Origin of the sequence: Mesorhizobium sp. L-2-11 (genome assembly GCF_016756595.1) — a bacterium.
GTDB lineage: Bacteria > Pseudomonadota > Alphaproteobacteria > Rhizobiales > Rhizobiaceae > Mesorhizobium.
In genome coordinates this window covers 5,552,879-5,610,549 of record NZ_AP023257.1, presented here as the reverse complement: position 1 = coordinate 5,610,549, position 57,671 = coordinate 5,552,879, and the positions used below count along the sequence as shown (strand labels likewise).

Here is a 57,671-nt window from a genome sequence, read left to right as displayed (position 1 = left end):
AAGAAGCGCCCGAACCGCCTGCAGACGCAGCCCGCGACGGCTCTTCGGCCGTGGCTTCGCAACGCACCAGTGTCGAGAACGGCCAGGCCGAGGCGCAGCCGGGCGTGCGCAGTTCCCACACACCTCGGCAACCTGCTGTGGAGCAACAGCAAGCTCTGCAAGGGGCATTGCTGAATGAGCTGTCCGCCGCTCGCATGGAAATTGCTTCAGCGCGCGCGGAAGCACGTGCGGCTCGCCAGACTGCTCGCAACGATGCCGCCCGACACAATCAGAACCTTGCGACGGCGCGCAAACGGGCTGACGCCTTGGTGCGGGAACTCGATGCGGTGCGGACTGATCGCGGCACGCTGGAACAAAAGCTCTTTGCGGCGTTGAGGGAAGTCGACGCGCTCAAAAAGAGCGTGCAGTCGGCTCGCGGTGACCCGGCTCGCGCTGACCATGACGGCCGCGATTTGGCGGCAGCGCGAGCCGAACTGACCGTGATGCAGCGCGGCGCCCGCGACGCCAGCGCGCAGGCGCGAGCGGTAGCCGACACGATGGCCGAACAAGGACAGGCGCTAAAACAGCAGAGGCGAAGAGCCGAAGAGCTCGCGCTCGATCTGGAAGTGGCGCGACGCGAAGTCGAGGATTTAAAGGCCAAAGCCGTTTTCGCCGATCGCGAGAGGGCCGCCATGCTTGCAGCGCGTCGCTCTATGGAGGCCTCCGTGGCTGAGGCGCAGCGAACGCTTGATGAGGAGCGGCACAAGGCTGAGCGCTTCGAACGCGAACTCGCCGCGGCGCGCCAAACCATCGACGCGCTTAAGACAAGCGCGGATCTGGCTGCGGTCGCGCGCACCAACGCCATCAGGGACCGACAGGCGGCCGAGGCGGCTTTGAAGCGAGCTGGCGACGCACTCGAACTGGAGCGCGAACGGGCCGGTACAGCCGCAAACGATCGCGAGAAGGCCGCCATGCTTGCAGCGCGTCGCTCTATCGAGGCCTCCGTGGCAGAGGCGCAGCGAGCGCTTGATGAGCAGCGGCACAAGGCTGAGCGCTTCGAACGCGAACTCGCCGCCGCGCGCCAAACCATCGACGCGCTTAAGGCGAGCGCGGATCTGGCTGCGGCCGCGCGCACCAGCGCCATCAGGGACCGACAGACGGCCGAGGCGGCTTTGAAGCGAGCTGGCGATGCACTCGAACTGGAGCGCGAACGGGCCGATTCAGCCGCAAATGATCGCGACAGGGCTCGCCGGGAACGCGACGCGGCAAAGCAGGAGGCGAGCCGCGTCTCGATGGAGCTGAGCGCGGCGTTGGAGCAAGAGCGCAACGAGGCCATCGGCCTGGCCCGCGACCTCAGCGCCGCTCGAAAGGCGATTGACGTTGAAAAGGCCCGGGATGAACGTCGCAGCGAGCGCGTTCCGAAAGCGCGTGCCGTCGCAACTTCGCGTGCAGATGTGTCGGCGCGCTCGCGACCAGCCCGTCAATCGGGGTTGCGGGAAAACCACAAAGTAAAGGCCAAAAGACCGTCGCGAGCTGTTGTGGTGGCGACCATCACGCTTCCCGACGCGTTGCTCCCGACGCGACCGTCGAAGCTCGGCGCTCACTAGTGAGGGCTGATCGTGAAGGGCATATCCGTGGGCCGAATACATGCCGCAGGAGGAATATGGTGATGAACAAATACGTCGCAGCCGCATTCACAGTCGCGATCGCGATTGGCCCGGCCTCGGCTCTGGAAGCGGGGCTTGGCGGTAAACTTGGCGGTGTCGGGGTCGGTGCCGGCCTTGGCGCCGGCCCGAAAGGCGCCTCTGTGTCGGGCGGCGCGAGCGCCGACGGAGTAGGGGGAGCAAGCCTTGGCGGATCGCTCGGCGCGGACAAGGGATCGCTCGGCGCCGGGCTTGGCGTCAGCGGCAACCTCGGCGGTGCAAGCGGCGGCCTGTCGACAGGTGTCGGGGTGGGCGACCCTACGTCCGCATCGGGCACAGCTCCAGGAGCTAAGCCAGGCAACCCGGCACTGGGCGCCGGGCAAGCCGCGACCGCCGACGTCACGCCAGCCACCACCAAGGCCATGGCGGCGCGACAATTCGCCGTCCTGCCGCGCAGGCTCAGGCCTTCCGGAGGGGGTCGCGACGCGTTGGCGCCGAACACCTATGGCTATCCGTTTATCGCGCCGCTGAGAGCCAAACCCGGTATCCCACCAGCTGTGGTGCGCGCCTGCCGCACGGCGATCGCGTCGGCCGCGGCGCCGCTTGGCGCCGTGCGTGTTCAAGCGGTAAGCGCAGGTCCGTTGCAGCAATTTCGGGGCGCGCTCACGGCGCGGCTCGAGGTGCGCATACACTATGCAAGACAAGGCGGCGTCGAGGTTCGGCAGGCGCAAGTCGGCTGTCGCCTCGATGCGGCGGGCAGGGTCGCCGCGGTGACATAAAGCGCGCCTCATCCTTCTCCCGCAGCGGGAGAAGGAAAAGGGTCGCCTCAGGTGATGCGCTGAATGCTCGCCGCAATCTCTTCCGGCTCGAAGACCCGCTTCCAGTCGTCGCGCATCAGCACCGGCTTGCCGAACTCGATGGCCTTGTTGCAGGCGTCGGAGAACACGCCCTTGGTCTCGCCGAATATGACGGCGCCGAGTACATTCATGTGGCCAAGCAGGAAGTCGAGCGCAGCCTGCTGGTCGACCCCGCGCGCGACGACCTCGTCGACGGCTTCCTTCATCACGACCAGCAACGAAGCGCAGACGGTCTCCGAAAGGCCTGGCTCGAGCAGCGCCATCTGGTCGACGGTGACGCGATGCGACCGCATCACCGGGGCCCAGATGATTTTGGCGATCGCTTCGCCCTTGGCGAAATCCTCCTCCGGTCCCTGCATCAGCGCGCTGACCATATGCTGCTTGGCCTTGACGCCGCCGAAATAGTCCTTCTTGGCCGCCATGTCGGTCTCGTCGTTGAAGATCGGCGGATGGCAGGGATGGGTGACGAAATAGGTCAGGTCCGGCCGCTTCGGCAGATGGCCGGCGAAAGGCGCTGCGGCGTCGAGCACGACCACCATGGTGCCGGACGCAAGCTTGCCCTCGATGCTGGCCGCAACCTTGCCGATATGAGTGTCGGGAACCGCCAGGATCACCACTTCGGCGCCGTTCAGGGCTTCATCGGCGCTGACCGCGTCGATGCCCAGCCCGGTCTTCAGTCGCTCGCGGCCGGCGTCGCTGACCTCGACATGGCGTATGATGTGGGAAGAGCCGCGAAAATTGGTCGACAGCCGGTAACCCATTTTGCCGCCGGCGCCAAACAGCGCAATCGTTGTCATCCAGCCGTCCTCCTGATCTCATCGATGGGCCCGATCATCACCTCAGTAACTGGTATAATCACACTACCATAATTTGGCAATCCGGTTTTGGATGAAGGCGTTCATGACGGCAAGTTCCGCAGTCACGCGCCGTTGACTGCGCCAGCTGATGGCGGCCTTTTCGGATCATTCGGTGGATCGACATCGCATTTTGCATTCCCGGCGAGGCGGGGTCTTGTCAGGAGTCCGGCGAGCCGTCAGTCTTGATGTCTTGGGGTCCGCCGCCAACCGTTTCAGCAGTAACCGTGGGAGCAGGATCATCCCCGTCCGGGAAACATCGCCTTCAAGCCGTCGCGCGACGCACTGGCGACGCCGCGCTCGGTGATCAATCCGGTGACCAGCCGCGCCGGCGTCACGTCGAAGGCCGGATTTGCGGCGGGCGTCGTCTCCGGCGAGATGCGGACCTGCGCAATCTCGCCATTCGCGCTCTTGCCCCAGACCAGCGAGACCTCGTCGCCGGAGCGCTGTTCGATCGGGATTTCGGCCAGCCCGTCACCCACCGTCCAGTCGATGGTCGGCGACGGCAGCGCGACATAGAACGGCACGTCGTTGTCGGCCGCGGCCAGCGCCTTCAGATAGGTGCCGATCTTGTTGCAGACATCGCCGTCGGCGGTGGTGCGGTCGGTGCCGACGATGACCATGTCGATCTGGCCGCGCTGCATCAGATGGCCGCCGGCATTGTCGACGATCAACGTATGCGGCACCCCGTGGCCGGCCATCTCCCACGCGGTCAGCTGGGCGCCCTGGTTGCGCGGGCGGGTCTCGTCGACATAGACATGAACGGGAATGCCGGCTTCCGTTGCCAGATAGATCGGCGCCGTGGCGGTGCCGTAGTCGACGGTGGCCAGCCAGCCGGCGTTGCAGTGGGTCAGGATATTGACCGACTCGCCCGACTGCTTGCGTGCTGCGATTTCCCTGATGATCTCAAGCCCGTTGACGCCGATGGCGCGGTTGAGGCCGACATCCTCGTCGGCGATTTCGCCGGCGCGCCGGTAAGCCGCCTCGGCGCGCTGTCCAGATGGAAGCGGCCGCAGCAAATTGCGCATCTCATCGAGCGCCCAGCGCAGATTGATCGCCGTCGGTCGGGTTTCGTGCAAGACCTCCCAGACGCCGTCGAGTGCCGCATCGGAAGGGTCGTCGGCCATCTGCATGGCGACGCCATACGCCGCGGTGACGCCGATCAGCGGCGCGCCGCGCACCCACATGTCGCGGATCGCCGTGGCGATGCCGGCAACGGTGCCGACTTTTTCGACGCGGAAATCATGCGGCAGCCAGCGCTGGTCGATGATCTCCACCGAACGCCGGTCGTCGCTCAGCCAGATGGTGCGGTAGTGGCGGTCGCCGACGTTCAAATCCTGTTCTCCTGTTCGATCAGCGCGGCCAGCGTGTTGACCTCGTCGATGCTGTGGATCTGGCGCCGGTTGACGGCGATGTGACGGCCGAATTTCAGCGCCTTCGCCTCACATGTGGCGCGCAGATCGGCGTCGGCAATGGTCTCGAAATCGGCATTGTGCGCGAGGCCAAGAATGCGCCGGTGCACCTCGACGCCGGCAAAGCCCAGCATGTCGGTCCAGACCTGGTGCAGCGTGTGGTCGAGCGCCTGCTCGGCGCCGAGCCTGTCGCCCTGATCCTCGAACAGGCTTTTCTGGTAGAGCATGCCGGTGCGCTCGGTTCGCCACAGATGCGAGAACTCGCTGCGGAACACCGACCATGTCTCGACCGTGACCTCGAGCAGATAGGCGCGCATCGCGTGGCGCTTTCCGTTCTGCTCGTGGCCGCGCTGCGAGAAGAACGCCATCCAGAAATTGGCGAGCAGCATGCCGACGTCGAAGGCGATCGGGCCGTAGAAGGCGAATTCGGGATCGATCATCCGCGTTTCTGTCTCGGTGACCATGATAGAGCCGGAATGCAGGTCGCCGTGCAGCAGCGTCTCCGCATTGGCGGCAAAAATGTGCTTCAGCCGCTGCGCCTCGACCTTGAGGTCGCGGTCGGCGCGCAACTCTGCGGCGATGCTGTCGAGTTGCGGGCTTGTATGCCGGTTCATCCTGGCGTCGAAATACGGGTCCGAGAAAACCAGGTTCTCGGTAATGTCGCAGAGCTCGACATTGTCGGCGAACAGCGCCAGGTCGGCCTTGCGATCTTTGGTCGCCATATGCAGGTCGGAGCCGCGAAACAGGGTGCGGGCCATGAACAGGCCGATGTCTCTGGCGATGTTGGGCAGTTGCCGGCCCTCGATCAGCGCCCGCCGCAGGATGATGTGCGGCGACAGATACTCCATGATGATCAGCGCCTGGCCTTCCTCGAAGTGATGGATCGCCGGCACCGAGCCGGGCGCTCTCGCCTGCTGCCGGGTCAGCGCGTGATATTCGAAGAAGGAGCGTTTTAGCGGCAGCGGCCAGCTGTCGCCGACCAGGCGGACATAGGGCAAGGCCTGCTTGACGACGGCCGCACCCTGGGCACCCTCGACGATGAACACCAGGTTCAGATTGCCGTCGCCGACCTCGCGAACCTTCCAGCGGGCCGTGTCCTTGCCGATATGCGAGCACAGCGCCGCGTTGGCGCCGAGCCGTGCCGCCAGGGTTTCGACCGACAGTGCTTCGAACGGCAATTTCCCAGTCATCCTCACCTCCCGTTTACGCGCTCTCATCTTAGTGGAGCCATCACGGTTGGTCCAAGCTAGGAAGCCCTCTGGCAATTGTCAATCGAGTTGACAATTGCCGGAACAGCCCATAGCGTCGTCGCCAGGGAGGAACGAATGGGCAATGATGCCGTGTTCCGCGTCGACGGCCTGAGGAAATCCTTCGGCCCTATCGAGGTGCTTGGCGGCGTCTCGCTCGATTTGCATGCCGGTGAAGTGACCGTGCTGATGGGCGCCAACGGCGCCGGCAAATCCACCCTGGTCAAGATCATCAGCGGCGTTTACGAGCGCGGCGGCGGCACGATGAGCCTCGCAGGCCAAAACTTCGCGCCGAAAACGCCGGCGGAGGCGATCCGCGCCGGCGTCGTCACCGTTCATCAGAACATCAATGACGGTGTCGTCGCCGATCTCGACGTCGCCACCAATTTGACGCTCGGCAGGCTGAGCGGCAGCGGCGCGCCGATCCTGTTCAATCCGGGCCGGGTGCGCCGCGAGGCAAAGGCGGTTGCCGACCGCATGGGGCTGATGATCGACCTGAAAGCCTGGATCAGCGATCTCTCGCTGGCCGACCGCCAGATGGTGGCGATTGCCCGCGCCATGGCGCATCAGCCGAAAGTGCTGATCCTCGACGAGCCGACGTCGTCCTTGTCCAGCGCCGAGGCCGACCGGCTTTTCGCGCTGCTCGACAGGCTGCGCGAGCAGGGCGTCGCCATCCTCTACATCTCGCACCGCATGTCGGACATCAGGCGGCTTGCCGACCGGATCGTCTCGATGCGCGACGGCGTCATCTCAGGTGTCTTCGACAGCAAGCCGCTCGATTATGAAGGCGCGGTCAACGCCATGCTCGGCCGCAAGATCCACCTCGACCAGATCGTCGCCAGGAATTCGGCCAGACCTGTCCTGACGATTGACGGGTTGCGCATCGCCGAAGCTTCCAGGCCGATCTCGCTGACGCTCGGCGACGGCGAGGTCGTCGCCATCACCGGCCTCGTCGGCGTCGGCAAGACCGCGCTCGCCGAGACGCTGTTTGGCGTGCGCAAGCCGCTGTCCGGCACCATGGTGCTGAACGGCAAAGCCTATGCGCCGGGGTCGACAGGCGAAGCGATCGCCGCCGGCGTGTTTCTCGTCGCCAAGGATCGAAGCGAAAACGGGATCGTCGGCGACTTCAACATCCAGGAGAATATCAGCCTGCCATTCCACAAGCGGATGTCGCGTCTGGGCGTTCTCAAGCGCAGCATTGAGCGCGCCACCGCCCGCCGGCAGATCAGCGAATTGGGCATCGTCTGCCGCTCGGAGAAGGACGAAATGTCCGCCCTTTCCGGCGGCAACCAGCAGAAGGTGATGGTCGCCCGCTGGATGTCGCAGGCGGCAAGACTGTTCATCCTGGACGAGCCGTTCCAGGGCGTCGACATCTCAGCCAGGCGCGACATCGCGGCCAAGCTGCGGGCGAGCGCCAACGGCCGTGCGACCCTGCTGTTCGTGACCGAGCTCGATGAGGCGCTGGAGACCGCCGACCGCATCCTGGTGATGTCGGAGCAGACAATCGTCGGCGAGCATCGCAACGCCGACATCGACCTCGAGCGCCTGCTGGCCGAAGTGGCGGGCGGGCCGCTGCACAGCGCGGCGTGAGGCGGGCAGATAATGGGACGTGGAATGGAGAGGGCATGAGTTCGGGTTGGGTTGAGATGGCAGCTGCGCGCGACCATGCCATCCGCTATGGCTTCATCGTTCTGCTGTTCGGGTTGATCGCCTATTTCGCCATCGCCGCCGATGGCTTCGTCTCGCCGCAGAGCGCCGTCTTCATCTTCCAGTCCGTCGCCATCACCGGCGTGCTGGCGCTCGGCGTCACCGCCACCCTGGTCGTCGGCGGCTTCGACCTGTCGATCGGCTCGGTCGCCACAAGCGCCATGATGGCAGCCGCCTATGTCATGGTGGTGCTGGAACAGAACGTCATCGTCGCGGTTGTCGCCTGTCTCCTGATCGGCGTCGTCGTCGGCCTCATCAATGGCTGGCTGATCGTCTATATGCGCGTGCCGGATCTCCTGGCGACGCTCGGCATGATGTTCCTGCTCGTTGGCCTGCAGCGCATCCCGACCGAAGGCCGCTCGATCGCCACCGGCATGACGATGCCCGATGGGTCGGTCGCCAACGGCACGTTTGGCCGCGCCTTCCTGGCGCTCGGCCGCCACCGCTTCGATTTCTTCATCCCCAACCTCATCCCGGTTTCGGTCGTCGTCCTGCTCGTGCTTGCGGTGCTGATCTGGTTCTTTCTCGAATACACCCGTTTCGGCCGCATGATGTATGCGGTCGGCAGCAACCAACGGGCTGCCGAGCTCGCCGGCGCGCCTGGCAAGGCATACAAAGTCTGGGCATACGTTATTTCAGGGGTTTTTGCCTCGATCGGTGGCATTTTGCTCGCTGCCCGGCTTGGACGCGGCGACATCGCCTCGGGTAACAATCTCCTGCTCGACGCTGTCGCTGCGGCGCTCATCGGCTACGCGGTTCTTGGCGCCGCCAAGCCGAACGCCTTCGGCACGGCTGTCGGTGCGGTGTTTGTCGGCGTGCTGCTGCAGGGCCTGACGATGATGAATGCGCCCTATTACACGCAGGATTTCATCAAGGGCGTGGTTCTCGTGGTTGCCCTTGTCTTCACCTTCGCCCTTTCCGGCAGGGGCACCAGGTAGGATTTCGACGGATAGGATTTCGCCCGGCTGAAAATTTGAGTTCAACAAGTGGAGGAGACACCATGAAGATCACAAGGAGAGTTTTGGGGAAGGCAGCACTCGGGTTTGCCGGTGCTGCGCTGCTGATGCAGGTGCCGGCGATGGCGCAGGACAGGCCGGCGCCGTTCGACAAGCCCGGCGCCGTCAAGATCGCGCTGGTCCGCTATCTCTCGACCGGCGACTTCTTCCAGGCCTATCTGTCCGGCGTCGAAGCGCAGGCCAAGGCGCTTGGCGTCGATCTGCGCGTCCTCGACAGCCGCCAGGATGCCGCCCTCCAGGCCGACATGGTCGACCAGGCCATTGCGCTCGGCGTCCAGGGCATCGTCATCCAGCACGGCCTGACGGAATCGATGAAGGAAGCCGCCCAGCGCGCGGTCGACGCCGGCATCAAGGTCGTCGCCTTCGACGTCAACGTCGAAAATCCTAAAATACCGCAGATCGAGCAGTCCGACCGCGACCTTGCACGCCTGGCGCTCGAGCAGGCGATCAAGGACAATGGCGAGAGCTGGAAGGCCGGCTACGTCTATGTCGCCGGCATCGCGCCGCTCGACCGCCGCAACGAGACCTGGGTCGAGTTCAAGAAGAAATATCCGGGCATCAAAGAGGCGGCGATGTTCGGCACGCTCGACAACCCGATCGCCAATTCCGTCGCCAACCAGGCCCGTTCGGTGCTGTCGGCCAACCCTGACATCAAGGTGATGTTCGCGCCCTATGATGAATTCGCCAAGGGCGTGAAGATCGCCGTCGACGAGGCCGGCCTGTCGCAGGACATCAAGATCTACTCGGCCGACATCTCGACCTCCGACATATCAGCGATGCGCGAGCCCGACAGCGCTTGGGCGGCGACGGCTGCCACCAATCCGGCCGTCGTCGGCCAGGTTTCGGTGCGCGCGCTGGCGCAGCTTCTGGCCGGCGAAGACCCTGGCCGCAACGTCATCGTGCCGCCGACGCTGATCACCCAGAAGGATCTGATCGACAAGGACATCAAGAACATGGAAGACCTCTCGGCCAAGCTGCCGCAGTTCGCCCATGCCGATGTCGCGATGCCGCCCTGGATGCCGAACCCGAACGCCAAGTAGGTTTTATCACAGGTAAGTGGAAAGAGCGGCTCGCGAGCGGCTTCGGGCCGCTCTTTACCAGGTCTGAATGCCTGCTCCGTCAGCTTCGTGGTTTACAGCCAGTGCTCCGGATCGCGCATCCCGTGGACGATCGCCACGACCAGGATGCCTTCCATCTGCGGTTCGTAGATGATGATGTAGCGGCCCTCGATGAGCACGCGGGCCGTCACGCTCAACTCTGGCCTCGCTGCGCCCATTTTGGGATGCTCCGCCGCCAACCCCAGTCTGTCAAAAATGCGCATGAGCAGCTTGTCGGCTGCCTTTTCACTCTCGATTGAGATGTTGTGCCAAATATCCCGCAAATCCTGCGAGGCGCGCGGCGTGAGCCGATATCTAGCCACGGGCGCGGCGTTCTGCTTTCAGACCGCGTATGAACTCGGCGGGTTCGACTTCCACCGGATTGCCGCTGGCCATGCCGTCGGCATAGGCCCGTTTCAAGTGTTCCAACTCCAAGGCGCGCAATTCCTCGCGCTGTTCCCACAGGCGCAAGGCGTCGCGGACAATCTCGCTGTTAGAGGCATATCCCCCGCCCTCGACAGCGCTTTGCAGGCGGGCAGCCTGTTGCGGGGTGAGGGATATGGTAAGGGTGCGCATGGCTTGGGTCTTCATGCGTAGCCTTATATCATATCTCACAAGATCTAACAATCTTTGTTAGGATTCTCCGGTGATCTCCCACCACGAGGGATGGCAGAGTTTCAGCTACCTCAACGCTGCCGCGATGTTGCCGCCATCCACCGTCGTCACATTGGCGGTGGTGCGCTCTGCCAGCGCCGAATGCAGGAAGGCCTGGGCGACGTCTTCGGCCGTCACTTCCTGCCCGAGCAGATTGCCCGCCATATATTCCTTTTCCGACACGCCGCGGGCGCTCGAACGGCTGGCGATCATCGCGTTGGTCAACAGCCCCGAACGGATGCGGTCGGCGTTGACGGCGTTTGAGCGGATGCCATGGGCGCCGTAGTCGACGGCGTATTGCCTGGACAGGAAAAGCGTCGCCGCCTTTGGCATACCATAGGCGCCGAACTTCGGACCTGGATTGATCGCCTGCTTGGAAGTGTTGAACAAAAGCACGCCGCCGGTGCCTTGCTCGAGCATGATGCGCACTGCGTTCTGCGCCGCCGACTGGTGGGCGAAGAAATTGAGTTCGAAGCTCTTGCGCAAAGTGGCGTCGTCGAGTTCGCCGATCCTGCCGTCCCAGGCCGCACCGGCATTCGAGACGAGGATGTCGAGGCCGCCGTAGACGGCGACCGCCTTGTCGAAGGCAGCGCGCATCTGTGCCGGGTCGGTGATGTCGGCGCCGACGCCGATTGAGCCGTTGCCGGCCTTTTTTGCCGCCTCCGTCGCCCTTGCCGCGTCGAGATCGACAACGACCGCATGCGCGCCGTTGTCGGCGAACAGTTTTGCCGTCGCGGCACCGATCGCGCCGGCGCCGCCGGTGACCAGCACAACCTGGCCGGTCAGTGGCTTCGGCTTGTTGGAGGCGAGCTTGGCTTGTTCCAGCGACCAGTATTCGAGCGGGAACAGGTCGGCTTTGGACAGTGGATGGAAATCGCCGATTGCTTCAGCGCCGCGCACCGCTTCGATCCACATCTCCCCGACGTCGGAGGCGATCTTCGCATCCTTCAGCGTGCGGCCATGGCCGAACATGCCGAGCCCCGGCACCAGCGTCAGCCGCGGCATCTGGTCGAGCATAGTACGCTTCACATCGTCGAGCGCGTCGTTGGTTTCGAAGTAGGCGCGATAATCCCCGGCGAATTTTTCGACGTGTTGGCGAATGACGGACTTATAGTCGCCGATCTTGTCCGCGTCGGGCGCCGGCAGCGCCATGGGTCCGGTCTTGATGCGGATCGACAGGTCGGGCGTCGACACGCCGCGCCCGGCATAGTCGGCAATTTTTGCCGAATTGATGAAATCGACGATCGCTTCCGAGGTGCGGAAGTCGCTGATCATGCGATCGAAGCGGCCTTCGCCGCGCGATACCGCGACCGCGCCGCGCAGCATCGGCGCAATCTCCGCAGGCTTCGCCAGCCTGGCCGGCAAGGCGGCTTTCTCGCTGCGCGGCTTGCCGTGGCTGGCGATGAAATCCTCGGCGACGTTCACATAATGGATCATCCGGTCGTAAGCCTGCTTGGCATCGTCGCCGAAGGTGAAAATGCCATGCTTGTCGAGGATCAGGCCTTCGACCGTCGGGTCGGCGTCAAAGACATCGGCAGCCGCCTTCGCCAGGTCGAAGCCGGGCATGATGTAGGGCACGAACCCCATCTTGCTGCCGAAGACCTTCTTGCTCAGCGCCTCGCTGTCGTCCTGGTCGACAATGGCGAGAATGGCGGTCGAGTGCGTATGGTCGACGAATTTATGCGGCAGGAAGGCGTGCAGCAGCGTCTCGACCGAAGGGTTGGGCGAAGACGGATCGATCAGGTTCGCCCGCTGCAGCGCCACCATGTCTTCGTCGGAGAGTTTTTTGAGCGACCGCGCCTTAAGCAGCGCGCCGAGCTTGACCGCCGGCAGGCCCTGCGGCTCGATGACGCCCATGTCCCAGCCGCTGCCCTTGACGCAGAGCACCTCCCATTCGTCCCCGACGAGGTCAGTGGCCTTTGTTTTGCACGATGTGTTGCCGCCGCCATGCAGGACAAGCCGCGGTTCGCCGCCCAGTAGCCTGGTCGTGTAGACGCGCAGCGCCAGGTCGCGGGCCACACCCTTTGTTGCATAGTCGGCAACCAGCGTCTCCGCGTCGCCGTCATTCCACAGGTTCTTCATGTTCGCTCGTCCGATTTGCTGTCGTCGTGAAACAGGAATGCCGCGACGCCTTGATGACAATGCGTCAGCGGCGGCTTGTATTCTCTAGGCGACCTTTTCCGCCGCCGGTCTGGCATGGTCGAGCAGCCGTCGCGCCATCCGCGCGCCGACCACCAGATGCGTGCACAGCCCACCCGCGATCGCCGCCACCAGCGGTCCGAACTTGCTGTCCTCCTGCACCACCACGAGACGCTTTTCGATCTTGCGCAGCGATGACAGCTCCGCCGAAATGATCCGCCGGTTATAGCTGCAGTCGAGCGCTTTGCCTTGCGAGTCGATGATCTGCCCGGCGATGACGCCGGCAGCCCCGGCACGGCGCAGCACCTCCATTTCGCTGACAGTCAGCGCGCCGCATTTGACGACATGGCTGTCGGCGTCGACGGTGCCGACCGAGTAAAGCGCCAGATTGCACGCACTGATGCCCGACAACTGCTCGCCGATCACCGGCTCGGCGCGCAGGCCGCGCGCCAATTCCTCTGTCGTCAGCACCAGCGGCGCATAGAAATTGAGTCCCTTGGCATTGAGCCGGCGGGCGATTTCCATGGTGCATTGGTCGGGCCGGTAGGAATAGGGGGCTCCCAGATTGCCGCAGAGTTGCACCACCGTGACATCCTGCAGGTCGGCATAGGACATGATGTCGGCGATCGTATAGATGGTCCTTCCCCAGGCGACGCCAATGCGATCACCCTTCTTGATCAGCTCGAGAAAGACGCTGGCCGCCAGCACCGCGATGTCGGTCGACGGATCGGCGACATGGCCGTTTTCCGGCGCGATCCAGACGGCATCGAGCTTGAATGCGTCTTCGAGCTTGCGCGCCATGACATCGTCCGTGAACAGCTGGGTCGAGGTCGAGATGTTTACGATGCCGGTCTCGCGCGCCTTGCGCAGATACATGGCGACCGAGGCGCGGGAAATCTTGAGCTGGTTGGCCACCTGGTCCTGGCGCAAGCCGTGGGCATAGTAGAGCCAGGCGGCCTTGTGAATAAGCTGTTCTGCCGGTCGGATCGCCATGCCATCTCCTTGCTGACATTATTCACGACTGTCGACAAAAGTCAAATTGTGGTGGTGAACTGCGGGTCTTTCCTCGATGCCAGTTATTGCGCTATTTTTGTTATCGCGTTAACAATAAACTGAACAGGAGGCCTGACAATGAACGTCTCATTGGGTGAGCGCTGGGAAACTTTTGTCTCCAACATAGTCAAGCGGGGCCGCTACGGCTCTGCCAGCGAAGTCGTGCGCGAGGGCTTACGCCTGGTCGAAGAACGCGAGGAAAAGCTGAAGGCGCTACGTGCCATGCTGGACAAGTCGTTTGCTGCTGACGGCGAAGCGACTGAGCAGGATATTGACGCGGCTTTGGAAGCCAAGGCTGAGCAACTCGCAAAGGAAGGCCTCTAGGAGTGCCACGGCTGCGTATGTTGCCGTCGGTACAGACAGATTTGGTCAATATCTTTGAATACGTCGCTCGCGAAAGCGGGAGCTTGGTGCTTGGCCGGCGTTTTGTGAATGCGCTGCGCCAGAAATGCCGCGATCTGGCAAGCTTGCAGGCGACGATCGGTCGTGCTCGTCCCGATCTCCGGCCGGACATCCGGAGTTTCGCTTTCCGGGGGTATGTCATTTTCTTCCGCTATGATGGAGATTGCTTCGAGGTGGCGAACATCATCGAAGGGCATCGCGATATCGGTGCTTTATGGTCAGAAGGTGAAGGCGGACAGGGGCGACAGGAGTAGCCGGGGCGGCCTCGCTCGCCAGTGTCCCGAAGCGTTCGATAAACATGGGGAGGACGGGATGGGCAATCCCTACGAACAGGATCTCGGCAGGAATCCAGCCAACCACCAGCCGCTGACGCCGCTCAGCTATCTGGAGCGGGCGGCAAGGACTTTTCCCGACCATGTCGCGATCATCCATGGTCGCCAGCGCACGACCTATCGCGATTTCTGGCGGCGGTCGCTGAAGCTTGCCTCGGCGCTGCACAGGCACGGCATCGGCAAGGGCGACACCGTCACCGTCATGCTGTCCAACACCCCGCCGATGCTGGAAGCGCATTTCGGCGTGCCGATGACCAGGGCGGTGCTGCATTCGCTCAACACCCGCCTCGATGCCGCGGTCATCGCCTTTCAGCTCGACCATGCCGAAACCAAGGTGATGGTCGTCGATCGCGAATTTGCAAATGTCGTCGGCGAGGCGCTGGCGCTGGCTAAGGTAAAACCGCTGGTCATCGACTATGACGATCCCGAATACCCCACTGACGCGCCCTATCCCAAGGGCGAGCCGATCGGCTCGCTCGATTACGAGACCTTCGTCGCGGGCGGCGACGAGGATTTCGCCTGGTCGATGCCGGACGACGAATGGGACGCGATCTCGCTCAACTACACTTCCGGCACGACAGGCAATCCAAAGGGCGTCGTCTACCATCATCGCGGTGCGGCGCTGATGGCCTATGCCAACACTATCCACGCCGGGATGGGCAAGCATGCCGTCTATCTGTGGACGCTGCCGATGTTCCACTGCAATGGCTGGTGCTTTCCGTGGACGCTGGCCGTGCAGGCCGGCACCCATGTCTGCCTGCGCTGGGTGCGGCCGAAGCCGATCTACGACGCCATCGCCGACCACGGGGTCACCCATCTGTGCGGCGCGCCGGTGGTGATGTCGGTGCTGATCAACGCCAGCGACGAGGACAAGCGGCAATTTCCGCAGACGGTCACCTTCAACACCGCCGCGGCACCTCCGCCGGAAGCGGTGCTGTCGGGCATGGCCGATGCGGGTTTTGCCGTCACCCACCTCTATGGCCTGACCGAGACCTATGGCCCCGCGGTCGTCAACGAATGGCATGGCGAGTGGGATGGGCTCGAAAAAGGCCTCAGGGTGGCGAGGAAGGCCAGGCAAGGCGTGCGCTATGCCGCGCTCGAGGATCTGACGGTGATCGACCCGGAGACGATGGAGGAGACACCGGCCGATGGCGAGACGATCGGCGAGGTCATGTTCCGTGGCAACATCGTCATGAAGGGCTATCTGAAGAACCGCAAGGCGACCGACGAGGCCTTCGCCGGCGGCTGGTTCCATTCGGGCGACCTTGGCGTCATGCATCCCGACGGCTACATCCAGCTCAAGGACCGCTCCAAGGACATCATCATTTCCGGCGGCGAGAACATCTCCTCGGTCGAAGTCGAGGAGGCGCTCTACAAGCACGGCGCCGTCGCCTCCTGCGGCGTCGTCGCCAGGCCCGACGACAAATGGGGCGAGGTCCCGGTCGCCTATGTCGAGCTGAAGCCGGGCAGGACGGCGACCGAGGTCGAGATCATCGACCACTGCCGCGCGCTGCTCGCCCGCTTCAAGGTGCCGAAAGCGGTGATCTTCGCCGAAATCCCAAAGACCTCAACCGGCAAGATCCAGAAGTTCCGGCTGAGGGAGATGGCGAAGGGGTAGGTGGATCAGGACCCATTCCGTGTCAGATCATTGTTGGCCCAGCCCAACTTTTGGCAGCGACCGTCCACAGGGCTCAGAACCAGTCCTCCGTGCAGAGGAACTAGATCGAAAACGCCCCGCTCGCCACCACGATGCCGCGCCCAGAAACGCTCACTGAGCCGACATCTACATCTACTTCAATGATGCTGGTTCGTCCGAGCGCCGTGCCTTGCTCGACCTTGATTGCGCCGGGCTGTGCAAGACCATATGCAACCAGATGTGCGGCGAGCGGACCAGCCGCCGTACCGGTTGCCGGATCCTCGGCAATGCCGACAGTCGGGTTGAAAAACCGTGCGTACGCTGTGGTTCCGGGCTGTAGTGGATCAAGTGAGAAGACGTAGCAGCCTTCCCCGCCGGCCTCGTTGAGCAGGTCGAAAAGCTGTTTGGAGTCAGGCGAAATCCGGTCGACGGCTTGGCGATCGCGGATAGGCACCAGGAGATGGGCAGCACCGGTCGAGACCACCTGGCAAGGCACGACGTCCGTTATTTCTTCAGTGTTTAGGCCAAGTGCCGTGGCAAGAGCGCCAAGATTTGAGATCTGCCGGCCGGCCACCGGGGCTCCTTGCTGCATAACGACCTTTTCGAGTTTCCCCTGGCTTTGCCAGATGGCCAATGGATATACCAAGTCGCCGATCTGTTGGCGAAACCATGTTGGGCCATCGCCCAGCTCGAGCCGCCCCGCGGCAGCGAGCCACCACCAGGCCCCCAGCGTGTTGTGACCGCCTGCACCGAAAACCTCTACGCCTTTCGGCGTGAAAGAGCGCAATTTCCAATCGGCGTCCGCCAGGGTCGCCGGTAGGACAAAAGTGGTCTCAGACTGGTTGAACTCACGTGCAATGTTCTGCATGAGCTCGAGCGCCAATTCGGCACCGCAATCGACCACCGCCAGTGAATTTCCGGTCAGCGGCTCTACCGCGAAGACATCGACGAAATGAAATGGGATTGTTCTGCTCATGGTTTCTTCCGAGAGCCGCAATTGGCCCGTTTCAGTATTGCAGACAATTTCTAGCGGAGATGCGAGAGCACGTTGAGCAGCTTGCCGGTCGGGTCGGCAATGAAGAAACGTCTTACGCCCCACGGTTCGTCGGTCAAATCATAGACCACCCTGCAACCGATCTCGTTCGCGCGAAGGTAAACCGCGTCGACATTGTCGACCTCGATCGACAAGTCTGGCACCGGGGTGCCTGAGCCGCCCTCGCTGGCGATGCTGATCTGGGGGACGGTGGTTTCGCTGGATGCCAGCGTGACGAGCCACCCGTGATCCATGACGGCATCGAGCCCGAACAGGTCGGTATAGAACTTCCGAACATCCGGAATGCTGTCTGTTGCGATGTTCGAGACGATGCGCAGGACGGCCATTCCATATCTCCTCCACGGCTTGGATGGTAACGCATTGCTGCGCGCTGCGGAGCATAAATAGCGCGCCGATCATCTGAGCCCAGCATGCGCAGATGGGTAGAAGGGCCGACGGGGTGCCTGTGCACGGCCCGCAGCAGGCTTCGTTAACGCTGTTCACGTCCAGGTTGTGTCAACAGGTGTCACCGGTCGCCCAGAACGATAACATCACCCTGTTGACAGGCGGTCGATTTCGAATTACGAGTGACGAAATTCAAAATTCGTCACTCGTAATGAGTTAATGATAAATGATGCATGACACCCTCGACACGACGGCTGACCTGGTCCGGCAGGAGAATGTCGCGCGCATCCTGGATTGCGCAGAGCGACTGTTCCGCCACTACGGCTACGGCAAGACCAATGTCGCGGACATAGCCCGTGAACTCGGCATGTCGACGGCCAACATATACCGTTTCGTCGCCTCCAAGGTCGAAATCCACCAGGCCGTTTGCGGCCGCATGATCGCTACCTGCTACCAACTGAGCTACGACGCCTGCCATAGTCCCGGAACGGCCAGCGAAAGGCTTCGCCGCTACGCGCTAACGCACTATCAGTGGACCCGCGACACCATGCTCGACCAGGAGAAGGTGCACGAAATGGTCGTCGTCGCCATCGAGCGCGATTGGCATGTCATCGAGAAGCATATCGACAGGATCCGCGGCTTGGTCGAGGAGGTGATCCGCGAGGGGATCGCGGCCGGCGAGTTTGCCGACCAGGACCCGGAAGTCGCTTCGCGGTGTTTCGGCGCCGCTATCATCACCCTTTGTCACCCGCAGATGGTCGCCCAGTGCCTTGCCAAGAACAACCGGGCGATGCCGGACGAGCTTATCGAGTTTGCCCTCAGGGCTTTGAAGAAATGACCGGCGGCGTCCGCCGGGCGTCGACAATCCATCTCCACTTCGGGAGTACGCAAGTGTCTTTGTCCAAATCCATCATGAACACGGCCATTGGTCCGGCTCTGGTCGTCGTCGCGGCGCTAGGGCTCGCCGGTTGCTCGCAAGAAAAAGTGGAAGTCAAGGACATCGTCCGGCCGGTCAAGGTCGTCGAGATCGCCAAGGCCAACGATACCCGTGAGCTCTCCTACTCCGGATCGGTGCGCGCCCGCACCGAGATGAATCTCGGGTTCCGCATCAACGGCAAGATCACCGAGCGCCTGGTCGACATCGGCCAGCGCGTCAAGCCGGGCGACGTTCTGGCCCGCATCGATCCCGCCGACTACGACCTTTCGGTCAAGAGTGCCGAGGCCAGCCTCGAGGCCGCCGAGCGGCAGGTCGAAACAACGGGCCTTGCCCGCCGTCGTGCCGAACAGCTGTTTGCCAAGAAGTTCGCCTCGAAATCGCAGCTCGAACAGGCGACGCTCAGCCATGATCAGGCGGTCGCCACACGCAATTCCGCCCGCTCAGCGCTTGACCAGGCGAAGAACCAGGTGCGCTACACCGACCTTAAGGCGGACAGGAACGGCATTGTCACGTCAGTTGCCGCCGATGTCGGTCAGGTGGTCGGCTCCGGCACGCCGGTTGTGACCGTTGCCGTCGATGGCGAAAAGGAAGTGCTGATCGCCGTGCCGGAAACGGATATCGCCCAGTTCAAGCCGGGCAAGGACGTCAAGGCAAGCTTCTGGTCCGACGACGCGCTGACGCTCGACGGCAAGGTCCGTGAAGTCGCCGGCAGCGCCGATCAGCAGTCGCGTACCTTTGCCGTTCGCGTCAGCCTGCCCAACGATCCGCGCGTGCTTCTCGGCATGACCGCGAATATCGAGGCTTCGGCCGCCAACAGCAGCCTGCAAAGCGTATCGATCCCGTTGAGCGCGCTGGCGCAAAAGGACGGCCAGCAGATCGTCTGGACCGTGGACCGCAACGGCGAGACCGTCCATGCGCGTCCGATCAAGGTCGCCGAGTTCACCGCCGACGGCGTGCATGTTGCCGAAGGATTGAAACCCGGCGATGTCGTCGTTGCGGCGGGCACGCAATTCATGACCGAAAATCTGCAGGTCAAGCTGGCCGGCGATGCGGTGCAACAGTCCGCATCGGCGGACGATGGAGACGCCGTCAAGCGCGTGCGCTGACGGCCAGGCATAAAACGGCTTTTCCTCGCATCGGCGCAAGCCGCGAGGTCAAGCGATTCACGGTTTCCGGGCGGCAGGTGCCCCATTGTCGAGACGTCAGGTCGATGTACCCCCCGACATCGATCCTGCGCCCCACCGCGATGAGTGTCTCTCCGCTCGGAAGGCCTCGCCGCCCGGAAGCCTGGAGCATGATCCCGAAAAGTGGAAGCCGGTTTTCGGAAAAGATCATGCTCGGACAGGAAAGATGGAGCCCCATCCCGATCCTATCGGGATGGAACAGGCTCCGGCATTAGAAGCTCCGTGGGCATGCCATGTGCGTGCGCTGACGATCGGACAGATGGACTGGCGCTATGACCACCGACACCACCGACACCCATGAAAAACGGCCCTTCAATCTTTCGCGCTGGGCCATCGGGCACCCGAGCATCGCGCGGTTCCTGTTCGGCCTGATTATCGTTGCCGGTGCGCTCGGCCTGATGCGCATGGGCCAGAAGGAAGACCCGGATTTCACCTTCCGCGTCATGGTCGTCCAGGCGGTCTGGCCCGGTGCCTCGATCCAGGAGATGGAGGACCAGGTCGTCAACAAGATCGAGCGCAAGCTGCAGGAAACGCCGCATCTCGATTTCGTCCGTTCCTATACGCGCGCCGGCAGCGCCATCATCACCTTGCAGGTGGAAGGCGACACCAATCCGACTGAGGTCGCGGATGCCTTTTACCAGGTACGCAAGAAGGTCGGCGATATCGCCAATGAGCTGCCTCAGGGGCTGCTTGGGCCTTACTTCAACGACGAATTCGGCGACACTTTCATCACCTTGCATTCGATCAGCGGCGATGGCTACAGCTATCCCGAGCTGAAGAAATTGGCCATCCAGGCGCGTGACATGCTGTTGACCACGCCCGGCGTCGAGAAGGCCGTGATCATCGGTGACCAGCCGGAAAAACTCTATATCGACGTTTCGTCCAAGGTGCTTGCCGAGCGCGGCCTGACGCTCACCGATCTGCAGAACGCGATCAAGGGCCAGAACAATGTCGATCCGGCAGGCTCGGTCGACACCGGTCAGCGCTCTGTGCGCATCTCGGTCGAGGGCAGCGTGACCGAGGCGGCCGACATCCGCGAACTTCGCCTGCGCGCCGGCAACCAGGTGACGCGCCTCGGCGACATCGCAACCGTGACCACAGGTCTCGAAGATCCCTTTCAGCGCAAATACCGCTTCAACGGCCACGATAGCGTCCAGGTCGGCGTCGTGATGGCCAGGGGCTTCAACGTCACCGATGTCGGCAAGGAGGTCGAGGCGACCTATCATCGCTTCGAAGAGGCGTTGCCCTACGGCGTTTCGGTCGACCAGATCGCCGACCAGCCGGAAGTCGTGCGGGACGCGGTGGGCGAGTTCATGACGGCGCTCGGCGAGGCGCTGCTGATCGTGCTTGTCGTTTCGTTCCTGACGATCGGCTGGCGTTCAGGCCTGGTCATCGCGATCACCATTCCGCTCGTTCTGGCCGCCACCTTCGCCATCATGTACGAGCTCGGCATCGATCTGCAGCGCATTTCGCTTGGCGCGCTGATCATCGCGCTCGGCCTGCTGGTCGACGATGCGATGATCGTCGTCGAAATGATGGAGCGCAAGCTCGAGGAAGGAATGGTCAAGATCGAGGCGGCGAGCTTCGCTTACACCTCGACGGCCTTCCCGATGCTGTCCGGCACGCTGATCACCACCGCCGGCTTCATCCCGGTCGGCTTCGCGGCTTCGACAGCCGGTGAATATGTACGCTCGCTGTTCTACGTTGTCGGCATCGCGCTGGTCGTCTCCTGGTTCGTGGCGGTCTATTTCACGCCATGGCTTGGTCACATGCTCCTCAAACAGCGAAAACACGCCGGCAGCCATCACGACGTCTTTGACACGAGCTTTTATCGCCGGCTTCGCGCCACCGTCAGCTGGTCCGTGCGTCACCGCATCATCGTGCTGGTCATGACGCTGGTGACCTTCGTCACCAGCCTGTGGGCGTTCCAGTTCATCCCGCAGAATTTCTTCCCGCAGTCGTCGCGTCCGGAAATCCTTGTCGACCTCTGGCTGCCGGAAGGCACCAGCATCAACGAAGTCGAGACGCAGGCCAAGGCGCTCGAAACCAGGATGATGGACGACAAGGACAAGCGCTTCATCGCCACCTATATCGGCGAAGGCGCGCCGCGCTTCTTCCTGCCGCTCGACCAGCAGCTTCGCAATCCCAACTTCGCCCAGCTTCTGGTGATGGCCAATGACGAACCGGCCCGCGAGCGGCTGATCGCCAAGCTGCGCACCATTCTGGCCGAGGATTTCCCGTCGGTCCGCGCCAAGGTCGACCGCCTGTTCCTTGGGCCGCCCACCGGCTGGCCGGTGCAAATGCGCGTCATGGGCCCGGATCGCCAGGAGGTGCGCCGCATCGCCGACGAGGTGAAGGCGAAGTTCCAGGCAAATCCGCTGCTCGGCGCCGTCCACGACGACTGGCTGGAGCCGGTGCCGGAGATGAAGCTGGTGATCGACCAGGATCGCGCCCGTGCGCTCGGCGTCACCTCGCAGCGCATCCGCCAGATGCTGCAGGCGACCATGTCGGGAGCGCCGCTCGATGATTTCCGCGACGGCGAGGAGACCGTTTCGATCGTCGCTCGCGAGCCGGAGGCAAGCCGCCACCTGCTGTCGGCGGTCGACTCCATCTCTGTCCCGACGGATTTCGGTGGCTTCGTGCCGCTGCCGCAGGTCGCCAAGGTCGTCCCGGTGCTGGAGCAAGGCGTCGAATGGCGGCGCGACCGCCTGCCGACCATCAGCGTGCGCGCCACGCTGCCGGACGGCGTGCAGTCGAACGATGTCGTCATGAAGATGTACAGCGAGATGCAAGGCCTGCGCGACGGTCTGGCGCCCGGCTACGCTATCGAGATCCAGGGCGGCGCCGAGGATTCGGCCGAAAGCCAGGCCTCGATTGCTGCGAAAGCGCCAATCATGCTGGCCGTTATCGTCGTGCTGCTGATGATCCAGCTGCAGCATTTCGGCAAGGCGATGCTGGTGCTGGCGACCGGTCCGCTCGGCATCATCGGTGCTGCGGCGGCACTTTTGATCAGTGGCGCACCGTTCGGCTTCGTCGCCATCCTCGGCGTCATCGCGCTGCTCGGCATCATCATGCGCAACTCGATCATCCTTGTCGACCAGATCGACCAGGATATTGCGGCCGGCATGGAACGCTCGGAGGCCATCATCGGCTCGGCGGTCCGCCGTTTCCGGCCGATCATGCTGACGGCGCTGACGGCGGTCCTGGCGCTGATCCCGATTTCGCGCGGCGTCTTCTGGGGTCCGCTCGCCTATGCCATGATGGGCGGCATCCTCGTCGCCACGGTGCTTACCATCCTCGTCCTTCCGGCAGGCTATGCCTTGTTCTTCGGCAGGGAGCGCAAGAAGGCCGAAGATGCGGAGCAGGCGGCCGAGCCGGCCGCGGAGCCGAAGCTGGCGGAAAACGATGACCAGCCGCAACTGCCCCTGGCGGCGGAATAGAGCTGTTGGCAGATGTGACGTCCAGGGGTTTAATCCGCCCACCGGCAGGAGCGCTGGAGGAGGACGTCATGACCATAGCTCAGACACCGGTGGCGCTGCGCCGGCCGATCGACGGACGCCACCGTCAGATGTTCGTCGATGGCACCTGGGTCGACGCCTGCTCGGGCCGCACCATGGAAAGCCGCAATCCAGCCACCGGCGCGGTCATTGCCACGGTGCCGCGCGGCGACCGCCAGGATGTCGAGCTGGCGGTGGTCGCGGCGCGCAAGGCCTTCGACGGGCCGTGGAGCCGGTTCAAGCCCTATGAGCGGCAGGTGCTACTGCTCAGGATCGCCGATCTCTTCGAAAAGCACTGGGAGGAGATCAGCCGCTCGGACACGACCGACATGGGCATGCCGATCGTGCGCACCCTGGCCAACCGCAACCGCGTCATCGGCATGCTGCGCTATTATGCCGGCATGGCGACGTCCCTGCACGGCGAGACGATCGAGAACTCGCTGCCGGGCGAAATCGTCTCCTTCACCCGCAAGGAGCCGGTCGGCGTCGTCGGCGCCATCATCCCGTGGAACGCACCGACGGCGGCTTCGATCTGGAAGATAGGACCGGCGCTGGCGACCGGCTGCACGGTGGTGCTGAAACCGTCGGAAGAGGCGCCGCTGACGCCGCTTCTGATCGCCGACCTCATGAACGAGGCCGGGGTTCCGCCAGGCGTCGTCAACATCGTGACCGGCACCGGCGCCGAGGCAGGCGCCGCACTTGCCGAGCATATGGGCGTCGACAAGATCGTCTTCACCGGCTCGACGGCAACCGGCCAGTCGATCGTCCGCGCCTCGGCCGGCAACCTCAAGCGCGTCTCGCTGGAGCTTGGCGGCAAGTCGCCGGTCATCGTCTGCGCCGACGCCGATCTCGACAAAGCGGTGCCGGTGGCGGCGATGTCGGTGTTCGCCAATTCCGGCCAGATCTGCATCGCCGGCTCGCGCCTGTTCGTCGAACGCTCCGTCCATGACGAATTCGTCGAGCGGCTGGCGACCTATGCCAAGGGTCTCAGGATCGGCGACGGCATCGATCCGGCGACCGAGATCGGCCCACTCGTCTCCGAAAAGCAGCTGCAACGGGTCGCCTCGTATGTCGAGGCCGGCACGGCGCAGGGCGCGACCCTCGTCACCGGCGGTGAACGCCTGATGGAAGGTGCGCTGGCCGCAGGCAATTTCGTCGCGCCGACCGTCTTTGCCGGCGTTTCGGACGACATGAGGATCGCCCGCGAGGAAATTTTCGGGCCGGTGATTTCGGCGCTGCCGTTCGACACGCTCGATGAGGCGGTCGAGCGCGCCAACATCACGCCCTACGGTCTCGCTGCCGGGGTCTTCACCGGCAATGTCGCCACCGCCCACCAGCTGTCGCGAAAAATCCGTGCCGGCTCAGTCTGGGTGAACACCTATCACGCCATCGATCCGGCCGTGCCTTTCGGCGGCTACAAGATGAGCGGCTATGGCCGCGAGGGCGGTGCCGAGCACCTCGACGAGTATCTCAACACCAAGGGTGTGTTCATCAAGATCGATTGAGCGATCCGCCGAATAATGCATGTCGTGCAAAAGTGTGCAGCGGTTTTGCGATAACGACATGTATGAAAAACAACCTAAAGCGCGTCGCACGAGGCCGGTCAAACGCGACGCGCTTTAAGAAACGAAAAACCCGCCTCGGCGGCGGGTCATCGGTGCCAATCGGAACCATGTCAAGACTTGGGTTCCTCGCCCCGGCGAAGCGGGGGAGAGGAACCCAAGCGGAGTGAATTTATCGCGCGCTCAATCCCTTGAGGCTGGTATCAGATGACGAACAGCCAGTTGGCGAGCAGCAACATCACCACGCCGGCGATCAGCGTCAGGTAGGGCAGGATGCCCGCCTTTCTGACGGCGAGATCGGACGAATTCATGCCGAGATCGGCCAGCATGTGGTCGGGGAATTTCCCCTTGTCCTGGAGGTAATGCCGGAAGCAGAACACCGGGATGATGAGGGCAGCCGTGATCAGCCCTGCCCACAGCGCCATCGGGTTCCAGACCTTGGCGCCGGCGCCCATGAAGATCATGTTGACGTAGGAAAAGATGGCGCCGATGCCGAGCAGCCAACTCGGTGCCTTCCACGGCCGCGAGATGTGGCCGTTGTCAATGCGATGGATCCAGCCGGCATTGAGGTTGAGGAAGTTGAAGATGATGTAGCCGCAATTCGACACGGCGAGGATGAAGAAGAAGCTTGTCGCGTCGGCCGAAGCGATGGCCAGCACGAACAGATTGAAGATCAGGTCGGTCCACATCGCCCGCGTCGGGGCGCCATGCTCGTTGACGTGGCTGAGGTAGCGCGGCAGCCAGCCGTCGACGGATCCTTGGTAAAGCGTGCGCGAGGATCCCGCCATCGCCGTCATGATGCACAGCACCAGGGCCAGGATCATCAGCATCACCAGAAGGCTATGGATGAGCTGGCCGCCGCCGACCATGCCGGCAAGTGCGTCGGCAACACCGGAGCCGTCGACGATCGGGGTCGCCAGCATGCCGTTCAAGCCGAGCACGCCCTGGAAGGTGAACGGCACCAGGATGAACAGCAGCATGCACAGCAGGCCGGAATAGAAGATCGCCTTGAAGGTGTCGGTGCCAGGATTCTTGAATTCGGAGGTGTAACAGACGGCGGTCTCGAAACCGTAGGTCGACCAGGCGGCGATGAACATGCCGCCGAGAACAAGCGTCCAGCCAGCGATGTTCCACGCCCCGGGCTCGGGCGCATAGGCGGCCGCGAGCGGCACCAGCGGCGAGAAATTCGCCCAGTCGATCTGGCCAGTAACGATCGGCACGACGCCAACGATCAGCATCGGAATGATGACGAACAGGCCGATATATTTCTGCACATTGGCGGTGCCAAGGATGCCGCGATGCTGGATGGAGAAGATGATCAGCATCAGCACCGCACCGATGAAGAAGGTGGCGTTGAAGGTGAAGGAGACCGGGCCCAGCGTGTGGCCGTAGAGCGTCCAGTTGCGGATCGCCGGTGTGGCGGCCGCGCTCACCGCCGCGATGGCGTCGGCGGCACTGGTCCCCGTATTAGCCGCGATATAGGCGGCCACTTCCGGCGAGGTGTCGGTAAACAGCGGCACCGGCGCCAGCGCGTTGAGGATGTAGGCGGCGGCGATCGAGCAGCCGAGCGACAGCACCGGCGACCAGGCGAACCAGTTGCACCACACCGAAAGCGGCGCGATGAACTTGGAGTAACGCAGCCAGGCGGTGGCGCCATAGATCGAGGCGCCGCCGGACTTGTTCGGAAACAGGCCGGCGATTTCGGCATAGGTGAAGGATTGCAGGAAGCCCATGATCATCGACACGGTCCAGATCAGGAAGGCCAGCTTGCCGGTCGTGCCGGCAATGCCGCCGATCGAAAACAGGACAAGGGCGGGAACGCCGCTTGCCACCCAGAAGGCACCGCGCCAATCGATGTTGCGATGCAGCTGCCCTTCGGCAGGCGGCACCAGGGCAGAGACTATCGTGCTCATATACGTGAATTCCCCATTTTGATGTTCCCCATCGGCGACAGTCGACACTTCGCGATGCGTCACCGACGCACGCGTTGAACGACCTCAGGCATTTTCCGCTCAGTAGTATTTTTTTCTTGGCAGTGAAGATTGACGCGTCACGCTTTCACGTCAAGCGTTTTGTGAAGCTGTGCACATCGTAGATGTGGGACACGCTCTTACCTTCTCCCGGCGTGCGCGCCGATCCACCTTCTCCCACAGGGGGAGAAGGCAAGGGATGCTGCCGTCAGGAGCGCGGTCTGGTCTTTTGCGGATCGTAGTGGGCGAAGGCGACGACGCGCGCCGGCAGTCGCTTGGCATGGCCGTCGAGCTTGCCGATCTCGACCTCGGTGCCGATGGCGGCATGGGTGACGTCGAGCCTGGCCAGCGCGATGGTCTTGTTCAGCACCGGTGAGCGCATGGCGGAAGTGACCTCGCCGATCTGGGCGCGGCCGACATGGACGCAATCGCCATGGCCGACCGCGACATTGGCATCGATGTCGAGGCCGACCAGTCTCTTGTGCGGGTTTTCCTTGCGCCGGATCAGCGCCTCGCGGCCGATGAAATCGTCGGTCTTGCTCTTCAGCGGCACGGTGAAGCCGATGCCGGCTTCGAACGGATCGGTCTGGTCGGAAAAATCATAGCCGGCAAAGATCAGCCCGGCCTCGATGCGCACCATGTCGAGCGCCTGCAGCCCCATCGGCTTCAAGCCATGCGGCTGGCCGGCCTCCCAGATGGCGTCGAACACCTTTTCGGCGTCGCGCGGATGGCACCAGATCTCATAGCCGAGCTCGCCGGTGTAGCCGGTGCGCGAGACGACGATTGGAATGCCGTCGCTGTCGCCGATGCGGGCGACGGCGAAGCGGAACCATTCGAGTTCCTCGATCGACGGCTGCAACGGCGAGGTCCAGATGATCTCCTTGAGGATGTCGCGGCTCTTCGGTCCCTGCACGGCGACATTGTGCATCTGGTCGGTCGACGAGCGCACCAGCACGTTGAGGCCGAGGCTCATTGCGGTGTCGCGCAGCCATTCGCCGGAAAGATCGTCGCCGCCGACCCAGCGGAAATTGTCCTTGCCGAGCCTGAGCAGCGTGCCGTCGTCGATCATGCCGCCATGCTCGTAGCACATGGCGGAATAGACCACTTGGCCGACCCCGAGTTTTTTCACGTCGCGGGTTAGCGTGTATTGCAGCAACGCTTCGGAATCCGGGCCGGTGACCTCGAACTTGCGCAGCGGCGACAGGTCCATGATCACGGCGGCCTGCCGGCAGGCCCAGTATTCGTCGATCGGGCCCTCTTTGGCGAAGGAATTGGCCAGCCAATATCCCCTGTACTCGACGAAGTTGCGGGTGTGTTTGGCAAAGCTCGAATGAAAAGCGGTCTCGCGGGTCATTTTCGGTTCCGAATCGGGCGTCATGCGTCTGGCGATCGCTCGCGAGAATTCGTGCTTACCGGAATAGGTCCGCACATGGATGTCGGTCAGGTTCCAGCCATTGGCCGGCGTCGTGTCGTCGGGGCAGGCCGACGAAACGCAAACGATGTCGGTCAAGGCGCGCAGCAGCACATAGTCGCCCGGCCGCGACCATGGCTCGTCAGACACCATGACGCCATGCGCGTCGATCGCCGTGTTGAAGAAGAAGTTGATCGCCATCCAGCCCGCGCGCGGAGTGACGCCCTTGTCGGCGAGCGCGCGGTTGAAATTCTCCGAGCAGTTGGGGTGACCGGGATAGCCGATGTCGTCGTAATATTTGGCCGCGCAGGCAAGCGCGAATGCATCGTGCCGGCCGCAAGTGTCCTGCACCACCTCGACCAGCGGCTCCATGTCCTGGTCATAATATTTCGAATGCAGGCCTGGCATCGGATAGTTCGAGCCCATCAGCGTGCGGGTCGTCGTCACATCGAGCGGATGGTCGCGTCCCTTGTCGAGCTTGCGCGCCGAAAAGCACTGGAAGTCGGTGCATTGGCGCCCGTCGACATCGATGATCTGCAGATAGTCACCCGCCTTGACGAAGTAGGCTTCCGCAGTCGCCGAATGGACGCGCAGGTCGAGCACCGGGTCGGCCAGCGGGTCGCCAAGCCTGGATTTCGCCGCCGGACGGATGGTGGCGCGGCGCAGGATGACGCCGAGCGGCGTTGCCGTGTCGTGGCCGTCGACCGGCATCGGCCCGCCCGGGGCGGCGATCAGCATCGAGCCATTGCGGGCGACGGCAAAATTCTGGTCGGTGCCGGCAGGGGTGGCGCCGCCGAAGACGCGAACCGCCTTTGCCTGGTCGAGCTGCACCTGGCGGCGCTCGAGCCCTCGGCGCAAGGAAGCAAGGCTGTCGTCGCCATCGGCCAGCAGCGCCTTGATGCCGGCGGCGTTGCTGTTCGATTTCTCGCCGAAAATACCGGCATCAGTCACGCCGCTATCGTCCCATGCCAAAAGCTCGCAGGCCTGCCCGCCCTCTACGTTGCGTACGCTGATCGTGTCCCCGGCCTCGACATCGATGAGCACCGCACCGTTGCCTCGCACATGGTAGCGCTCCATGCCGGCCGGCAGCGCCATCTGGCCGGGCCGCAAGATGAGGCTCGGCCGCGGCGGTCCGGCGGCGACGGCGGGGTAGGGCGACTGGCTCATCTCGACCCGGGGTCTCAAGAAACAAGTTTGCCTGTGCGTAAAATTATTTTAGCGGGAAGAATAGCAGTGCTTGCAGTTTTGGCAAGGCGAAGGGGGATGGGCTGGGCGCAATCGCTTGGGTTTGAGCTCGCCGATCGAGCTTATCTTCCAAGCGTCGGCGCTGCCCCTCACCTGCCTGCCGGCATCCTCTCCCCGTAAACGGGGCGAGGGGCGCTCTCCTCGACGATTTCGCCAATCACCTGCGTTGCACAAAAAGGCGCCAGCGTTGCGGCCAGCTTCTTTCTCCCCGTTAACGGGGAGAAATGCCCGGCAGGGCAATGAGGGGCAGCGCCGAGATATCAAATTGGCCCTCTTCCGGCAAAAGTCGAGACTACCCCAACTCCTCGGAATACCCGACGTCGACGCCATACTCGGCGGCCGCGTCGAGCATCGTGTACAGTAGGCTTTCGGCGAAACTTGCAAACACCAGAAGACTGAACACCGGCTGCCCATCCGGCCGGTCATTGCCACGCCATAGATTGACCCCGGTATGGTCGATCGATGTGGCGGCAGCGACGCCGACCGGAAACGCCGTCGGGTGCAGGTCGAGCGACGACAATTTCGCCAGCATGGCGCGCGCCTTGGCTCCCGCGACGCTGATCAAGGCGCGCGCATGCGACTGATCGGACAGCGAGGCGGATTGCGAAAACGCCTGGCTCAAAATATCCATCGCGTGCCTGCCGCCCTTGGACAGGACGAGGAACTGATCCGGTCCCGACCAGATGAGTGTCACGTCCGAAGCGCTGACGGCCCTAGGCACCTCCGGAGCCGCCATGCCGAAACGGGCTTTGGCAGCGCTTGCCAGTTCCGCTCCTTTGCCGCGCCGCGCCATCACCTGGATCACGTCGAAATTGCGGATCTCGGTGAGCGAAATGCCCGGCGCGACGTTGCGCGCGCCATAGGCGCCCACGACAAGGACATGCTCCAGCGGGCTGCGGGGAAGCCACGAAAACTCAGCCACGCTGGCGCCCTCCATCCGGATCGTAGAAGACGGGATTGCACAGCTCGACGTCGTAGTCTTCGCCGCGCAGCGGGTCATGCGCATGGACGATCTCGCCGATGCGCTCGCGGCCGCGCTCGACAAGCGCCAGCCCGATCCACTGGTCAAGCGTCGGCGAGAAACAGACCGAGGTGACATAGCCCTGGTCGTTGGCAGCACCCGGTATCTCGCCTTTCGGTATGACATGCGCGCCGGAGCGCAGGCGGCGCGTTCTGTCCGTCGGCTTGATGCCGACCACGACCTGCCGATCCGGAGCGAGCAGCGCCTCGCGTCCGGCCATGACGCGGCCGACAAAATCCTTTTTGGTCGACATCATCTTGTCCAAGCCGAGATCGGCCGCGGTCGTCGTGCCGTTCAGCTCCGGCCCGGCGACATGGCCCTTTTCGATGCGCATGACGCCGAGCGCCTCGGTGCCGTAGGGCGTTACGCCGAATTGTTTGCCGGCTAGCATCAGGTTGCGCACCAGCGCGTCGCCGTAGCGGGCCGGAACCGAGATCTCGAACGCCATCTCCCCGGAGAACGAAATGCGGAACAGCCGCGCCCTGATGCCGCCGCGGAGTGCGACTTGCCGCGCGCCCATGAACGGAAAACCCTCATTCGACAAATCCTCCGCCGGATCGACGATTTCGCGAAGCAGGTCCCGGGTCTTTGGCCCGGCGATCGAGAATTGCGCCCACTGGTCGGAGACGGACGTGAGTTGCACGTCGAATTGAGGAAACAGCACCTGCCGGCAGAATTCGAGATGCTGCATCACCGGCCCGGCCTTGGCGGTCGTGGTGGTCAGGAAATAGTGATCCTCGGCCAGCCGCGACGTGGTGCCGTCGTCATAGACCATGCCGTCCTCGCGCAGCATCAGCCCGTAGCGGGCTTTTCCCACAGCAAGATTGGAGAAGGTGTTGATGTAGACGCGGTCGAGGAAGGCGCCGGCATCAGGTCCGTGCACGTCGATCTTGCCGAGCGTCGAGACGTCGCAAAAACCGACGCCGGAGCGTACCGCCTTGACCTCGCGGGTGACCGTCTCCAGCCAGTCCTTCTCGCCGGCGCGCGGATACCATTGCGCCCGCTTCCACAGGCCGGTGTCAACGAACACCGCGCCCTGTTCGGCTGCCCAGTGATGCGACGGGGTCAGCCTTGTCGCATGGAAGTTTTCGTCGCGATGATGGCCGGCAACCGCGCCGATGGCGACCGGCACATAGGGGGGGCGATAGATCGTCGTGCCGGTGTCGGGAATGGATTTGCCTGATAGCGCCGCCAGGATGGCGAGGCCGGCGACATTTGAGGTCTTGCCCTGGTCGGTCGCCATTCCGAGCGTCGTATAGCGCTTCAGGTGCTCGACCGATTCAAAACCTTCGCGCTGCGCCAGTTCGATGTCGGCAGCGGTGACGTCATGCTGGTAGTCGACAAAGGCCTTTCCTTTGCCGGCGACATGCCAGAGCGGGGTCAGCGAAAAAGCCTCGTCGTCGGCGACTGGCGGCGCGCCGGCATTGCCGCTGTGTCCGGCGCTCTGCGCTGCTGCCGAACCGGCGGCAAACCCCTGGCGCAGGCAGGCGCCGAGCCCAAAAGCGCCGTTGGCGGCACCGGCGGCTACCATCCCAGGAGGCGCGCCGTCCGGCACGAAGGCCGATATATCGTCCTGCCATTTCGGCCGGCCGCGATGGTAGGAAGTCAGCCCGACCGCCGGGTTCCAGCCGCCGGAAACGGCAAGCCCGTCGGCTTCGACCTCGGCGCGTGCGCCGCCTGCCAGCGCCACCGAGATTTTCCGAACGCCGTCCTTGCCGCCTTCGACATCGACGACGGAGCCGTTCAAAACGGCAAAGCCGGCCTTGGCGGCGAGCGCGCGATGCGTGGCGGACACGTCCGGACGCGCATCGACGACCGCGGCGATCTGCAGTCCGGCGCCAAGGGCCGCCTCGACCGTGCGCCAGCCATCCTCATTGTTGGTGAACAGCGCGATCCGCTTCGCCGGGGTCGCCGCATAGCGCGCGATATAGGTCCGCATCGCCGAAGCCATCATCACGCCGGGCGTGTCGTTGCTGGCAAAGACAACAGGCCGTTCAATGGCGCCGGCGGCAACAATCGAGCGCTTTGCCACGATCCGCCACAGCCGCTGGCGCACCTGATGTTCGGGCGGCGAGGGCAGGTGGTCGTTGACCCGTTCGATCGCGCCATAGGTGCCACCATCATAGACGCCGAACAGCGTCGTACGGGGCATGATGCGGACGTCCGGCAGGGAGGCGATCTCGGCCAGCGTGCGCGAAATCCATTCGGCTGCGGGCACCCCGTCGATCGTGCCGCCGTCGGCAAGCAGGCGGCCGCCAAGCGCAAAATCTTCCTCGCACAGGATAACGCGGGCGCCGCTGCGCCCCGAGGCTAGCGCTGCCGCCAGCCCGGCTGGGCCGGAGCCGGCGATCAGCACGTCGCAATGCGCCCAGGCCTTGTCGTAATGGTCGGGATCGGCAAGGCCCGCGGCGCGGCCGAGACCGGCGGCGCGGCGGATCGCCGGCTCGTAAATCGCTTCCCAGAACTTCGCCGGCCACATGAAGGTCTTGTAGTAAAAGCCGGCGACGAAGATCGGCGAAAACAGCTGGTTGACCGCCATCAGATCGTGGCGCAGCGACGGCCAGCGGTTCTGGCTGGCGGCTTCCAGACCGTCATAAAGTTCGGCGGTGGTCGCCTTGGTGTTCGGCTCGCGCCGCGCCCCCGTGCGCAGCTCGACCAGTGCGTTGGGTTCTTCCGAGCCTGCCGTCAGGATGCCGCGCGGCCGGTGGTATTTGAACGAGCGGCCGACCAGCTTGACGCCATTGGCGATCAGCGCCGAGGCAAGCGTGTCGCCCTGGAAGCCGGCAAAGTTTTTGCCGTCGAAGCGAAAGTTCAGCGGTGCCGAGCGGTCGATAAGGCCGCCCGATGCGAGACGATGGGACTGGCTGGTGATCACGATTGCCGGCCTTCGATCGCTTTGACGTCATGCAGGAACGCCGCGCTGCCCCTCATCGCCCTGCCGGGCACTTCTCCCCGTATAGTGACGGGGAGAAGGACGCCTTCACCGAAATTTTCGCCAATCATCGACGTTGCAGGAAGGGCGCCGAGGTGGCGGCAAGCTCCCTTCTCCCCGTCACTATACGGGGAGAAGGTGCCGGCAGGCGGATGAGGGGCGGCGCTGAGTTGGACGGAAAAATTCATCTTGCAGCCGACCTCGCCCCGACGCCCGCCGCCGGCTCGACGGCGGAAATCTCGTGCGTCAGCGTGTTGCGGGTGATCTTCAGCCAGGCCCGGCAGCCGCCGCCATGGTACCAATGTTCGCTCATCGCGCCGGCAATGTTGTCGCGCAGATAGACGTAGTCGAACACCTCGTCATCCGAGGCGCCGGCTGCCGGCCGCAGCGGCTTGGCGTCGCCGAGACAGGTGAACTCGCCGAGTTCGCGTTCGCCGCAGAAGGGACAGACAATGCGCATGATTTTCGGACCGTCCTCAGTGCAGGTTCGGTTGGGCGCCGACGCCCTTTTCATCGATGACAGCACCCCGCCGGAACCGGTCGAGTCGGAATCTTGCCGCCTCCTTGTGCAGTTCGTCGCGGGCCAGAAGATGAGCAAAGACAAGGCCGGAGCCGGGCGTCGCCTTGAAGCCGCCATAGCACCAGCCGGCATTGAGATAGAGCCCGTCCACCGGCGCCTTGTCGATGATCGGCGAGCCGTCCATCGACATGTCCATGATGCCGCCCCATTGGCGCAAGAGGCGCACGCGACCGATCATCGGCATCAGCGCCATGCCGCCCTCGCAGACGTCTTCCATCACCGGCATGTTGCCGCGCTGGGCATAGGAATTGTAGCCGTCTATGTCGCCGCCGAAGACCAGTCCGCCCTTGTCGGACTGGCTGACATAGAAGTGGCCGGCGCCGAAGGTCATGACGTTGGGGATCAGCGGCTTGATCGCCTCGGAAACGAAGGCCTGCAGCACATGGCTTTCGATCGGCAGCCGCAGGCCAGCCATCGCCGCGACCCGCGACGAACTGCCGGCGACGGCCATGCCGACCTTGCCGGCGCCGATTGTGCCGCGCGTCGTCTCGACGCCGGTCACCTTGCCGTTGGCATCGCGCACAAAGCCGGTCACCTCGCAGTTCTGGATGATGTCGACGCCGAGCGCGCTCGCCGCATGAGCATAGCCCCAGACCACCGCGTCGTGGCGCGCCGTGCCGCCGCGCCGCTGCAAGAGGCCGCCTTGCACGGGAAAGCGGGCATTATCGAAGTTCAGGAACGGCATCATCTTCTTGACCGCCGCCAGGTCGAGCAATTCGGCATCGATGCCGTTGATGCGCATGGTGTTGCCGCGCCGCGCATAGGCGTCGCGCTGCGCGTCGGAATGATAGAGATTGATGACGCCGCGCTGGCTGACCATCGTGTTGTAGTTGAGGTCCTGCTCCATGCGCTCCCACAGCTTCATCGATAGTTCGTAGAAGCCGGTATTGCCGGGCAGCCCGTAATTGGAGCGGATGATGGTGGTGTTGCGGCCGGCATTGCCGGAGCCGATCCAGCCCTTTTCGAGCACGGCGACTTTCCTGATGCCGTACTCGCTGGCCAGGAACCATGCCGTCGCCAGGCCGTGGCCGCCGCCACCGATGATCACCACGTCGTAGCGATCCTTCGGGCTGGCGTCGCGCCAGGTGCGCTGCCAATTCTTGTGGCCGGAAAATGCGGCGCGGGCGAGGGAGAAGATCGAGTATTTCATAACTCTATTCCGAGGTCGCTGGCGCCACGCTGGACTTTTCCTGACGCATCGGAAACATCCGAAACCGCTTCACACTTTTCGGTCTCTAGATATCCAGCGTGTGGTCGCGCTCCCACTGGGTGAAGTGGGAAGCGTAGGAATCCCATTCCTGGCGCTTGAGCTTTAGATAAGCCGACGAGAATTCCTCACCCATGGCCGCCTTGAGCGATTTGTCGTCGTCGAACGCGCGCAATGCGTCGAGCAGGTTGAGCGGCAGTTTCGGTGCGCCCTCCACCGTATGGCCGAACTGGTACATGTCGATGTCGTAGCGCTTGCCCGGATCGGCCTTCGAGCGGATGCCGTCGAGGCCGGCGGCGATGATGACCGCCTGCAGCAGATAAGGGTTTGCGGCGCCGTCGGGCAGGCGCAGCTCGAAGCGGCCGGGGCCGGGCACGCGCACCATATGGGTGCGGTTGTTGCCGGTCCAGGTCACCGAGTTTGGCGCCCACGTGGCGCCCGAAATGGTGCGCGGCGCATTGATGCGCTTGTAGGAATTGACCGTCGGGTTGGTGATCGCGGCAAGTGCCGAGGCATGCTTCATGATGCCGCCGAGAAAATTCCTGCCCTTCGCCGACAGGCCGAGTTCCATGGCGTTGTCGGCAAAGACATTGGTCTTGCCGTCCCTGTCCCACACCGAGATGTGGGCGTGGCAGCCATTGCCGGTCAGGCCGGGGAATGGTTTTGGCATGAAGGTGGCGCGCAGGCCGTGCTTTTCGGCAACGGACCTCACCATGAACTTGAAGAAGGAATGCTTGTCGGCGGTCGCCAGCGCATCGTCGAAAGCCCAGTTCATCTCGAACTGGCCGTTGGCGTCCTCATGGTCGTTCTGGTAGGCGCCCCAGCCGAGCGCCAGCATGTGGTCGCAGATCTCGGCGATGACATCGTAGCGCCGCATCACCGCCTGCTGGTCGTAGCAGGGCTTCGACGCCGTGTCGTATTCGTCGGAAATCGTCTTGCCGTCCGGCGAGATCAGGAAGAACTCGGCCTCGACGCCGGTCTTGACACGCATGCCGTCGCCCGCCGCCTCGGCAATCAGCCGCCTCAGCGTGTTGCGCGGCGCCTGCTCGACCGATTTTTCGTCCATCACGCAATTGGCAGCAATCCAGGCGACTTCCGGCTTCCACGGCAGCTGGATGACCGAATCCGGATCCGGCACCGCCAGCATGTCTGGATGCGCCGGCGTCAGGTCGAGCCAGGTGGCAAAGCCGGCAAAGCCGGCACCGTCCTTCTGCATATCGGCAATGGCTTGCGCCGGCACCAGCTTGGCGCGCTGCCCACCGAACAGATCGGTGTAGGAAATCATGAAATATTTGACGCCGTTCCCTTTGGCGAAGGCGGCGAGATCGTTCCCCATTATAGTTCCTCGCTTATTGGTATTTGGTAGTTTGGTATCAGAAGCCGTTCTTCCCCGGTATCCAGTTGGTGCCGGCCAGCGGCACGCCGGCCATGGCGGCGGCTTCGATCGTGAGCGCGACGAGATCCTCGGGCTCGAGATTATGCAGGCTGTTCTTGCCGCAGGCACGGGCAATCGTCTGCGCCTCCAGGGTCATCACCTTGAGATAATTCGCCAGCCGTCGGCCGGCCGCTATCGGATCGACCCGTTTCATTAGTTCGGGGTCCTGCGTGGTGATGCCGGCCGGGTCGCGTCCCTCGTGCCAATCATCATAGGCGCCGGCGGTGGTGCCGAGCTCGTTGTATTCCGCTTCCCAGCGCGGATCGTTGTCGCCGAGCGCGACAAGTGCGGCGGTGCCGATCGACACCGCGTCGACGCCGAGCGCCAGCGCCTTGGCGACATCGGCGCCGTTGCGGATGCCGCCGGAGACGATCAGCTGCACCTTGCGATGCATGCCGAGATCCTGCAGCGCCTGCACCGCCGGCCGGATGCAGGCAAGCGTCGGCTGGCCGACATTTTCGATGAACACTTCCTGGGTTGCGGCGGTGCCGCCCTGCATGCCGTCGATCACGACGACATCTGCGCCTGATTTCACCGCAAGTGCTGTGTCGTAATAGGGCCGCGCGCCGCCGACCTTGACGTAGATCGGCTTTTCCCAGTCGGTGATTTCGCGCAGCTCCAGGATCTTGATCTCGAGATCGTCCGGCCCGGTCCAGTCGGGATGGCGCGAGGCCGAGCGCTGGTCGATGCCCTTCGGCAGCGTCCGCATTTCGGCGACCCGGTCCGAAATCTTCTGGCCAAGCAGCATGCCGCCGCCGCCGGGCTTGGCCCCCTGGCCGACGACGATCTCGATCGCATCGGCCCGGCGCAAATCGCGCGGGTTCATGCCGTAGCGCGACGGCAGATATTGATAGACCAGCGTCTGCGAGTGGCCGCGCTCTTCCTCGGTCATGCCGCCGTCGCCGGTGGTCGTCGAGGTGCCGGACAGCGTCGCACCGCGGCCGAGCGCTTCCTTGGCTGGACCGGACAGCGAGCCAAAACTCATGCCGGCGATGGTGATCGGAATTTTCAGCTCGATCGGCTTTTTCGCATGGCGCGAACCCAGCACCACGCTGGTGTCGCAGCGCTCGCGATAGCCTTCCAGCGGATAGCGCGAGATTGAGGCGCCGAGGAACAGCAGGTCGTCGAAATGCGGCAGCTTGCGCTTGGCGCCGGCGCCGCGGATGTCATAGATGCCGGTCGCCGCCGCGCGGCGGATCTCGGAGAGCGTATAGTCGTCGAAGGTCGCGGATTTGCGCGGCGTCGTCGGCGGGTTGCGATAGGTCATTGAGCCTCAATACGCGTCGGCGTTGTCGATGTTGAAATTGTAGAGGGTGCGCGCCGAGCCGTAGCGCTTGAACTCCGCCGCTTTGACGCCGGTCACCCCGGCGCGGTCGAGCAGGCCCTGCAGCAACTCCAGGTGCTCGGGCCGCATCTCCTTGGCGATGCAATCGGCGCCGAGGCTTTCAACCTTGCCGCGCACGAACAGCCGCGCCTCGTAGATGGAATCGCCGAGCGCATCGCCGGCATCGCCCAGCACCACCAGATTGCCGGACTGCGCCATGAAGGCCGACATGTGGCCGATATTGCCGTGTACGACGATGTCGATGCCCTTCATCGAAATGCCGCAGCGCGACGACGCATTGCCTTCGATGACCAGCAGCCCGCCCCTGCCGGTGGCGCCGGCATATTGGCTGGCGTCGCCTTTGACCGTTATCGTGCCCGACATCATGTTTTCGCCGACGCCCGGTCCGGCCGAGCCATGCACGGTAATACTGCTGCCATCGTTCATGCCGCCGCAATAATAGCCGACGCTGCCGCGGACATCGATGGTGACCGGCTGGTCGACGCCGACGGCGACCGAATGGCTGCCTTTCGGATTGAGCACTTCCCAGGCGGTCTGGTTCGAACCGGGGGTCAAATCGTGAAGCGCCTGGTTGAGCTCGCGCAGCGGCATCTCGGCCAGGTCGAACACCCTGGATGCCTGGCTCTGGTCGAGTGCCTTGGAGACGTTGATTGCCGGCATGAACTCAATGCTCCCAGAAATAGACGGTTGCAGGCTCGGGTTCCCAGACCCTCGCATTGTCGATGCCGGGCAGTTTGGTCAGCGCACGATACTCCGAGCCGAAGGCGACATATTGGTCGGTCTCGGCCATGACGGCAGGCTTGCAGGCGATCGGATCGCGAACCACGCCGAAGCCGTTCTTGGTGCCGACGACGAAGGTGAAAAAGCCGTCGAGGTCGCTCAGCGTGCCTTCCAGCGCCTCGCCGAGATTCTTGCCATGCGCCATCTGCGAGGAGAGATAGGCGGCCGCGACTTCAGTGTCGTTCTCGGTCTCGAATTTCATGCCTTCCCGGATCAGCTCGCGGCGGACATTGTTGTGATTGGAAAGCGAGCCATTATGCACCAGGCACTGGTCGGCGCCGGTCGAGAACGGATGCGCGCCCATCGTCGTCACTGCCGATTCCGTCGCCATGCGGGTATGGCCGATGCCGTGCGTGCCGGTCATGCTGCGCACGTCGAAGCGATCGACCACCGTTTCGGGCAAGCCGACTTCCTTGTAGATCTCGACGACGTCACCGGCGCCCATGACGCGGATGTCGGGGCGCAGTGCCTGGATCGCCTCGCGCGCTTCATCGATCTTGGCGGGCGCGGTCCTGACCACGGCATGCGTCGATTTCACCGCAATGCCGACCCGGGCTCCGATCGCCTTGGCCAGTTCGGCGTCGAGATCGCGGAAGTCGCGCTCCGGCTTTGCCGACTGCATGGTGATCTTGGCCTCGTTGCCGGACGGCGTGCCGTAGATGGCTATGCCGGCGCTGTCGGGACCGCGATCGCTGAGCGAGATCAGCATCTGCGAAAGCATCGAGCCGAGCTGGGGCTCGAGCGACTTGTCCTTCAAAAACAATCCGACGATTCCGCACATGTCAGGCTCCCGCGGTGACGTATGATTTCGGTGCTACCAGCTTCAGAAATAGAATTCAACTCATATGAAAGTTTTTTTCATCATGGACAAGTCGTCCGGCGCAATTTGAGACGCCAGACGACCTTATTCCGGACTAATGGCGGTCGATCGCTTTTCTCGTCTCCTCTCCGGTGCGATCCGCCGTCATATCGGCCTCGATCTCAGCGTTCTCGTGGCGCGTCTGGAGGACGTGCCACCCGATCCAGAAGACGAGGCCGACGATCACCATCACCACTTCAGAACCCTGAAACGGGTAGATCGCGCCGATGTCCTTGAGGTCGACGGCCCAGCTTTCCATTCCATTGGTCGACATTGCGGTTCTCCCTGTCGGTTGACTAGTTGTCGGTTGACTATTTGATCATGGCCTTTTCGGCGGTTCCCAGTTCACGGACCGACGCCTCGAACGCATGGTTGAGGGCAAAGTCGACGCCCTCGAGTTCGACCTTCTTTGGTACGCGCAGGAGGTTCATGCTGTTAAGGATCTTGCAGACGACGAAGGTCGGGACGAAGCCGAGCACGAACATCAGCACCGCACCAGCGAAATTGCCGAGCGGATTGATGTGCGCGAAGCCTTCATAGGGCGAGGACGGCTGTCCCCACAGCATGAAGCCCGCCACCACGACGCCGAGGAAGCCGCCATAACCGTGCACCGCAACGGCGCCGACCGCATCATCGATCTTGAAGCGGCGCTCGACGAAATAGTGCAGCTTGTAGCAGATGCTCGGGACGATCGCGCCGATCAGCATCGCCTGGATCGGGTGATAGAGGTCATTGCCGGCAGACGCCGAGATGATGCCGCAAAGCCCCATAGAGAACGTCCAGAAAGGGTCGCCTTTCGAGACGATGTAGCCGGCCAGCATACCGCCCGACAGCGACATCAGGAAGTTGAAGGTGATCGCCGAGAGCGTGGTCGGCGCGAGATAGATATTGGTCGCCGTCCAGGTTTCGCCGGTGATCTGGCCGGCAATCGTGGCCGGGCTGATCAGCGGAATGTTGCACGCGGCATAAAAGCCCCAGAAACCGGTGAAGATCAGGAACAGGCCGATCGTGACCAGCCAGACATTGTGGGGCGGGATGTCGCGTGGCGTGCCGTCGGGCTTGAACTTGCCGATACGCGGACCGAGCACGATGAGAAAGGCGAGCGCCGCTCCGCCCGCGATCGCGTGCACGACCCCCGAAGCATAGGCATCATGATAGCCCCAGAGTTTCACCATCCAGCCTTGCGGATGCCAGCCCCAGGACGCGTCGAGGATCCACAGGACCGAGCCGATCAGCACCGCGACGATCCAGAACGCGCCAGAGCGCGCGCGCTCTATGATTGAGCCCGAGATGATCGACGCCGTCGTGATGGAAAACAGCAGAAAGGCGCCCCAGAACACGCCGTTGAGGCGATGCCACAGCGCGGCGTCGGTGGGCGTGACCCCCGTCTCGCCTGGATTGACACCGGAGAGATGGGTGCCCATCAGCGGATTCCATGGTTCGGCAAATGGTGCGGTGACAAGTCCGCCGGCGATGCCCGGCCCATTGGGGAAGCCGAAATAGATCCACCAGCCGAAAAAATAGAAGGTGATCGTGACGAGCGGAATCGCCATCGCGTTCTTCATCAGCGTTTTCAGATGATTGCGCCGACGCGACACGCCGACCTCGTACATGCAGAACCCGACATGGATCAGGAACATCATGACGATGGTCACCCAGTAATAGAACTCCGTGAAAATGGTCGTTAGAGCGTTGAGATTCCCTTCCATTGCAGGTCCCCTCCGTTCAGTTGCGTTCCTTGCCTCTCAGTAAAACTTTTTGCATCTTAGTATTGCGCGCTTTTGGAGTTTTGAGTCAATATGGCGCGGACCGTGAGCGGCGAACGCCGGCAATCTTGTGAGGAGAAGCAAGTCCATGACCGCATCCTGGAGATTTTCGACCTTGGCGGATCGCCATCGTGCGCTCGGTTCGAAGCTCGAAGACTGGAGCGGGATGGGCACCGCCTGGAGCTACGACAAGGACGCCGACGAAGAGTATATCGCCATCCGCACCAAAGCCGGGCTGATGGATGTGTCGGGCCTGAAAAAGGTCCACATCACCGGGCCGCATGCCTCGCATCTGATCGACCTGGCGACGACGCGCGACGTGGAAAAGATCTATCCCGGCAAGTCGGCCTATGCCTGCATGCTCAACGAGGCGGGAAAATTCACCGACGACTGCATCCTCTACCGCACCGGCCCGAATGCCTGGATGGTCGTGCATGGTTCGGGCACCGGCCATGAGGAGTTGCAGCGCGCCGCCATGGGCCGCGATGTGTCGCTGCGCTTCGACGACAATCTGCACGACCTTTCGCTGCAGGGACCGATCGCCGTCGACTACCTGGCAAAGCATGTGTCTGGCATACGCGACCTCGCCTATTTCCATCACATGCAGACCCGGCTGTTCGGTTTTCCGGTGATGATCTCGCGCACCGGCTACACCGGCGAACGCGGCTACGAGATCTTCTGCCGTGGCCAGGATGCCGGCACGATCTGGGACACCATCCTCGACGAGGGCAAGAGCGCCGGCATCATCCCGTGCCGGTTCACCACGCTCGATATGCTGCGCGTCGAGAGCTATCTGTTGTTCTACCCCTACGACAATTCCCAAAAATATCCGTTCGAGAACGAAGGCCCCGGCGACACGCTGTGGGAACTCGGCCTCGATTTTACCGTCAGCCCCGGCAAGACAGGCTTTCGCGGCGCCGAGGAGCACTACCGCCTCCAGGGCAAGGAACGCTTCAAGATCTTCGGCGTGCTGCTCGAAGGCAAGGAGCCGGCCGACGAGGGCGCGCCGGTCTATCGCGACGGCAAAAAGGTCGGCGTGGTGACCTGCGCCATGTATTCGCCGCTGGTCAAGAAATCGATGGGCATTGCCCGGCTCGACGTCGACTGCGCGGTCCAGGGCACCAGGCTCGAGATCCGCAACCAGAGCGGCGCCATCAGCGCGACGGCTGAGCCGCTTCCGTTCGATGATCCGAAGAAGACCAAGCGCACGGCAAAAGGCTGAGGCATACTGAGAGGATGGCAGCGAAAAGCATCATCAGCCGGCCGGTCTACGGAACCCTGTCTCCGCAGCCCGGCAAGCACCATCTTTTCGTGGCGGATGCAGAAGGCGCGCTGGCGATAACAGACCTGGCCGCCAAGGCACCCGACGGTTTTTTTGCCGATGCCCATATCATTTTCATCCCCGGCAATGAGGGCCAGCATGTCGCCGCGCTCGAAGCGCTGAAGCCGGCGCAGCTTTACCAGGGGCCTACTTTCGCCAGCGCCTTGCCGCGGCTGAAGCAGACGCTGGCCAACGCGCATATGGGCCTGCGCCTCTATCTCGCCGGCACCGAGGGGCTGATCGGCCAGGCGATGCAGGCGGCGCTCGAAGCCGGCATCGACCACACCTCGATCCAGACCGAGCATCGCGGCTCGCTGGCGCGCCGCGTCCAATGCGTCCATTGCAAGGGCATCACCGAGAACGTGACGACGCAGCCGGCGACCTGTTCGCATTGTGGCCTGCTTCTCCTGGTACGCGATCACTATTCCAGGCGCCTGGCGGCATTCCAGGGCGTCTGCATCAATGCGGAAGACCGCAGCGAAATTCCTCCGACGGAGGAGATCTTTCGATGAGCACCGGCACCACCAAGCTCGACGTCGTGGTGAGCGATGTCGTCCCGGTCAACGAACTGGTGACGCGCTTCCACTTCCGCCGGCGTGACGGGCAGCTTTTGCCGACGTTCTCCGGCGGCGCCCATGTTGTGGTGGAGATGCGCGACGGCGAGCGGACCCGGCTCAATCCCTATTCGCTGATGGGCTCGCCGCTCGACACGCGCGAATACACGATCTCGGTGCGCCGCGACGATGCCGGCCGTGGCGGCTCGCTGTTCATGCACCGGCATGTCAGGCGGGGCCATGAGATGGTGATCAGCTATCCGGTCAATCTGTTCTCGCTCGATTTGCGCGCCAGGAAGCATCTGATGCTGGCCGGCGGCATCGGCATCACGCCGTTCATGGCGCAGACCGCGCAGCTGGCGGCGGATGGCGGCAATTTTGAGTTGCACTACACCTGCCGCACCGCCTCGCTCGGCACCTATGCCGATCTGCTCAGGCAGCGTTACGAGCGCCGGGTCAGGCTCTATCACGACGATCGCGACGAGCGCATCGAGCTCGACCGGCTGCTGTCGTCGCAGCCGCTCGGCACGCATCTCTACGTCTGCGGCCCGTCGGGCATGATCGGTTGGGTGTGCGATCGTGCTGCTGCCCTCGGCTGGCCGGCGGAAACCGTACATTTCGAGCATTTTGCCGCCCCACAGCCCGGCGCCCCCTTCGACGTGACGCTGGCGGTCAGCGGCAAGACCATCCGCGTCGGCGAGCAGCAGAGCCTGCTCGAGGCGATCGAGGCGGCCGGCGTCGATCCGCCCTATCTCTGCCGCGGCGGCGTCTGCGGCCAGTGCGAAACAAATGTCATCGCGCATGACGGCAACTTCATCCACAACGACCACTGGCTGAGCGAGGAAGAGCACCGATCCTGCAAGAAGATCATGCCTTGCGTCTCGCGCTTCGAGGGCAGGTCGCTGGTTCTGGAAAGATAGGAGGCGAGCTTGGGCATCACCTTTCGCAAGGAAACGTTCCGCGACGACTTCACCTTCAGCAACAGCCCGGAGCACATCAGGCGGTTTCCGTTCCCGTTCCACGAAGACAGCTACATGTATGCGGTCAACATCGAGCCGCATGTTCTGGGGCCGAAGGGCAGCGTGCTCGAAAACCTGATCGACGTCGACGAGCACTATGTCGCCGAGATGCAGGACCGTGCGCTGGTGCTGGCGGAAGATCCGCTGCGCTGCCAGTCGCTGCCGCACATGACGCTGGCCGGCTGGGACTTGCTCGAACTCCTGATGGAGCAGCAGGCTTTAGGCTATCCCGAGCATTTCACGCTGACGCGCGACGGCGACAAATGGCGCTGGATCAACCGGCCGCTCGGCATCGACGACAGCTTCACGTTCGGCGACGTGTCGACGGTGCCTTACGGGCCGATGGAATACATCACGCGGCAAAGCCAGGGCGATTTCTGCATCCTCGACCAGCGCGACGGCAATCTGTGGATGGATGCCGGCATGGTAACCACCCAGGCCGACTGGTCGCTGGATTTCGACATCGGCATGAACTTCTTCGAGTGGCACGCGCCGGTGCCGCTGGCGCACGAGAAGGGGATATTCGTCCGGGCGCTGAAATTCCTCACCAACATCCAGCAGGGCAAGCCGGCGCGGCGGCTGAACTGGACGATGACCATCAATCCGCGCCTCGACACCAGTCCGGAAAATTATCACAAATGGGGTCCGGACCGGGCGACGGTGACGCCCGAAAATGTTGGCGACAAGGTCCATCTGCGCGTCGAGCTGCAGAGCTTCTGGCGGTTGCCGCGCTCGAACGGCATCGTCTTCCCGATCCGCTGTTACCTGATCAAGATGGACGAGCTGGTGACGCAGCCGAAATGGGCGCGGCGCCTGCATCGCGTTATTCGCGACCTGCCGGAGGAACTCGCCAATTACAAAGGCCTGACCCGCTATCGCGCGACGCTGGTCGAGTGGCTGTCGAAGCTGGATGATGGCAGTCCGACAAGCCCAGGGTTTGGGCCGGACTGAGTTTTTGCCTGCTGCTGTTGGCGCTGCCCCTCAAGCTGCCAATCTCCCCCCAAGAGGGGGAGATGCCCGGCAGGGCAGAGGGGGGCGCCGTAGAGCGTCGGCCTTGCCGTTATGTCAGCCCATCGCTTCGGCGAGAGTCACGGTGCGCCAGCCAGACCAGCCACAATCACGATATGCTGGCAGACATTGTTGATATCGCGGATAACGTCATCATTCCAGAAGCGAAGGCTGGTCCAGCCCAGCGCTTCGAGCTTTGCGGTTCTTGCAGCGTCTAATTCCGACGCTTCGGCCTCAGCGTGCTGGGAACCGTCGAGCTCGACGATCAACTTTTTGTCCGGGCATGCAAAGTCGACGATATAGCCGGCGATAGGCATCTGGCGCCGAAACCCCAGTCCCATCAGCCTGTGCGCCCTGATCTCGTTCCAGAGCTTCAGTTCGGCATCGGTCATCACCTTGCGCATCCTCCGCGCATTGCGGCGATTGCTGGCGGGTACTGGATTATGCGTCATCGCGGTTCGCCCCCCTCTGTCCTGCCAGACATCTCCCCCTCAAGGGGGGAGATTGGATGTCACCTCAGCTTTCGCTAATCGCCAACGCTGCAAAGAGGCGCCGTCGGCGCAGCTGGATAGTGTTCTGAAGGTTCTGCAAAAAGCTCTGGAGAGAGAACAGCCCTTACTCTGAGGCGAGGGGCGGCCATGGCACGCTGGTGACGTTGCGATCACCGATTCCCGTGGAAGGGTAAGTGCCATGACCAAGCGAGAGGTTAGACTGAGCAGAGGCGAGTTGAAAGCGTTGCTGTTGTCGGATGAGGACGGCTTCCGCAGAGTTTTGCAGACTGTGGTGCAGGAGGCTTTGGAAGCCGAGATGACGGAGGCGATCGGGGCCGAGAAAGGCGAGCGGACGACGGAGCGGGTTGGTTACCGGTCCGGCTATTACGAACGCAAGCTTGTGACGCGGGTTGGCGTGCTGGAACTTCGGGTTCCGCAAGATCGGGCCGGCCGGTTCTCGACGGAGTTGTTTGAGCGTTACCAGCGCTCGGAGAAGGCACTGGTATCGGCGCTGGTCGAGATGTACGTGCAAGGCGTGTCGACGCGCAAGGTGAAGGCGATCACCGAGGATCTGTGCGGCCATTCCTTCTCGGCCTCGACGGTAAGCCAGGCGACGGCGCGGCTGGATGAGGCGCTGAAGGCGTTCTTTGAGCAGCGGCTTGCCGAACCTTACCCGTACCTCATTCTGGACGCGCGCTACGAGCGGGCGCGCGAGGCCGGCGTGATCGCCAGCCAGGCCGTCTTGGTGGCGATCGGCGTCGACTGGGAAGGCCGGCGCCAGGTGCTCGGTGTCGAGCTGGCCAACCGTGAAAGCCATTCGAGCTGGCGCGCGTTCGTGGCAGGGCTCAAGCAGCGCGGGCTCGCCGGCGTCGAGTTTGTCGTCTCCGACGACCATCCGGGGCTCAGGGCAGCGATCCGCGAAGTCCTGCCCGAGGCAGTCTGGCAGCGCTGTTACGTGCACTTCCTCAGAAACGCGCTCGATTATGTGCCGCGCAAGGTCGATGACGACTGCCTGATGGAGCTCAGATGGTTCTATGACCGGCGCGACCTCGCCGAGGTCAAGCGCGACCTGGCGCAGTGGATCGCCAAATGGCAGGCCAAATACCCGAAGCTGGTGGATTGGGTGGAGAACAACATCGAGGAGACGCTGAGCTTCTATCGGCTGCCGCTGCCGCATCACAAGCACATGAAGTCGACGAACATGCTGGAGCGGCTGAACCAGGAGATCAAGCGGCGCACCCTGGTCGTTCGCATCTTCCCCAACCCGCAGAGCTGTTTGCGGCTGGTTCGGGCATTGGCGGTGGAGATCCACGAGAACTGGCTCGAGGCGACCCGCTACCTCAACATGGATCATCTGCGCGAGCACAAGAAGGAGAACCTGAGGGCACTGGCCGCCTGACGCGGCCGCCATGTCCGCCGCTCCGCTAAACACGGGGGCTGCGCGGCGGACACGCCAACGTCACCGCTGAATGCCACGCCATTTTTGTCGTCCGTGAAAAACTCGGAATGCTTTGATTCCGTTTAACAATTTCCCCTGATTTCGGTTTTCAGATTGCCGAATTTCGTGGCTTTGGGCTGCGGTTTCCGGCAAATTGGATGCGCTTGTTCTGCGTGATTCGAGACGATGACGAAGCAGCGAGGGAAGCGAGCGATGCGACCGAAGGAACGGCGCGAGAGCGGCCAGACGGACCTGTTGCGATCCCGGCTCGACCACATTCTCAATATGGATCATGCGCTGGTGAAGCTGGCCAAGACGATCGACTGGCGTTTCCTCGAAGAACGGCTGGGCGAGGTCTATGACGACGATCCTGGCCGGCCGCCTTTGCCGACCCGGCTGATGGCGGGATTGGCCATCCTCAAGTCGATGCACAACCTGTCCGACGAAAGCCTGTGCGAACGCTGGCTGGAGAACCCCTACTACCAGCTGTTCTGCGGCGAGGAGTTCTTCCAGCACCGCTTGCCCTTCGACCGCACGTCATTGACGCGCTGGCGCCTGCGCATGGGCGAAGAACGGCTCACGGCTCTGCTCCAGGAGAGCCTTGCGGCGGCGACCAGGTTGGGGGCGGCCAAGCCGTCGGACTTCCGCGCGGTAATCGTCGACACTACCGTGCAGGAAAAGGCCATCACCTTCCCGACCGACGCCAAGCTGATGCATCGCGCCCGCGAGCGGCTGGTCAAGCTGGCCAGGAAGCATGGCATTGCCCTGCGCCAGTCCTATGCGCGGGTCGGCAAGATCGCGCTGATCAAGCATCAGCGCTATGCCCATGCCAAGCAATTCAAGCGGGCCAACCGGCAACTCAAGCGCCTGCGCACCATGCTGGGAGCGGTGATCCGCGACATCGTCCGCAAGCTCGCCATGCGGCCAGAGCTGATGCAGGTCTTTGCCCTGCCGCTGTCGCTGGCCCGGCGCGTCAGGGACCAGCGCCAGCGCGAGCGGGGCAAGAAGGTGTATTCCCTGCACGCTCCGGAGATCGAGTGCATTGGCAAGGGCAAGGCCCACAAGCCCTACGAGTTCGGCGTCAAGGTCTCCGTCGCCACCCCGCTGCAGCGCAGCCGCGGCGGCCAGTTCGTCGCCCATGTCAAGGCGCTGCCCGGCAATCCGTATGACGGCCACACGCTGGCGACCATCATCCCGGCGATCGAGGACACCATCGGCGTCAGCCTCGGCAAGATCGTCACCGATGCCGGCTACCGCGGCCACAACGCGCCGAAGGACAAGATGTTCAAGGTCCATGTCGCCGGCTACAAGCGCGGCCTCACCCAGGCCGTCAAACGGGCGCTGCGACGCCGGGCCGCCGTAGAACCCGTCATCGGCCATCTCAAGAACGACCACCGCATGGGCCGCAACTTCCTGGCCTTCTCCGAGGGCGATGCCAACAACGCTGTCCTTGCAGCCGTCGGCTATAACTTCAGCCTCCTGCTCAACTGGCTGAGGCTTTTGTGTGCCTTCTTCCTGGTACTGCTCACGTCCGCTGCAGTGCCACCAATCCGGCCGCGATCAGCCTGACGCCATATCAGCTCTGATATGGCGGGTGGGAATGCTCCCGCTTCGCCTCCGATCCCGAAATCAACCTTCTTCACAGACGACATTTTTGCAGAACTTGACGCACACAACTCGCAGCTGCCGATCTCCCCACGAGATCCACAAGGGGGGAGATCGAGCTCTCACCCCGCGCTGCCCTGCGGATAGCAGATGATCGAGAGATAGCGCATCGGCAGGACTGTCAGCACCTCCGGCCCGTGCGGCGCATCGGCGTCGAAGAACAGGCTGTCGCCGGGCTTCATCGGATAGAGATTGTTGCCGTGGCGGTAGGTAACCTCGCCTTCAAGCATGTAGAGGAACTCCATGCCTTCGTGTTGGAAGGTCGGAAACACATCGGAATCCTCGGTCAGCGTGATCAGATAGGGCTCGACGACGACGCCGCTGGTGTTGGAGCCGATATGGCCGAGCAGATTGTACTGGTGGCCGGCACGCGTGCCGCGCCGCTCGACGTCGAGGCCTTCGCCAGCCCTGACGAAGACGGCGCTACGCTCTTCCTCGAAACGGCGGAAGAAGGCGGTGACCGGAACGCCGAGCGCCCGCGACAACGCCTGCAAAGTGGTCAGCGACGGCGAGGTGATGCCGTTTTCGATCTTCGACAGCATGCCAAGCGAAATGTCGGTGGCAGCGGCAAGATCGGCAACGGTGATGCCGAGTTTTTTGCGAAACGCCCGCACCTCGCGGCCGATCGCGACCTCAAGGACCTTTTCGCGGGTGTCGCGAACGGCGTGCGGGTCCTGGGTCAGCGGCGTCCGGATCGTTGCCACGCTCTTCGGCGATGGCTTGGCTTTGGCGGCGGCTGCCCCATTCCTCAAACTGGAAGCTTTCTTAATCATGCCGCCACCCCGTCTGCAGATTTATTTCACTCAGGGTGAACATATTCGCTGCGGATACAGAGCGCAACAGCGACAGCAAGCCACTTTAGCTCGAATGGCATGCTCTCCCGGGTTTCCGCCATCAGCGGTTTTGCTGAACATCCGATCGGGTGAAACGCAGTATCGGCAGAAGGCCTGTTGACAGCATCGAAGGGGCAATTACTGTCCTGTCAGTGAAATTTGTTTCGTTAGGGAAATGAGATCGGGAGGCTCGCAATGAAAAGTCGTGTTGCCGTCATCGGAGCCGGGCCGTCCGGCATGGCCCAGCTTCGAGCCTTCAAGTCGGCAGCCGACAAGGGCGCGGACATCCCGGAAATCGTCTGCTTCGAAAAGCAGTCCGACTGGGGCGGCCTGTGGAACTACACCTGGCGCACCGGCCTCGACGAGCATGGCGACCCGGTGCACGGCTCGATGTACCGCTACCTCTGGTCGAACGGGCCGAAGGAATGCCTCGAATTCGCCGACTACACGTTTGAGGAGCACTTTGGCCGGCCGATCGGCTCCTATCCGCCGCGCGCCGTGCTGTGGGACTACATCAAGGGCCGCGTCGAAAAATCCGATGTGCGCAACTGGGTGCGCTTCAACAGCCCGGTGCGCATGGTGACTTTCTCCGACGCGACGAAAAAATTCACCGTCACCGCGCATGACCGCAGCAACGACGTCACCTATTCGGAGGAGTTCGACAACGTCGTCGTCGCCTCGGGGCATTTCTCCGTGCCCAACGTCCCCTATTTCGAGGGTTTTTCCACCTTCAACGGTCGCATCCTGCACAGCCATGATTTCCGCGACGCCATGGAATTCAAGGACAAGGACATCCTGATCATCGGCCGCTCCTATTCGGCCGAGGATATCGGCTCGCAATGCTACAAATACGGCGCCAGGTCGATCACCTCCAGCTACCGCTCGAAGCCGATGGGTTTCAAATGGCCTGATAACTGGCGGGAAGTGCCGCTGCTGCAGAAGGTCGTCGGCAAGACCGCGCATTTCAAGGACGGCAGCACCAGGGATGTCGACGCCATCATCCTGTGCACCGGCTATCTCCATTCCTTCCCGTTCCTGACCGAGGATCTGAAGCTCAAGACCGCCAACCGGATGTGGCCGGGCGGGCTCTATGAGGGCGTCGTCTGGGAGAAGAACCCGCAGCTGTCCTATATCGGCATGCAGGACCAGTTCTACACCTTCAACATGTTCGACGCGCAGGCCTGGTTCGCGCGCGACGTCATCATGGGCCGCCTAAAATTGCCCTCGGCCGAGGCGATGGCCGAACATGGCAGGAAATGGCGGGCGCGTGAGGAGACGCTGGAAGACGCCGAGCAGATGATCTGGTTCCAGGGCGACTACACCAGGGAGTTGATGGAACAGACCGACTATCCGGGTTTCGACGTCGAGGCTGTCAATCAGACTTTTATGGAGTGGGAGCACCACAAGGTGGAGAACATCATGACGTTCCGCGACAATGCCTATCGCTCGCTGATGACCGGCACGATGGCGCCGCTGCACCACACGCCCTGGTTGCAGGCGATGGACGATTCAATGGAATCTTATCTCGAGGTGAAAGGTGTCGCGGCGGAGTAGCGGCTTCCTCGCCATATGCACTTAGCTGCGAGCCTCGCGCACCTCTTTCGTCGCTTCAATGATCCGGCCGAGCAGGGCATGGAGATCGTCGCGGTGGCCGCCGCGGCCGGCGGGGCCGTTTTCATCTGAGGTCATGACCACGGTCAACGCGCGCCCCGGCACGACATAGACCATCTGCCCGCCATATCCCCAGCCGTAGAAGACCGTTTCGCCGGCGATCTGGCGGATGAACCAACCATAGCCATAACCGTCACCGGTGAAACGCGAGGCGGTGCGTGGTTGCCAGGAGAGCTTGATCCAGTCGGCCGGCACGAGCTGTCGTCCACTGCTGCTCCTCCCGCCGTTGCGGTAGAGCTCGCCAAAGGCGAGCAGCGAGCGCGGGCTCATAGCCATCTGGTTGCCGCCGAGATAGATGCCCTGTGGGTCGCGGTCCCAGGCGGCGATCGAAAAGCCCTGCTGCGGCCCCAGCCATTCGCGCGCCAGTTCCAGGGTCGAGCGGCCGGTCCGCCGCGTCAGGATCGCCGAAAGCAGATGCGTCGAGCCGGTGGAATAGAGCATGGCGCCGCCCGGTTCGTCGTCGAACGGCATGGCGAGCGCTGCCCGCACCCAGTTGTCGCTTGCAACCCAGCGCCCGTAGTTCGGGCCGGAAGTTCGACCCAGCCCCGCCTGCATGGAAAGCAGATGACCGATCGTAACCTGCTGGAGCCGCGGATCCGCGTCGGCGGGCATGTCGGCCCGAAGAAGCGGAGCGATCTTCTGGTCAGTGCCTTGCAGCACGCCCTTGTCGATGGCGATGCCGATGAGCGCGGCGATGATCGACTTGGAGGCGGATTTTATGTTGGCAGGACGTGCCGGAGAGTGGCCGCGATAGCCGCGCTCCGCCACCACCGCGCCCTCATGCGCGATGGCAACCGTGCGCAGCGGCGTCAGGCGCTCGGCTTCGTCAAGGAGCTTTTCAAGCCGCTGCTCCAGGCCATCGGCAGCGTGAGCAGCGACGGAAAGGATGAGGAGAAAGGCGAGAACCACGGTGGGACGCTTCAGCATGAAACCAGCCTGGGACGCATTTCTGGCAATACAAAGGTGACGCGGGCGGCAAAGACGTCTGCCTCGCACAAGATAGTCGGATAGGGCAGGCGTCCGGGGCAAGGCAGCGGCTATTCGAGCATCAGCAGCTCCACGAACCGGAGTTTCTGACCCGTTCCAGTCGTTCTCGCCACAGCCTAATGGTGCGAATCTGACACTTGATGCCTTGGTCGACTGCTGCGAGTCTGGCGAGCCATGGCCCCGAAACCACGTCAAATGCGGCTAACGCCCGAGCTGGTCGCCAGAGTCCTCAGTGTGGACGATTCTCTGCCACAGCCCTTCACCGCGCCGTCCGACGCCGACCATGATGACACCGTCCGGGCGATACTTGCCGCCGCACCGTCAGCTGACGAGGTCTGGCTCTTTGCCTATGGATCGCTGATGTGGAACCCGGCCTGTGATTTCGTGGAGCAGCGGGTTGGCTTCGTGCCCGGGTGGCACCGCTCCTTCTGCCTCGGTTGGGACCGGTGGTTTCGAGGATCAGACAGGCAACCCGGTCTCATGTTGTCGCTCGACCGTGGCGGGCAGTGCAAGGGCGCGGTCTATCGCCTGCCGCCGGATGCTATCGAGGCAAATCTCGGCAGGCTCTTTCGTCGTGAGATGCGCGCCAAGCCGTCCGCTCATTCGCCGCGTTGGGTGAATGTTCGCACCGAGAACGGACCGCTCCACGCGATCACCTTTGTGATTAACCGGAACAGCGGACGCTATGTCCGCGGGCTGTCGCTGGAACAGATCGCCGACGCGCTCGCGCTCGCGTGCGGTCCGTGGGGTTCCATGGCCGACTATCTCCACAGCACTGTAAGTCACCTTGAAGGTATGGGGATTCACGACAGGCAATTGTGGCGTTTGCAGGAGTTGGTAGGCGAACGCATCGAAGCGTCGACGGCCGAAGATCTTCCCGCGAAATGAGCCAACGGGACTCAACCCTCAGACCATGACCACTAGTGGATTGAATTCATCGTCTGATGCCCTCGCGTGGACGTTGAGGATGCGCTGACCCTCGCAGGGGGAACCGAGATCTGACTACGATGGCGGTCGCGGGATTGCTCTGAGGCCAGGCCGCCGTTCAGCGCCCTATGCGAGCACGAAATTCGGCAGTCGAATTGGTGCGTGGAAACGGTTCGGTAGGCAATTGTACCCCGAGAAAGGCACACAGCGACTCCCACCCTTCGGAGACCTGGTAGGTAAGAAGACGTTCGGAGGGTAGCGTGGCTCTCACCGCGGCGTTATGTGCTTCATAGACGGCTATTGCGTGATCGCGGTCATTGAAGCGACCGCCAAAGACACCATTGCCAACTACCGCCACACCGAAGGACTGTGGGTCATTGCTGCCAGCGTCCATGGTGAGTCCTATCGTTTGCGCCACACTGTTATACCAGGCTTCGGCGTCACGGACTGTGAGGACAACCTTTGCATCAGGGTAGTGACCGCTCACTTCGCGCCAGAAATGCGCCGTTGGCCAATCGACCGCGGAACGATAGCCGGCATATGCCACATCCCAGTTCGGGAGTTGTCCCTGGCCAGCGGCGCGCCACAGCACTTTCTGTTCGGGATTGGCATTCACGTCTGCCATGTGGTGGCAAGGCCCGAACCCAAGATGCTCTAACGCGAGCTTCAGCGAATATGTGCCAGTGCGGCCCATGCCCGCGCCAATGACATCTAGAGCCATGAGCATCCCCAAGGCGACTTCAATCGATCAAAATACCGCTGTTCCCTTTATTTCGCTACATATTTGAAGGTTAGCTGGGGTCGGGTACGGAACGTCCTCTTTCTGTTGCATCTGTCCTGAAAGCTGACCTTCCGCATTCGTGAAGGGTTTCGGGCGCCGGCAGGCGTACGAAAGTCCCCGAGGAAGGAACCCGCGGGCCACAGGCGATGGCTATGGGGATTTCGGATTTCGGCCGATGTCAGCGATGGCGCGACCGCCGTCGAGGAGCGGCGGGATTGATGCACACGGACCGCCTTGTCTTCCGGCCGTGCGGCATCGTCGGCTCGGTGCGCGGTCGGACGCAGCCCTGTCGACGCCGATGGTCACCATGGACGGCGTGGGTTCGTTGCCGGAGGCTGAGTGCCTGCGATTGAAGGCTGGACCATGCCATGCCGGGTCATGGCGTGCTTCTCCCGGTTGATGGGGAATCGTGTGGCGGTCCGCGCGGCTGCCTCCATCGTTCGAACACCTCGATCACGATCATGCGGCCGCCACAGCAGGGGCATGGCGGGCGAAAGTTGTCCGGTTCAAAGTTGTCCGGTTCGTCCATGGTGTCATCGTCGGACGGTGCGGCGACGTTCAGGAGTTCACGAGCAAGCGCGAGGCTGGCCTTGCGAGCAGAACCGGCAAGCAGGCCGCAATGCCGGATGCGATGGAAGCCACGCGGCAGGACATGCAGCAGGAAGCGGCGGATGAACTCGTCGGCCGCGAGCGTCATGAGCTGCTGCCGGTCGGCGCCTTCGCGACGATAGTCCTTGTAGCGGAAGGTGACGCCGCTCTCGTCGAGGCGGATGAGGCGGCTGTTCGAGACCGCCACCCGGTGGGTGTAGCGCGACAGGTAGGCGAGCACCGCTTCCGGGCCGGCGAAGGGCGCCTTGGCGTAGACCACCCAGCGCTTCTTCCGGATCGGCGACAGGTGGCGCAGGAATGCCCGCCGTTCCGCGAGATGAGCAATCGCGCCGAAGAAGGCGAGCCGGCCAGCGTCGTCGTGCAGCGCGACCAACCGGGAGAGGAACAGCCGGCGGAACAGCTTGCCGAGCACCCGCACCGGCAGCAGGAAGGCGGGACGCGACGATATCCACCGGCTTCCGTCCGGCGAGATGCCACCGCCTGGCACGATCATGTGCACGTGCGGATGATGCGTCATCGCCGAACCCCATGTGTGGAGCACGGCGGTGATGCCGATGCGTGCGCCCAGATGCTTCGGATCGGCCGCGATGGTCAGCATCGTCTCCGACGCCGCCTTGAACAGCAGGTCGTAGACCGCCGCCTTGTTGTGGAAGGCGATGTCGGCGACCTCGGCTGGCAGCGTGAAGACGACGTGGAAGTAGCCGACCGGCAGCAGGTCGGCCTCGCGCTCGGCAAGCCATGTCCGCGCCGCGGCACCCTGGCACTTTGGACAGTGCCGGTTGCGGCAGGAGTTGTAGGCGATGCGCCAGTGGCCGCAGTCCTCGCAGGCCTCGACGTGACCGCCAAGGGCCGCGGTGCGGCAGTGCTCGATCGCCGACATGACCTTGAGCTGCTGCAGTGTCAGATGCCCTGCATGGGCGGCCCGGTAGGCGGGCCCGGCAGTGCGGAAGATGTCGGCAACCTCGATCGAGGCGCGCACGCTCAGCCGTCGGGTGAGATCTCTTCCGGCTTGAAGAGGCCAAGCTTGTCGAGCGGGCTCGTGACGGTGCGCACCGTGCGGGTTGCAACCTTGGTGTAGAAGGCGGTGCTATTTAGCTTGGCGTGCCCGAGCAGGACCTGGATGATCCGGATGTCGGTGCCGTCCTCCAGCAGGTGGGTGGCGAAGCTGTGGCGCAGCGTGTGCGGCCCGACGCGCTTGGCGATGTCGGCCGCCTGCGCTGCCTCGACGACCACGCGATAGAGCTGGCGGGTGCAGATGGGCTTCATCGCATGCTGCCCCGGAAACAGCCAGCCGTCGCGGTGCATCACGCCCTGCTGGCGTCCGACCTTCCACCACTGGCGCAGCAACAAGAGCAGGTCTTGCGACAGCATGGCGTTCCGGTATCGCCCGCCCTTGCCGCGCTCGACACGTAGCAGCATGCGCTCACTATCGACGTCGGCGATCTTCAGCGTCGACACCTCCGCCACGCGCAGGCCCGCGCCATAAGCGACCGACAGCGCGGCCTGGTGCTTCAGGCAGGTGGTGGCGTTGAGCAGCCGGGCGACCTCGTCGCGGCTCAGCACCACCGGCAGCGTGCGCGGGTGCGCCAGACGAACGAGCTTGCGCGCCAGATCGGGACGATCGACCGTATGCGTGAAGAAGAAGCGCAGCGCCGACACGATGCTGTTCATCGTCGGCACGGGAACACCGTCGTCCTGCTGCTCGATCTGGAACTGGCGCAGGTCGTCGGTGGTCGCTGTGTCTGGTGAACGCCCGAGGAACGTCGCCAGGCGTCCGATGTCGCGGAGATAGTTGCGCTGCGTCTCCCGTGAGAAACGCCGCATGTTCATGTCGTCGATCAGCCGCTGACGAAGTGGACTGATAGGTGCATCAAGAACAGGATAGGGCATGGTCAGGCTCCTTGTTGAAGAAGCCCGCCATGCTCTGCTCCAGCCGAACGACGCTCAACGCGAGCGCGACGATCGACCCATAACCCTTACCTCAACCACAGGGTGCCCTCCCGCGCGAGCGGGTTCGTTCTACGGCCCTGATGCAGACATTTTTGCGATCAGCTTGGCAAGAACGCTTCTGTGCAAGCTGCCGTTTCGCGGGGCGCGCGATCCGCTATTTTCCAGTTATCCCAGCCTTGCCCGTGCCTTGGCCGTCCAGGCGTTGAACAGCCGGTCGGCGACGATGCCGATGAAGGCGATAGCGAGGCCCGCGACGATGCCGCGGCCGGAATCGGCCTTGGACAGCGCGATGAACACCTCCTGGCCGAGATCGCGGGTGCCGACCATGGCGCAGATGATGATCATCGCCAGCGCCATCAGGATGGTCTGGTTGACGCCGAGCATGATCTCGGGAAGCGCCAGCGGCAGCTGGACGCGCAGGAACGTCTGGCGCTTGGTGCAGCCCGACACCTTTGCCGCCTCGATCAGCGCCGGCGGCACCTGCCTGAGGCCGTGATTGGTGTAGCGGATGGCCGGCACCACGGCGAAGGCGACGGTGGCGATCATCGCCGTTACGTCGCCGACTCTGAACAGCATCACCACCGGGATGATGAAACAGAACGACGGCAGCACCTGCAGCGTGTCGATGATCGGGGTGACGATCTTCTCGACACGGTCGCTGCGCGATGCCATCAACCCGATCGGAATGCCGATCAGGCAGGCGATGAAGGCCGAGATGCCGCAGAGATAGACCGTCGCCATGGTCTTTTCCCAGAGGCCGGTCACCGCGCAGAAGACGGTCAGCGCCGCGACCAGGGCGGCGAGGCGCAGGCCGCCGAGCTGGTAGCCGGCAAGGCCGAGCAGGAACACCGCGCCCAGCCACGGAAAACCCTCGCAGAAGGCGCGCACCGGGTTCAGCACATTGAGGATCAGCGCCACGCGGAACGCTTCGATCGTGTCGAAGAAGTTGATCGTGATCCAGCTCACCGCCGTCTTCCACAGCGGCGCGGTGGTCAAGGTGATCGCCTTGGGCACCGCAGCGAATGCCGGCACGAACAGGCCAAGCAGCGTCGTGACGGCAAGGATGGCGACGGCCAGCGTCAGGTTGGGGTAGCGCCGCCAGAGGCTCGGGCTGACCTCCTGGTAGACATGGCCCTTCGCGTGATTGCGCGCGATCGCCTGGCTCAGCCGGTCGAGCGCGATTGCCAGCGCGACGATGGCAAGGCCGGCTTCCATCGCCT

48 protein-coding genes (1 of these 48 cut by a window edge) are annotated in these 57,671 nt (G+C 63.3%); 20 read left to right on the top strand and 28 right to left on the bottom strand.

All coding sequences use genetic code 11. The features are described from left to right. Nucleotides 1-194: 194 nt before the first annotated feature. Together JG739_RS26785 and JG739_RS26780 are read left to right on the top strand one after the other, a co-directional pair. Nucleotides 195-1,586, top strand: a complete 1,392-nt coding sequence (locus JG739_RS26785) for a hypothetical protein (protein ID WP_244749591.1) — start codon at nucleotides 195-197, stop codon at nucleotides 1,584-1,586. Nucleotides 1,587-1,648: 62 nt separating this feature from the next. Next, nucleotides 1,649-2,401 (top strand): hypothetical protein, encoded by a 753-nt coding sequence (locus tag JG739_RS26780; protein ID WP_202364137.1) that lies wholly within the window; start codon nucleotides 1,649-1,651, stop codon nucleotides 2,399-2,401. A gap of 47 nt (nucleotides 2,402-2,448) precedes the next feature. On the opposite strand, the gene JG739_RS26775 is transcribed toward JG739_RS26780, so the two are convergent. The 3 genes from JG739_RS26775 to mtnK all read right to left on the bottom strand — a co-directional run bounded on the left by JG739_RS26775 (nucleotide 2,449) and on the right by mtnK (nucleotide 5,935). After that, the gene (locus tag JG739_RS26775) at nucleotides 2,449-3,276 is read right to left on the bottom strand and encodes a phosphogluconate dehydrogenase C-terminal domain-containing protein (protein ID WP_202364136.1); all 828 of its coding nucleotides are present in this window, start codon (nucleotides 3,274-3,276) and stop codon (nucleotides 2,449-2,451) included. A gap of 296 nt (nucleotides 3,277-3,572) precedes the next feature. Beyond that, nucleotides 3,573-4,667, bottom strand: a complete 1,095-nt coding sequence (mtnA, locus tag JG739_RS26770; RefSeq protein ID WP_202364135.1) for an S-methyl-5-thioribose-1-phosphate isomerase — start codon at nucleotides 4,665-4,667, stop codon at nucleotides 3,573-3,575. Next, a complete protein-coding gene (mtnK, locus tag JG739_RS26765) occupies nucleotides 4,664-5,935 on the bottom strand; it encodes an S-methyl-5-thioribose kinase (protein ID WP_202364134.1) in 1,272 nt (423 codons plus the stop codon). The genes mtnA and mtnK overlap by 4 nt, the downstream gene beginning before the upstream one ends. A gap of 135 nt (nucleotides 5,936-6,070) precedes the next feature. Between mtnK and JG739_RS26760 the strand changes: the two genes are divergently transcribed. The 3 genes from JG739_RS26760 to JG739_RS26750 all read left to right on the top strand — a co-directional run bounded on the left by JG739_RS26760 (nucleotide 6,071) and on the right by JG739_RS26750 (nucleotide 9,755). After that, complete coding sequence (locus JG739_RS26760; protein ID WP_202364133.1) at nucleotides 6,071-7,582, top strand: sugar ABC transporter ATP-binding protein; 1,512 nt, start codon at nucleotides 6,071-6,073, stop codon at nucleotides 7,580-7,582. A gap of 35 nt (nucleotides 7,583-7,617) precedes the next feature. After that, entirely contained in the window at nucleotides 7,618-8,637 is a 1,020-nt protein-coding gene (locus JG739_RS26755; protein ID WP_244749590.1) for an ABC transporter permease, read from the top strand. Between the two features lie 62 nt (nucleotides 8,638-8,699). Beyond that, nucleotides 8,700-9,755, top strand: a complete 1,056-nt coding sequence (locus JG739_RS26750; protein ID WP_202364132.1) for a substrate-binding domain-containing protein — start codon at nucleotides 8,700-8,702, stop codon at nucleotides 9,753-9,755. 92 nt (nucleotides 9,756-9,847) lie between these two features. On the opposite strand, the gene JG739_RS26745 is transcribed toward JG739_RS26750, so the two are convergent. The 4 genes from JG739_RS26745 to JG739_RS26730 all read right to left on the bottom strand — a co-directional run bounded on the left by JG739_RS26745 (nucleotide 9,848) and on the right by JG739_RS26730 (nucleotide 13,598). Further along, nucleotides 9,848-10,135, bottom strand: coding sequence for a type II toxin-antitoxin system RelE/ParE family toxin (locus JG739_RS26745; RefSeq protein WP_202364131.1), 288 nt, complete (start codon nucleotides 10,133-10,135; stop codon nucleotides 9,848-9,850). Next, nucleotides 10,128-10,388, bottom strand: a complete 261-nt coding sequence (locus tag JG739_RS26740) for a type II toxin-antitoxin system ParD family antitoxin (RefSeq protein WP_370463402.1) — start codon at nucleotides 10,386-10,388, stop codon at nucleotides 10,128-10,130. Before JG739_RS26740 ends, JG739_RS26745 begins: the two co-directional genes overlap by 8 nt. Nucleotides 10,389-10,493: 105 nt before the next feature. Beyond that, nucleotides 10,494-12,548 carry a bifunctional aldolase/short-chain dehydrogenase gene (locus JG739_RS26735; RefSeq protein ID WP_202364129.1) on the bottom strand — a complete coding sequence of 685 codons (2,055 nt, stop codon included), beginning with the start codon at nucleotides 12,546-12,548 and terminating at the stop codon, nucleotides 10,494-10,496. 84 nt (nucleotides 12,549-12,632) lie between these two features. Further along, a complete protein-coding gene (locus tag JG739_RS26730; RefSeq protein ID WP_202364128.1) occupies nucleotides 12,633-13,598 on the bottom strand; it encodes a sugar-binding transcriptional regulator in 966 nt (321 codons plus the stop codon). Between the two features lie 138 nt (nucleotides 13,599-13,736). Between JG739_RS26730 and JG739_RS26725 the strand changes: the two genes are divergently transcribed. From JG739_RS26725 to JG739_RS26715, 3 genes are read left to right on the top strand one after another with little or no spacing between them, the layout of a single operon-like run. Beyond that, a complete protein-coding gene (locus JG739_RS26725) occupies nucleotides 13,737-13,982 on the top strand; it encodes a type II toxin-antitoxin system ParD family antitoxin (RefSeq protein WP_202364127.1) in 246 nt (81 codons plus the stop codon). Between the two features lie 17 nt (nucleotides 13,983-13,999). Next, nucleotides 14,000-14,314, top strand: a complete 315-nt coding sequence (locus tag JG739_RS26720; protein ID WP_244749589.1) for a type II toxin-antitoxin system RelE/ParE family toxin — start codon at nucleotides 14,000-14,002, stop codon at nucleotides 14,312-14,314. A 58-nt stretch (nucleotides 14,315-14,372) separates the two neighbouring features. Next, nucleotides 14,373-16,010 carry an acyl-CoA synthetase gene (locus tag JG739_RS26715; RefSeq protein WP_202364125.1) on the top strand — a complete coding sequence of 546 codons (1,638 nt, stop codon included), beginning with the start codon at nucleotides 14,373-14,375 and terminating at the stop codon, nucleotides 16,008-16,010. 100 nt (nucleotides 16,011-16,110) lie between these two features. On the opposite strand, the gene JG739_RS26710 is transcribed toward JG739_RS26715, so the two are convergent. Together JG739_RS26710 and JG739_RS26705 are read right to left on the bottom strand one after the other, a co-directional pair. Then, on the bottom strand, nucleotides 16,111-17,025 hold the full coding sequence (locus tag JG739_RS26710; protein WP_202364124.1) for a PhzF family phenazine biosynthesis protein: 915 nt from the start codon (nucleotides 17,023-17,025) through the stop codon (nucleotides 16,111-16,113). Between the two features lie 29 nt (nucleotides 17,026-17,054). Next, nucleotides 17,055-17,408 carry a VOC family protein gene (locus JG739_RS26705; protein ID WP_202364123.1) on the bottom strand — a complete coding sequence of 118 codons (354 nt, stop codon included), beginning with the start codon at nucleotides 17,406-17,408 and terminating at the stop codon, nucleotides 17,055-17,057. Between the two features lie 287 nt (nucleotides 17,409-17,695). Here JG739_RS26705 and JG739_RS26700 point away from each other — a divergent pair, with 287 nt between their 5' ends. The 4 genes from JG739_RS26700 to JG739_RS26685 all read left to right on the top strand — a co-directional run bounded on the left by JG739_RS26700 (nucleotide 17,696) and on the right by JG739_RS26685 (nucleotide 24,589). After that, nucleotides 17,696-18,304, top strand: coding sequence for a TetR family transcriptional regulator (locus tag JG739_RS26700; protein WP_202367661.1), 609 nt, complete (start codon nucleotides 17,696-17,698; stop codon nucleotides 18,302-18,304). A gap of 74 nt (nucleotides 18,305-18,378) precedes the next feature. Further along, a complete protein-coding gene (locus JG739_RS26695) occupies nucleotides 18,379-19,509 on the top strand; it encodes an efflux RND transporter periplasmic adaptor subunit (RefSeq protein WP_202367660.1) in 1,131 nt (376 codons plus the stop codon). A 350-nt stretch (nucleotides 19,510-19,859) separates the two neighbouring features. Further along, nucleotides 19,860-23,027, top strand: coding sequence for an efflux RND transporter permease subunit (locus tag JG739_RS26690; protein ID WP_202364122.1), 3,168 nt, complete (start codon nucleotides 19,860-19,862; stop codon nucleotides 23,025-23,027). Nucleotides 23,028-23,095: 68 nt separating this feature from the next. After that, nucleotides 23,096-24,589 (top strand): aldehyde dehydrogenase family protein, encoded by a 1,494-nt coding sequence (locus JG739_RS26685; protein ID WP_202364121.1) that lies wholly within the window; start codon nucleotides 23,096-23,098, stop codon nucleotides 24,587-24,589. A 260-nt stretch (nucleotides 24,590-24,849) separates the two neighbouring features. Here JG739_RS26685 and JG739_RS26680 read toward each other — a convergent pair whose 3' ends face one another. The 12 genes from JG739_RS26680 to JG739_RS26625 all read right to left on the bottom strand — a co-directional run bounded on the left by JG739_RS26680 (nucleotide 24,850) and on the right by JG739_RS26625 (nucleotide 41,140). Further along, nucleotides 24,850-26,559, bottom strand: coding sequence for an APC family permease (locus JG739_RS26680; RefSeq protein ID WP_202364120.1), 1,710 nt, complete (start codon nucleotides 26,557-26,559; stop codon nucleotides 24,850-24,852). Nucleotides 26,560-26,824: 265 nt separating this feature from the next. Then, entirely contained in the window at nucleotides 26,825-29,194 is a 2,370-nt protein-coding gene (locus JG739_RS26675) for a DUF1989 domain-containing protein (protein WP_202367659.1), read from the bottom strand. Nucleotides 29,195-29,564: 370 nt separating this feature from the next. After that, on the bottom strand, nucleotides 29,565-30,194 hold the full coding sequence (locus JG739_RS26670; protein ID WP_244749588.1) for a sarcosine oxidase subunit gamma: 630 nt from the start codon (nucleotides 30,192-30,194) through the stop codon (nucleotides 29,565-29,567). After that, a complete protein-coding gene (locus tag JG739_RS26665; RefSeq protein ID WP_446720575.1) occupies nucleotides 30,187-33,165 on the bottom strand; it encodes a sarcosine oxidase subunit alpha in 2,979 nt (992 codons plus the stop codon). The genes JG739_RS26670 and JG739_RS26665 overlap by 8 nt, the downstream gene beginning before the upstream one ends. 244 nt (nucleotides 33,166-33,409) lie before the next feature. After that, the gene (locus tag JG739_RS26660; protein WP_202364117.1) at nucleotides 33,410-33,685 is read right to left on the bottom strand and encodes a sarcosine oxidase subunit delta; all 276 of its coding nucleotides are present in this window, start codon (nucleotides 33,683-33,685) and stop codon (nucleotides 33,410-33,412) included. Between the two features lie 16 nt (nucleotides 33,686-33,701). Further along, on the bottom strand, nucleotides 33,702-34,955 hold the full coding sequence (locus tag JG739_RS26655) for a sarcosine oxidase subunit beta family protein (RefSeq protein WP_202364116.1): 1,254 nt from the start codon (nucleotides 34,953-34,955) through the stop codon (nucleotides 33,702-33,704). A gap of 85 nt (nucleotides 34,956-35,040) precedes the next feature. Further along, nucleotides 35,041-36,348 carry a type III glutamate--ammonia ligase gene (gene glnT, locus JG739_RS26650; RefSeq protein WP_202364115.1) on the bottom strand — a complete coding sequence of 436 codons (1,308 nt, stop codon included), beginning with the start codon at nucleotides 36,346-36,348 and terminating at the stop codon, nucleotides 35,041-35,043. A 37-nt stretch (nucleotides 36,349-36,385) separates the two neighbouring features. Continuing rightward, nucleotides 36,386-37,714 (bottom strand): FMN-binding glutamate synthase family protein, encoded by a 1,329-nt coding sequence (locus JG739_RS26645; protein WP_127289671.1) that lies wholly within the window; start codon nucleotides 37,712-37,714, stop codon nucleotides 36,386-36,388. Nucleotides 37,715-37,720: 6 nt separating this feature from the next. After that, the gene (locus JG739_RS26640) at nucleotides 37,721-38,452 is read right to left on the bottom strand and encodes a GltB/FmdC/FwdC-like GXGXG domain-containing protein (protein ID WP_202364114.1); all 732 of its coding nucleotides are present in this window, start codon (nucleotides 38,450-38,452) and stop codon (nucleotides 37,721-37,723) included. Between the two features lie 4 nt (nucleotides 38,453-38,456). Continuing rightward, nucleotides 38,457-39,353: a class II glutamine amidotransferase gene (locus JG739_RS26635; protein ID WP_202364113.1), complete on the bottom strand. Its 897-nt coding sequence runs from the start codon at nucleotides 39,351-39,353 to the stop codon at nucleotides 38,457-38,459. 133 nt (nucleotides 39,354-39,486) lie between these two features. Continuing rightward, the gene (locus tag JG739_RS26630; protein WP_202364112.1) at nucleotides 39,487-39,705 is read right to left on the bottom strand and encodes a hypothetical protein; all 219 of its coding nucleotides are present in this window, start codon (nucleotides 39,703-39,705) and stop codon (nucleotides 39,487-39,489) included. A 37-nt stretch (nucleotides 39,706-39,742) separates the two neighbouring features. Then, a complete protein-coding gene (locus JG739_RS26625) occupies nucleotides 39,743-41,140 on the bottom strand; it encodes an ammonium transporter (protein WP_202364111.1) in 1,398 nt (465 codons plus the stop codon). A gap of 145 nt (nucleotides 41,141-41,285) precedes the next feature. On the opposite strand from JG739_RS26625, the gene JG739_RS26620 reads away from it, so the two are divergent. Genes JG739_RS26620 through JG739_RS26605 form a run of 4 tightly spaced genes read left to right on the top strand, consistent with a single transcriptional unit; the run spans nucleotide 41,286 to nucleotide 45,042 of the window. Next, entirely contained in the window at nucleotides 41,286-42,419 is a 1,134-nt protein-coding gene (locus JG739_RS26620) for an aminomethyltransferase family protein (protein WP_202364110.1), read from the top strand. Nucleotides 42,420-42,433: 14 nt separating this feature from the next. Beyond that, on the top strand, nucleotides 42,434-43,030 hold the full coding sequence (locus tag JG739_RS26615) for a dimethylamine monooxygenase subunit DmmA family protein (protein ID WP_202364109.1): 597 nt from the start codon (nucleotides 42,434-42,436) through the stop codon (nucleotides 43,028-43,030). Further along, entirely contained in the window at nucleotides 43,027-43,992 is a 966-nt protein-coding gene (locus JG739_RS26610) for a PDR/VanB family oxidoreductase (RefSeq protein ID WP_202364108.1), read from the top strand. Before JG739_RS26615 ends, JG739_RS26610 begins: the two co-directional genes overlap by 4 nt. A 9-nt stretch (nucleotides 43,993-44,001) precedes the next feature. After that, nucleotides 44,002-45,042, top strand: a complete 1,041-nt coding sequence (locus JG739_RS26605; protein ID WP_202364107.1) for a heme-dependent oxidative N-demethylase family protein — start codon at nucleotides 44,002-44,004, stop codon at nucleotides 45,040-45,042. A gap of 137 nt (nucleotides 45,043-45,179) precedes the next feature. On the opposite strand, the gene JG739_RS26600 is transcribed toward JG739_RS26605, so the two are convergent. Continuing rightward, nucleotides 45,180-45,551, bottom strand: coding sequence for an endonuclease domain-containing protein (locus JG739_RS26600; RefSeq protein WP_202364106.1), 372 nt, complete (start codon nucleotides 45,549-45,551; stop codon nucleotides 45,180-45,182). Between the two features lie 238 nt (nucleotides 45,552-45,789). Here JG739_RS26600 and JG739_RS26595 point away from each other — a divergent pair, with 238 nt between their 5' ends. Continuing rightward, the gene (locus tag JG739_RS26595) at nucleotides 45,790-46,989 is read left to right on the top strand and encodes an IS256 family transposase (RefSeq protein WP_202362577.1); all 1,200 of its coding nucleotides are present in this window, start codon (nucleotides 45,790-45,792) and stop codon (nucleotides 46,987-46,989) included. 252 nt (nucleotides 46,990-47,241) lie between these two features. Further along, nucleotides 47,242-48,597, top strand: a complete 1,356-nt coding sequence (locus JG739_RS26590; RefSeq protein ID WP_199202942.1) for an IS5 family transposase — start codon at nucleotides 47,242-47,244, stop codon at nucleotides 48,595-48,597. A gap of 158 nt (nucleotides 48,598-48,755) precedes the next feature. Here JG739_RS26590 and JG739_RS26585 read toward each other — a convergent pair whose 3' ends face one another. Beyond that, nucleotides 48,756-49,466, bottom strand: coding sequence for a helix-turn-helix domain-containing protein (locus JG739_RS26585; protein ID WP_202364105.1), 711 nt, complete (start codon nucleotides 49,464-49,466; stop codon nucleotides 48,756-48,758). A gap of 255 nt (nucleotides 49,467-49,721) precedes the next feature. Between JG739_RS26585 and JG739_RS26580 the strand changes: the two genes are divergently transcribed. Continuing rightward, a complete protein-coding gene (locus JG739_RS26580; RefSeq protein WP_202364104.1) occupies nucleotides 49,722-51,080 on the top strand; it encodes an NAD(P)-binding domain-containing protein in 1,359 nt (452 codons plus the stop codon). Between the two features lie 21 nt (nucleotides 51,081-51,101). Here JG739_RS26580 and JG739_RS26575 read toward each other — a convergent pair whose 3' ends face one another. Next, the gene (locus tag JG739_RS26575) at nucleotides 51,102-52,124 is read right to left on the bottom strand and encodes a serine hydrolase domain-containing protein (protein ID WP_202364103.1); all 1,023 of its coding nucleotides are present in this window, start codon (nucleotides 52,122-52,124) and stop codon (nucleotides 51,102-51,104) included. A gap of 294 nt (nucleotides 52,125-52,418) precedes the next feature. Between JG739_RS26575 and JG739_RS26570 the strand changes: the two genes are divergently transcribed. After that, entirely contained in the window at nucleotides 52,419-53,072 is a 654-nt protein-coding gene (locus JG739_RS26570) for a gamma-glutamylcyclotransferase (protein ID WP_244749587.1), read from the top strand. A gap of 157 nt (nucleotides 53,073-53,229) precedes the next feature. On the opposite strand, the gene JG739_RS26565 is transcribed toward JG739_RS26570, so the two are convergent. From JG739_RS26565 to JG739_RS26550, 4 genes are all read right to left on the bottom strand, one after another. Further along, nucleotides 53,230-53,832, bottom strand: a complete 603-nt coding sequence (locus JG739_RS26565) for a sulfotransferase family protein (protein WP_202364101.1) — start codon at nucleotides 53,830-53,832, stop codon at nucleotides 53,230-53,232. Nucleotides 53,833-54,268: 436 nt separating this feature from the next. Further along, on the bottom strand, nucleotides 54,269-55,480 hold the full coding sequence (locus tag JG739_RS26560; RefSeq protein WP_202364100.1) for an IS91 family transposase: 1,212 nt from the start codon (nucleotides 55,478-55,480) through the stop codon (nucleotides 54,269-54,271). A 2-nt stretch (nucleotides 55,481-55,482) separates the two neighbouring features. Continuing rightward, nucleotides 55,483-56,391 carry a tyrosine-type recombinase/integrase gene (locus JG739_RS26555; protein ID WP_202364099.1) on the bottom strand — a complete coding sequence of 303 codons (909 nt, stop codon included), beginning with the start codon at nucleotides 56,389-56,391 and terminating at the stop codon, nucleotides 55,483-55,485. 225 nt (nucleotides 56,392-56,616) lie between these two features. Beyond that, a protein-coding gene (locus JG739_RS26550; RefSeq protein ID WP_202364098.1) for an ABC transporter permease crosses the window boundary here: on the bottom strand, nucleotides 56,617-57,671 show its 3' portion. 928 nt of this gene lie beyond the right edge of the window; 1,055 of the gene's 1,983 nt are visible here — the last part of the coding sequence; the start codon falls outside the window, past its right edge; it ends in the stop codon at nucleotides 56,617-56,619.

Bases quoted from the DNA above. Each gene is read 5' to 3' on its own strand.
- JG739_RS26635 (WP_202364113.1), bottom strand. From the start codon at position 39,353: ATGTGCGGAATCGTCGGATTGTTTTTGAAGGACAAGTCGCTCGAGCCC.
- JG739_RS26630 (WP_202364112.1), bottom strand. From the start codon at position 39,705: ATGTCGACCAATGGAATGGAAAGCTGGGCCGTCGACCTCAAGGACATC.
- JG739_RS26660 (WP_202364117.1), bottom strand. From the start codon at position 33,685: ATGCGCATTGTCTGTCCCTTCTGCGGCGAACGCGAACTCGGCGAGTTC.
- JG739_RS26735 (WP_202364129.1), bottom strand. From the start codon at position 12,548: ATGAAGAACCTGTGGAATGACGGCGACGCGGAGACGCTGGTTGCCGAC.
- JG739_RS26620 (WP_202364110.1), top strand. From the start codon at position 41,286: ATGACCGCATCCTGGAGATTTTCGACCTTGGCGGATCGCCATCGTGCG.
- JG739_RS26555 (WP_202364099.1), bottom strand. From the start codon at position 56,391: ATGCCCTATCCTGTTCTTGATGCACCTATCAGTCCACTTCGTCAGCGG.
- JG739_RS26565 (WP_202364101.1), bottom strand. From the start codon at position 53,832: ATGGCTCTAGATGTCATTGGCGCGGGCATGGGCCGCACTGGCACATAT.
- JG739_RS26655 (WP_202364116.1), bottom strand. From the start codon at position 34,955: ATGAAATACTCGATCTTCTCCCTCGCCCGCGCCGCATTTTCCGGCCAC.
- JG739_RS26695 (WP_202367660.1), top strand. From the start codon at position 18,379: ATGAACACGGCCATTGGTCCGGCTCTGGTCGTCGTCGCGGCGCTAGGG.
- JG739_RS26585 (WP_202364105.1), bottom strand. From the start codon at position 49,466: ATGATTAAGAAAGCTTCCAGTTTGAGGAATGGGGCAGCCGCCGCCAAA.
- JG739_RS26705 (WP_202364123.1), bottom strand. From the start codon at position 17,408: ATGGCCGTCCTGCGCATCGTCTCGAACATCGCAACAGACAGCATTCCG.
- JG739_RS26640 (WP_202364114.1), bottom strand. From the start codon at position 38,452: ATGCCGGCAATCAACGTCTCCAAGGCACTCGACCAGAGCCAGGCATCC.
- JG739_RS26785 (WP_244749591.1), top strand. From the start codon at position 195: ATGGAAATTGCTTCAGCGCGCGCGGAAGCACGTGCGGCTCGCCAGACT.
- JG739_RS26590 (WP_199202942.1), top strand. From the start codon at position 47,242: ATGCGACCGAAGGAACGGCGCGAGAGCGGCCAGACGGACCTGTTGCGA.
- JG739_RS26760 (WP_202364133.1), top strand. From the start codon at position 6,071: ATGGGCAATGATGCCGTGTTCCGCGTCGACGGCCTGAGGAAATCCTTC.
- JG739_RS26780 (WP_202364137.1), top strand. From the start codon at position 1,649: ATGAACAAATACGTCGCAGCCGCATTCACAGTCGCGATCGCGATTGGC.
- JG739_RS26600 (WP_202364106.1), bottom strand. From the start codon at position 45,551: ATGACGCATAATCCAGTACCCGCCAGCAATCGCCGCAATGCGCGGAGG.
- JG739_RS26715 (WP_202364125.1), top strand. From the start codon at position 14,373: ATGGGCAATCCCTACGAACAGGATCTCGGCAGGAATCCAGCCAACCAC.
- JG739_RS26740 (WP_370463402.1), bottom strand. From the start codon at position 10,388: ATGCGCACCCTTACCATATCCCTCACCCCGCAACAGGCTGCCCGCCTG.
- glnT (WP_202364115.1), bottom strand. From the start codon at position 36,348: ATGGGGAACGATCTCGCCGCCTTCGCCAAAGGGAACGGCGTCAAATAT.
- JG739_RS26615 (WP_202364109.1), top strand. From the start codon at position 42,434: ATGGCAGCGAAAAGCATCATCAGCCGGCCGGTCTACGGAACCCTGTCT.
- JG739_RS26685 (WP_202364121.1), top strand. From the start codon at position 23,096: ATGACCATAGCTCAGACACCGGTGGCGCTGCGCCGGCCGATCGACGGA.
- JG739_RS26575 (WP_202364103.1), bottom strand. From the start codon at position 52,124: ATGCTGAAGCGTCCCACCGTGGTTCTCGCCTTTCTCCTCATCCTTTCC.
- JG739_RS26580 (WP_202364104.1), top strand. From the start codon at position 49,722: ATGAAAAGTCGTGTTGCCGTCATCGGAGCCGGGCCGTCCGGCATGGCC.
- JG739_RS26720 (WP_244749589.1), top strand. From the start codon at position 14,000: ATGTTGCCGTCGGTACAGACAGATTTGGTCAATATCTTTGAATACGTC.
- JG739_RS26595 (WP_202362577.1), top strand. From the start codon at position 45,790: ATGACCAAGCGAGAGGTTAGACTGAGCAGAGGCGAGTTGAAAGCGTTG.
- JG739_RS26730 (WP_202364128.1), bottom strand. From the start codon at position 13,598: ATGGCGATCCGACCGGCAGAACAGCTTATTCACAAGGCCGCCTGGCTC.
- JG739_RS26610 (WP_202364108.1), top strand. From the start codon at position 43,027: ATGAGCACCGGCACCACCAAGCTCGACGTCGTGGTGAGCGATGTCGTC.
- JG739_RS26725 (WP_202364127.1), top strand. From the start codon at position 13,737: ATGAACGTCTCATTGGGTGAGCGCTGGGAAACTTTTGTCTCCAACATA.
- JG739_RS26690 (WP_202364122.1), top strand. From the start codon at position 19,860: ATGACCACCGACACCACCGACACCCATGAAAAACGGCCCTTCAATCTT.
- JG739_RS26675 (WP_202367659.1), bottom strand. From the start codon at position 29,194: ATGAGCCAGTCGCCCTACCCCGCCGTCGCCGCCGGACCGCCGCGGCCG.
- JG739_RS26750 (WP_202364132.1), top strand. From the start codon at position 8,700: ATGAAGATCACAAGGAGAGTTTTGGGGAAGGCAGCACTCGGGTTTGCC.
- JG739_RS26680 (WP_202364120.1), bottom strand. From the start codon at position 26,559: ATGAGCACGATAGTCTCTGCCCTGGTGCCGCCTGCCGAAGGGCAGCTG.
- JG739_RS26775 (WP_202364136.1), bottom strand. From the start codon at position 3,276: ATGACAACGATTGCGCTGTTTGGCGCCGGCGGCAAAATGGGTTACCGG.
- JG739_RS26700 (WP_202367661.1), top strand. From the start codon at position 17,696: ATGCATGACACCCTCGACACGACGGCTGACCTGGTCCGGCAGGAGAAT.
- JG739_RS26645 (WP_127289671.1), bottom strand. From the start codon at position 37,714: ATGACCTATCGCAACCCGCCGACGACGCCGCGCAAATCCGCGACCTTC.
- mtnK (WP_202364134.1), bottom strand. From the start codon at position 5,935: ATGACTGGGAAATTGCCGTTCGAAGCACTGTCGGTCGAAACCCTGGCG.
- JG739_RS26625 (WP_202364111.1), bottom strand. From the start codon at position 41,140: ATGGAAGGGAATCTCAACGCTCTAACGACCATTTTCACGGAGTTCTAT.
- JG739_RS26755 (WP_244749590.1), top strand. From the start codon at position 7,618: ATGAGTTCGGGTTGGGTTGAGATGGCAGCTGCGCGCGACCATGCCATC.